Annotated in this window: 51 protein-coding genes and 1 tRNA gene; 10 read left to right on the forward strand and 42 right to left on the reverse strand. The window is 52.6% G+C overall.

Going from position 1 to position 52,816, the window contains the following annotated elements; genetic code table 11:
- The 11 genes from NZ653_05125 to pdxS all read right to left on the reverse strand — a co-directional run.
- A partial coding sequence (locus NZ653_05125) for an enoyl-CoA hydratase-related protein (GenBank protein ID MCS7286499.1) occupies positions 1-180 on the reverse strand: 180 nt, incomplete at its 3' end.
- A gap of 86 nt (positions 181-266) precedes the next feature.
- Positions 267-1,490 carry a 3-hydroxyacyl-CoA dehydrogenase gene (locus tag NZ653_05130; protein ID MCS7286500.1) on the reverse strand — a complete coding sequence of 408 codons (1,224 nt, stop codon included), beginning with the start codon at positions 1,488-1,490 and terminating at the stop codon, positions 267-269.
- Positions 1,491-1,512: 22 nt separating this feature from the next.
- Positions 1,513-1,758, reverse strand: a complete 246-nt coding sequence (locus NZ653_05135; GenBank protein ID MCS7286501.1) for a hypothetical protein — start codon at positions 1,756-1,758, stop codon at positions 1,513-1,515.
- 13 nt (positions 1,759-1,771) lie between these two features.
- The gene (locus NZ653_05140) at positions 1,772-2,974 is read right to left on the reverse strand and encodes a thiolase family protein (GenBank protein MCS7286502.1); all 1,203 of its coding nucleotides are present in this window, start codon (positions 2,972-2,974) and stop codon (positions 1,772-1,774) included.
- Positions 2,971-3,660, reverse strand: a complete 690-nt coding sequence (locus NZ653_05145; GenBank protein ID MCS7286503.1) for a TetR/AcrR family transcriptional regulator — start codon at positions 3,658-3,660, stop codon at positions 2,971-2,973. The genes NZ653_05140 and NZ653_05145 overlap by 4 nt, the downstream gene beginning before the upstream one ends.
- Positions 3,661-4,194: 534 nt before the next feature.
- A complete protein-coding gene (gene thrB, locus NZ653_05150; GenBank protein MCS7286504.1) occupies positions 4,195-5,112 on the reverse strand; it encodes a homoserine kinase in 918 nt (305 codons plus the stop codon).
- Positions 5,109-6,167 carry a threonine synthase gene (gene thrC, locus NZ653_05155; GenBank protein MCS7286505.1) on the reverse strand — a complete coding sequence of 353 codons (1,059 nt, stop codon included), beginning with the start codon at positions 6,165-6,167 and terminating at the stop codon, positions 5,109-5,111. Before thrC ends, thrB begins: the two co-directional genes overlap by 4 nt.
- 24 nt (positions 6,168-6,191) lie before the next feature.
- Positions 6,192-7,748, reverse strand: a complete 1,557-nt coding sequence (locus NZ653_05160; GenBank protein ID MCS7286506.1) for an AAA family ATPase — start codon at positions 7,746-7,748, stop codon at positions 6,192-6,194.
- Positions 7,749-7,767: 19 nt separating this feature from the next.
- Positions 7,768-8,682 (reverse strand): hypothetical protein, encoded by a 915-nt coding sequence (locus tag NZ653_05165; protein ID MCS7286507.1) that lies wholly within the window; start codon positions 8,680-8,682, stop codon positions 7,768-7,770.
- On the reverse strand, positions 8,679-9,299 hold the full coding sequence (gene pdxT / locus NZ653_05170; GenBank protein MCS7286508.1) for a pyridoxal 5'-phosphate synthase glutaminase subunit PdxT: 621 nt from the start codon (positions 9,297-9,299) through the stop codon (positions 8,679-8,681). Before pdxT ends, NZ653_05165 begins: the two co-directional genes overlap by 4 nt.
- Position 9,300: 1 nt before the next feature.
- Positions 9,301-10,188 (reverse strand): pyridoxal 5'-phosphate synthase lyase subunit PdxS, encoded by an 888-nt coding sequence (gene pdxS, locus NZ653_05175; GenBank protein MCS7286509.1) that lies wholly within the window; start codon positions 10,186-10,188, stop codon positions 9,301-9,303.
- A gap of 578 nt (positions 10,189-10,766) precedes the next feature.
- Here pdxS and NZ653_05180 point away from each other — a divergent pair.
- Genes NZ653_05180 through NZ653_05205 form a run of 6 tightly spaced genes read left to right on the forward strand, consistent with a single transcriptional unit; the run spans position 10,767 to position 15,538 of the window.
- A complete protein-coding gene (locus tag NZ653_05180; GenBank protein ID MCS7286510.1) occupies positions 10,767-11,018 on the forward strand; it encodes a hypothetical protein in 252 nt (83 codons plus the stop codon).
- 39 nt (positions 11,019-11,057) lie between these two features.
- Positions 11,058-11,351, forward strand: a complete 294-nt coding sequence (locus NZ653_05185; protein ID MCS7286511.1) for a hypothetical protein — start codon at positions 11,058-11,060, stop codon at positions 11,349-11,351.
- Positions 11,344-11,598, forward strand: a complete 255-nt coding sequence (locus NZ653_05190; protein MCS7286512.1) for a YtxH domain-containing protein — start codon at positions 11,344-11,346, stop codon at positions 11,596-11,598. Before NZ653_05185 ends, NZ653_05190 begins: the two co-directional genes overlap by 8 nt.
- Positions 11,599-11,601: 3 nt before the next feature.
- Positions 11,602-13,656 (forward strand): DUF4910 domain-containing protein, encoded by a 2,055-nt coding sequence (locus tag NZ653_05195; protein ID MCS7286513.1) that lies wholly within the window; start codon positions 11,602-11,604, stop codon positions 13,654-13,656.
- Positions 13,599-14,720, forward strand: a complete 1,122-nt coding sequence (locus NZ653_05200) for a tetratricopeptide repeat protein (protein MCS7286514.1) — start codon at positions 13,599-13,601, stop codon at positions 14,718-14,720. Before NZ653_05195 ends, NZ653_05200 begins: the two co-directional genes overlap by 58 nt.
- A complete protein-coding gene (locus NZ653_05205) occupies positions 14,696-15,538 on the forward strand; it encodes a hypothetical protein (GenBank protein ID MCS7286515.1) in 843 nt (280 codons plus the stop codon). Before NZ653_05200 ends, NZ653_05205 begins: the two co-directional genes overlap by 25 nt.
- Here NZ653_05205 and NZ653_05210 read toward each other — a convergent pair.
- The 24 genes from NZ653_05210 to ftsH all read right to left on the reverse strand — a co-directional run bounded on the left by NZ653_05210 (position 15,535) and on the right by ftsH (position 41,344).
- Positions 15,535-16,626: an Mrp/NBP35 family ATP-binding protein gene (locus NZ653_05210; protein MCS7286516.1), complete on the reverse strand. Its 1,092-nt coding sequence runs from the start codon at positions 16,624-16,626 to the stop codon at positions 15,535-15,537. The genes NZ653_05205 and NZ653_05210 overlap by 4 nt on opposite strands.
- A gap of 9 nt (positions 16,627-16,635) precedes the next feature.
- Positions 16,636-17,541: a GTPase Era gene (gene era, locus NZ653_05215; protein MCS7286517.1), complete on the reverse strand. Its 906-nt coding sequence runs from the start codon at positions 17,539-17,541 to the stop codon at positions 16,636-16,638.
- A gap of 1 nt (position 17,542) precedes the next feature.
- The gene (locus NZ653_05220) at positions 17,543-18,217 is read right to left on the reverse strand and encodes a queuosine precursor transporter (protein ID MCS7286518.1); all 675 of its coding nucleotides are present in this window, start codon (positions 18,215-18,217) and stop codon (positions 17,543-17,545) included.
- Between the two features lie 190 nt (positions 18,218-18,407).
- Positions 18,408-20,627: a xanthine dehydrogenase family protein molybdopterin-binding subunit gene (locus tag NZ653_05225; protein MCS7286519.1), complete on the reverse strand. Its 2,220-nt coding sequence runs from the start codon at positions 20,625-20,627 to the stop codon at positions 18,408-18,410.
- A gap of 17 nt (positions 20,628-20,644) precedes the next feature.
- On the reverse strand, positions 20,645-23,722 hold the full coding sequence (locus tag NZ653_05230) for an FAD-dependent oxidoreductase (GenBank protein MCS7286520.1): 3,078 nt from the start codon (positions 23,720-23,722) through the stop codon (positions 20,645-20,647).
- 181 nt (positions 23,723-23,903) lie between these two features.
- Positions 23,904-26,381, reverse strand: coding sequence for a DUF5110 domain-containing protein (locus NZ653_05235; GenBank protein ID MCS7286521.1), 2,478 nt, complete (start codon positions 26,379-26,381; stop codon positions 23,904-23,906).
- On the reverse strand, positions 26,374-28,119 hold the full coding sequence (locus NZ653_05240) for an MBL fold metallo-hydrolase (GenBank protein MCS7286522.1): 1,746 nt from the start codon (positions 28,117-28,119) through the stop codon (positions 26,374-26,376). The genes NZ653_05235 and NZ653_05240 overlap by 8 nt, the downstream gene beginning before the upstream one ends.
- A 10-nt stretch (positions 28,120-28,129) precedes the next feature.
- Positions 28,130-28,657, reverse strand: coding sequence for a hypothetical protein (locus tag NZ653_05245; GenBank protein MCS7286523.1), 528 nt, complete (start codon positions 28,655-28,657; stop codon positions 28,130-28,132).
- A gap of 102 nt (positions 28,658-28,759) precedes the next feature.
- A tRNA-Leu gene (locus tag NZ653_05250) sits at positions 28,760-28,841 on the reverse strand.
- Between the two features lie 101 nt (positions 28,842-28,942).
- Positions 28,943-29,707 carry an MBL fold metallo-hydrolase gene (locus NZ653_05255; GenBank protein MCS7286524.1) on the reverse strand — a complete coding sequence of 255 codons (765 nt, stop codon included), beginning with the start codon at positions 29,705-29,707 and terminating at the stop codon, positions 28,943-28,945.
- Positions 29,700-31,124 (reverse strand): stage II sporulation protein M, encoded by a 1,425-nt coding sequence (locus tag NZ653_05260; protein ID MCS7286525.1) that lies wholly within the window; start codon positions 31,122-31,124, stop codon positions 29,700-29,702. Before NZ653_05260 ends, NZ653_05255 begins: the two co-directional genes overlap by 8 nt.
- Complete coding sequence (locus NZ653_05265) at positions 31,121-32,065, reverse strand: ABC transporter ATP-binding protein (protein ID MCS7286526.1); 945 nt, start codon at positions 32,063-32,065, stop codon at positions 31,121-31,123. Before NZ653_05265 ends, NZ653_05260 begins: the two co-directional genes overlap by 4 nt.
- Positions 32,066-32,232: 167 nt before the next feature.
- Positions 32,233-33,570, reverse strand: a complete 1,338-nt coding sequence (locus tag NZ653_05270; protein MCS7286527.1) for a cyclic 2,3-diphosphoglycerate synthase — start codon at positions 33,568-33,570, stop codon at positions 32,233-32,235.
- Positions 33,571-33,583: 13 nt separating this feature from the next.
- Positions 33,584-34,318: a twin-arginine translocase subunit TatC gene (gene tatC / locus NZ653_05275; protein ID MCS7286528.1), complete on the reverse strand. Its 735-nt coding sequence runs from the start codon at positions 34,316-34,318 to the stop codon at positions 33,584-33,586.
- Complete coding sequence (gene tatB, locus NZ653_05280; protein ID MCS7286529.1) at positions 34,287-34,520, reverse strand: Sec-independent protein translocase protein TatB; 234 nt, start codon at positions 34,518-34,520, stop codon at positions 34,287-34,289. Before tatB ends, tatC begins: the two co-directional genes overlap by 32 nt.
- A complete protein-coding gene (gene nusB / locus NZ653_05285; GenBank protein MCS7286530.1) occupies positions 34,517-34,972 on the reverse strand; it encodes a transcription antitermination factor NusB in 456 nt (151 codons plus the stop codon). The genes tatB and nusB overlap by 4 nt, the downstream gene beginning before the upstream one ends.
- 3 nt (positions 34,973-34,975) lie before the next feature.
- Complete coding sequence (locus NZ653_05290; protein MCS7286531.1) at positions 34,976-35,302, reverse strand: Asp23/Gls24 family envelope stress response protein; 327 nt, start codon at positions 35,300-35,302, stop codon at positions 34,976-34,978.
- A gap of 1 nt (position 35,303) precedes the next feature.
- Positions 35,304-36,047, reverse strand: coding sequence for a 3-oxoacyl-[acyl-carrier-protein] reductase (fabG, locus tag NZ653_05295; protein MCS7286532.1), 744 nt, complete (start codon positions 36,045-36,047; stop codon positions 35,304-35,306).
- A 77-nt stretch (positions 36,048-36,124) separates the two neighbouring features.
- Entirely contained in the window at positions 36,125-36,643 is a 519-nt protein-coding gene (locus NZ653_05300) for a hypothetical protein (GenBank protein MCS7286533.1), read from the reverse strand.
- Positions 36,624-37,589 carry an ACP S-malonyltransferase gene (gene fabD / locus NZ653_05305; protein MCS7286534.1) on the reverse strand — a complete coding sequence of 322 codons (966 nt, stop codon included), beginning with the start codon at positions 37,587-37,589 and terminating at the stop codon, positions 36,624-36,626. Before fabD ends, NZ653_05300 begins: the two co-directional genes overlap by 20 nt.
- Positions 37,586-38,536 carry an enoyl-[acyl-carrier-protein] reductase FabK gene (fabK, locus tag NZ653_05310; protein MCS7286535.1) on the reverse strand — a complete coding sequence of 317 codons (951 nt, stop codon included), beginning with the start codon at positions 38,534-38,536 and terminating at the stop codon, positions 37,586-37,588. Before fabK ends, fabD begins: the two co-directional genes overlap by 4 nt.
- A 19-nt stretch (positions 38,537-38,555) precedes the next feature.
- Complete coding sequence (gene rpmF / locus NZ653_05315; GenBank protein MCS7286536.1) at positions 38,556-38,741, reverse strand: 50S ribosomal protein L32; 186 nt, start codon at positions 38,739-38,741, stop codon at positions 38,556-38,558.
- A gap of 21 nt (positions 38,742-38,762) precedes the next feature.
- Positions 38,763-39,305 carry a DUF177 domain-containing protein gene (locus tag NZ653_05320; protein ID MCS7286537.1) on the reverse strand — a complete coding sequence of 181 codons (543 nt, stop codon included), beginning with the start codon at positions 39,303-39,305 and terminating at the stop codon, positions 38,763-38,765.
- 227 nt (positions 39,306-39,532) lie between these two features.
- Positions 39,533-41,344 carry an ATP-dependent zinc metalloprotease FtsH gene (gene ftsH / locus NZ653_05325; protein MCS7286538.1) on the reverse strand — a complete coding sequence of 604 codons (1,812 nt, stop codon included), beginning with the start codon at positions 41,342-41,344 and terminating at the stop codon, positions 39,533-39,535.
- 208 nt (positions 41,345-41,552) lie between these two features.
- Between ftsH and NZ653_05330 the strand changes: the two genes are divergently transcribed.
- Both NZ653_05330 and NZ653_05335 read left to right on the forward strand, forming a co-directional pair.
- The gene (locus NZ653_05330; GenBank protein MCS7286539.1) at positions 41,553-42,962 is read left to right on the forward strand and encodes a B12-binding domain-containing radical SAM protein; all 1,410 of its coding nucleotides are present in this window, start codon (positions 41,553-41,555) and stop codon (positions 42,960-42,962) included.
- On the forward strand, positions 42,962-43,585 hold the full coding sequence (locus NZ653_05335; GenBank protein ID MCS7286540.1) for a histidine phosphatase family protein: 624 nt from the start codon (positions 42,962-42,964) through the stop codon (positions 43,583-43,585). Before NZ653_05330 ends, NZ653_05335 begins: the two co-directional genes overlap by 1 nt.
- On the opposite strand, the gene NZ653_05340 is transcribed toward NZ653_05335, so the two are convergent.
- From NZ653_05340 to NZ653_05350, 3 genes are all read right to left on the reverse strand, one after another.
- Entirely contained in the window at positions 43,564-44,319 is a 756-nt protein-coding gene (locus tag NZ653_05340; protein MCS7286541.1) for a LysM peptidoglycan-binding domain-containing protein, read from the reverse strand. The genes NZ653_05335 and NZ653_05340 overlap by 22 nt on opposite strands.
- Before the next feature lie 467 nt (positions 44,320-44,786).
- Complete coding sequence (locus NZ653_05345; protein ID MCS7286542.1) at positions 44,787-45,887, reverse strand: MFS transporter; 1,101 nt, start codon at positions 45,885-45,887, stop codon at positions 44,787-44,789.
- Between the two features lie 261 nt (positions 45,888-46,148).
- Positions 46,149-47,186, reverse strand: coding sequence for an SIS domain-containing protein (locus NZ653_05350; GenBank protein MCS7286543.1), 1,038 nt, complete (start codon positions 47,184-47,186; stop codon positions 46,149-46,151).
- A gap of 215 nt (positions 47,187-47,401) precedes the next feature.
- Between NZ653_05350 and NZ653_05355 the strand changes: the two genes are divergently transcribed.
- Both NZ653_05355 and NZ653_05360 read left to right on the forward strand, forming a co-directional pair.
- On the forward strand, positions 47,402-48,262 hold the full coding sequence (locus NZ653_05355; protein ID MCS7286544.1) for a carbohydrate deacetylase: 861 nt from the start codon (positions 47,402-47,404) through the stop codon (positions 48,260-48,262).
- 2 nt (positions 48,263-48,264) lie between these two features.
- Positions 48,265-48,777: a gamma carbonic anhydrase family protein gene (locus NZ653_05360; protein ID MCS7286545.1), complete on the forward strand. Its 513-nt coding sequence runs from the start codon at positions 48,265-48,267 to the stop codon at positions 48,775-48,777.
- Here the strand turns inward: NZ653_05360 and NZ653_05365 are convergent.
- The 4 genes from NZ653_05365 to NZ653_05380 are packed head-to-tail and all read right to left on the reverse strand — an operon-like array spanning position 48,750 to position 52,527.
- Positions 48,750-49,979: an MFS transporter gene (locus NZ653_05365; GenBank protein MCS7286546.1), complete on the reverse strand. Its 1,230-nt coding sequence runs from the start codon at positions 49,977-49,979 to the stop codon at positions 48,750-48,752. The genes NZ653_05360 and NZ653_05365 overlap by 28 nt on opposite strands.
- 3 nt (positions 49,980-49,982) lie before the next feature.
- Entirely contained in the window at positions 49,983-50,813 is an 831-nt protein-coding gene (locus NZ653_05370; protein MCS7286547.1) for a metal ABC transporter permease, read from the reverse strand.
- The gene (locus NZ653_05375) at positions 50,810-51,625 is read right to left on the reverse strand and encodes a metal ABC transporter ATP-binding protein (GenBank protein MCS7286548.1); all 816 of its coding nucleotides are present in this window, start codon (positions 51,623-51,625) and stop codon (positions 50,810-50,812) included. Before NZ653_05375 ends, NZ653_05370 begins: the two co-directional genes overlap by 4 nt.
- Positions 51,622-52,527 carry a metal ABC transporter substrate-binding protein gene (locus tag NZ653_05380; protein ID MCS7286549.1) on the reverse strand — a complete coding sequence of 302 codons (906 nt, stop codon included), beginning with the start codon at positions 52,525-52,527 and terminating at the stop codon, positions 51,622-51,624. The genes NZ653_05375 and NZ653_05380 overlap by 4 nt, the downstream gene beginning before the upstream one ends.
- Between the last annotated feature and the right edge of the window lie 289 nt (positions 52,528-52,816).

Consider the following 52,816-nt stretch of genomic DNA (forward strand, 5'->3'; position numbering starts at 1 on the left):
GAACTGCCCGGCACCTGTGATGATGATGACCTTGACCTCGTCATTCTTAAGGACTTCATCAAAGGCCTGAAAGAGCTCGGTAACAGTCTGGGTGTCAAAAGCGTTGGCCGGAGGGTGGTCAATGGTTAGGATAGCAACACGGTCCTCAATTGAGACGTGGATATTCTGGTATTCTCCCATGGTTCCTTCCTCCCAGGTTTTTATGGAAGGGGCGGGGAGCCGGGGCTCAACCCCGGTCCCCCCTTTGTCCATACCCCCTGCACCGGCTAAGCGTACTCCATGAAGCCCTTGCCCACTTTCTTACCCAGATGGCCGGCTTTTACCTTCAGTTTGAGGAGGCGGGCCGGGCGGAAGCGCTCACCATACTTGGCGTGGAATTCCTGAAGCTTTTCCAGAACGTAATCAAGCCCCAGGGTATCGGCCAGCTGGAGGGGTCCCATCCTTTCACCCTTATAGGTCATACCTGTGCCGGCCATCATGGCCAGATCAACGTCGTTGACAGCGGCAATGTTCTCCATGAGACAGAGGGCGGCTTCGTTTATCAGAGGCATTATGAGGCGCTCCCAGGTAAATTCAGTTCCGGTGGGAACTTTCCCTTCCTGCTGGAGCCTCCTTATGGCCTCTTTGACGGGCTCATCGGTCTGGTCCCCATAGCCGTAGAAGCCGGCACCGGTCTTCTCGCCGTATCGGCCCATCTTGTAGATTTCCTCAAAGAGGGGGCAAGGCTGCATCCTGTCGCCGTATTCGCTGTAGAGGTAAGCACCTACATGATAACATACATCAAGGCCGAGCATGTCCATGAGGGTGAAGGGCCCCATTGGCCATCCGAACTCGGTCATGGCCTTGTCTATTTCGGCAGCGGTGGCAGCCCCTTCGGCCAGGACCCAAGTGGCCTCGTTGAGGTAGGGCATAAGAAGCCTGTTGACCAGGAACCCGGGGCATTCCTTAACCACCACGGGGATTTTGCGCAGGGTCTCAGCGAACATCACCACGCTATCAATGGTGTCCTGGTCCGTGTCCAGGCCGGGGATTATCTCCACCAGCTTCATCACGTGGGCAGGGTTGAAGAAGTGCATTCCGATCATTTTGTGAGGTCGCTTCGTGGCTGCCCCCATCTCTGTGATGGAGAGGGCCGAGGTGTTGGAAGCGAAAATGGTGTTGGAAGGGCAAACTTCATCAAGCTCTCTGAAGACTCGCTTTTTGAGTTCGATGTTTTCGGGGATGGCCTCTATCACGATGTCCACATCCTCAAATCCATCGTAAGTGAGGGTTGTAGTGATAAGGGCCATCTTGGACTCCACATCACTTGGGGTCATCCTTCCCTTATCCACCTGGCGTTTGTAAATGGAGCGGATTTTTTCCAGGGCTTTGTCCAGGATTTTCTGGTCAATGTCCTTGACCACCACTGGGAGTCCTGCAAAGGTTATAACCTGGGCTATTTCGGCGCCCATAACTCCGGCGCCAACCACTCCAGCCTTAAAGATATACATGGCTCAGCCTCCTTTCTGGGAATTACCAGACCCTTAAAGCCAAAGCCGCATCCGTTCCGATACGGGCGAAATAAAGCTGCTTGTTCAGGTATTTCTCCCGAGCCTTGTCGTTAACTTCTATGAGGGTCTTGCCGACGAAATATTCGCCCGAGTCCACGTCAATGGCCACGATTTCTCCCTGATGGTTGGCTTCCAGCTGGTCTTTGAGCTTGAGGTAGATTTCCTTGCCTTTGGCCAGAACGCTTTCGTCAACCCACTGGGTTATCATAGCTCACCCCCTCTTATCTTCTCTCCAGGATGAGAGCGCCACCCTGGCCACCACCCACACACATGGTAACCAGGCCAAACTGGGCGTTGCGGCGCTTCATTTCGTGGATTATAGTGACGGTAAGCTTGGCTCCGGTGCACCCCACTGGATGACCCAGAGCGATGGCTCCACCGTTGACGTTGACTTTATCCCAGTCCCAGCCGTATTTCTCCAGTTCCCTTCCCACCGCCAGGACCTGAGCGGCGAAGGCCTCGTTAAGCTCAATAAGGTCAATGTCTTTGAGCTCAAGGCCTGCTTTCTTGAGGGCAATAGGGATTGTCTTAGCCGGCCCAATTCCCATTATCTCCGGTGGGACAGCAGCATAAGCGTAGCTGCGGATATAGGCCATGGGTTCGTAGCCCAGCGCTTTGGCTTTCTCCTCCGTCATGACCAGAAGAGCTGCAGCTCCATCGGAAATGGGGCAGGCGTTAGCAGGGGTGACAGTTCCGCCTTTCATAAAGACCGGAGGATACAGGGCGGCTCTTTCCACAGTGAGGCTGGGGTTAATGGTTTCATCTTCGCTCACGATTTCGGGGGCTACTTCCTGGCCCGCCACCTTCTTGGGGACGGCTACCGGAACTATTTCTTCCTTGAACTTGCCCATCCTGGTAGCCATGAAAGCCTTGCGGTGGCTTTGGACAGCATACTTATCTTGTTCTTCCCTGGTGATACCATACATCATGGCCAGGTTCTCAGCGGTGCGGCCCATTATTTGCCCACAGATGGGATCGGTTAGGCCTTCCCAGAGGGTGTCGATGAATTCAGTGCTCCGGAGCCTGAGGCCCCACCGTGCTCCTCTGACACAGTAAGGGGCAGTGCTCATGCTTTCGGTCCCACCTACGATGAAAATCTCCCCATCTCCAGCCTGAATGGCCTGATAGGCGGAGGTTATAGCCTGGATCCCGGAGGCACAGTTGCGCTGGACGGTGTAAGCGGGAACATGGACAGGGACCCCGGCCATAAGGGCGGCAACTCTGGTAACGTTAGGAGCATCGGAATATTGGCCTATGCATCCGAAGATCACTTCATCGATGAGGTTGGGGTCTATCTGGGTGCGCTTGAGGAGCTCCTCAATAGCCACGGCAGCCAGATACTGGGCGGGGAGGTCTCGGAAAGCACCGCCGTGTTTGCCCACGGGGGTTCTCACCCCGGCCACAATTACAACCTCTTTCTTCATGTCTCCTCCTTTTTATCAGGGTTTTCAAGGCCTTTTAAAAGGAGAGCTAAAGCAGCTTCGGCCATTTTCTCCAGAGAAAAGCCCAAAAGCTCACGCCTGAAGGGTATGGACATGAGGACAATAACTCCGTGGATTGAAGCCCACAGAACTGCGGCAGTGAGCCATGGGTCGCAGGGGCGAAAAAGTTCTCTCTGGATCCCTTCCTTAATGGCTTTTGCCACCCACTGAAGGGCTTCCTGGTTTTTGGTTTTTATTTCCTCGCCGAGCTCCGAAGGTATTTTCTCGTGGAGGCGGCCTCGGTCAAAGGCCACCATGAGGCGGAAATAGAAGGGGTTTTCTTTGAAAAACTGAAGGTAAGCACCTGTTAGACGATAGAGCCTCTCGGTTGGAGAGAGGTTCTGCTGTGGGACGTAAGCTTCAGCGAGCTTTTCTAAAAGGATATCAAACCCTTCCAGGAGAAGATGGGCGAGGATCTCTTCCTTGCTGGAAAAATAAAGGTAAATAGTGCCTTTACTCAATTCAGCGGCGGCTGCTACATCTTCAACGGTAGCCTCACCTATACCCTTGGAGGAAAAAACTTTGCGTGCTGCTTCCAAAATATCCTGTTTTCTTTGCTCTTTTTCCCTTGCCCGCCGCTCGCTTGTGCTCATCCCCTCGCCCCGCCATTGGGAATGACTTATGGTCATTTACTGACCAATAGTCAGTATACCATAAATGCTTATAGCTGTCAAATCACATATCTCAGAGGGTGTACAGGGCCTGGAAAAGAAGTTTCAGTACGGTCAGGGTAGACTGTGCCACCCCTTTGGCACCCGATAGAGTGCGCCCTACTCACTTTTTCAACCGCTAAATGGCTTCCAGAGCGTAGCCCTTCCTCTCCTCTTAAGGCCAACAAAGTCCCTGGTGCAATAAGAGAAGGTCCCGGCAGTCGGAGCTCGGGACTTGGTTTTGACGACAACGGGGGCCGATGCACAGCCCCGAGGCTTTGAAAGAGGAGTTGTGGGGCCAAACGCCGACGTCAAACTCGTTGCTATTTGAGGACCAAATGGAACCCCCATGAGGTTTTTCAACATTCTTTCCCTCGAACTCCAGAAGAGAAAAACCCAAAAAGGCGGTCGAGTGTGATCCAGGTTGTTGGCTTACCATTATACGCCCGGTAGTTTGGGCTGTCCACAAGTGGGCAGTATTAACTGCGAATTCCCGAAAATTCGGTTCGGGGCTTAATCTCGCCGAATAACCTGCGCGCCTTTCTCTGTAACACGCAGGTGGAAGACTCTGGCCCGGAGGCCCGCCCGCTCGAACTCCTGCCGCATCGCTTCTCCGATTTCCGGGATCCATCTGGCAGAGAAAGCGATGAGGCTGGGCCCGGCCCCAGAAAGAGCGACAGCAGCAGCACCGGCTCGCCGGGCAGCTTCCATAGCGGCGAGAGCACCAGGGATGAGAGGAAGCCGATATGGCTGATGAAGTCGGTCGTCCATCGCTTTGCCCAACATCTCCAGGTCCCCCGTCCGCAAAGCCTCTACAACCAGAATAGACCGGCTGATGTTGTATATAGCATCCTGACGGGTTACCGTCCGAGGGAGGATGGAGCGGGCGTATTCAGTCGGGAAATCCAGGTCGGGCAAGACGACAGTGGCCCGGATAGGCGCGCGCTGGGCACGAGCGGGAAGTTTTATAGAGACAACACGCTCGTTGTGCAAAATAGAGACCACCAGCCCGCCCAGCATTGCCGGAGCGACATTGTCGGGATGGCCCTCTGTCTCGATGGCGATTCTCAGAATTTCCTCCCTGGAAAAGGGTTCACCCAGAAGGGCGTTGGCGCCCAGCAAGCCACTCAGCAGGGCAGCTGAACTGGATCCCAGCCCGGAACCCAGGGGAATTCGGTTGATGCAGTGGACTTTGAACCCTCCACATGGCACGCCAGCACGGTCATATAGAGAAAGCGCTGCGGCAACGATGAGATTGGTCGCGTCAGTGGGAAGGGTTTCCTCCCCTTCGCCGCTGATGGTTACATGGATTTGACCATCAGAGGTGGGGGTCCAGATGGTCTCATTCCATAAATCCAGGGCCAGGCCCATGACATCAAAGCCAGGGCCCAGGTTCGCTGTCGTCGCTGGAACACGGACTCGCACTTTCATAGGCCCAGGATTATCTCTTCCAGAGCATCCAGGCGAGGAGGTAGGACAAGGGGTTGAACGACGGATTGGGCTACGATATCGGGGTCTTTCAGGCCGTGACCCGTGCAAACGGCGACGATGCGCTGGCCTTTGGGCCGAAGCCGCCCGGCGGCGATTTCGGCAGCCAGCCCTGCCAATCCGGCTGCAGAGGCTGGTTCCACCCAGATACCTTCCATCTGGGCCAGCAGGCGTTGCATCCGCAGGATTTCCTCATCGGTCACGGCAATGATGCGACCTCCAGATTCCGCTGCGGCCCGTAGGGCTTCCTCTCCTCGGGCTGGACGCCCAATGCGGATAGCCGTCGCCACTGTCTCCGGATGGTCCACCGGGCGGCCCAGGACCAAAGGCGCTGCGCCCGCAGCCTGCACGCCTAATAGGCGAGGCAGGCCTGTCCCCCGGTATTCGTTATACTGCCGGAATCCAGCCCAATAGGCAGTGATGTTCCCCGCATTGCCCACAGGCAGGCAAAGCCAGTCAGGGGCTGAGCCCAGATCGTCGCAGATTTCAAAGGCAGCCGTTTTTTGACCCTCAATACGGTATGGGTTCAGGGAATTCACCAGCGCGATAGGGTGCTTCCGGGTTATTTCCACCACCAAATGCAGGGCATCGTCGAAGGAGCCCTTTATTTGGACAACAGTGGCGCCGTAAGCGATGGCCCCTGCCAGCTTCCCAAGCGCCACCTTTCCCTCCGGAATGAGCACGATGCACTTCATCCCTGCCCGTGCAGCGTAGGCAGCAGCCGAAGCAGCCGTGTTGCCGGTAGAGGCGCAGATAGCAGTTCGGGCCCCCCTCCCCGCTGCTTCGCTAATAGCTGCAGTCATCCCACGATCCTTAAAGGACCCTGTCGGGTTCAGGCCTTCGTATTTGATCCATAGGTCCATCCCCTCGGCCAGTTCCCGGGCCAGCCTCGGCACCGGGATAAGCGGAGTCCCCCCCTCCATGAGCGTCACAGGCCGGGTATGAGGGGGCAAATTGAGGAGATGCCCGTATCGGGAAAGGATTCCACTATGGGCCATCGGGCCTCCACTGTGAGGGATGGTTTATTGTTCTCGGTAAATCCTTACCCGGCGGTAAGGTTCTTTGCCTACGCTGTAAGAGGAGAGGTTAGCTTGCGCCGCCAGGAGGTGTTGCTGGCGGCGAATAGGAGCACTCTGGGGGCTGAGTTCCACCATTGGAACTCCGCTAAGCACTTTTTTTATCGCTTCCTCCGCCTCCCTTATGGCCAAGGCGAGAGGGTCAGAGCCCCCTTGCCCCAGCTCGAAAATATCGGCCAGGCATTCTTCTATCTGAGCTACAGTGTTGGAACGGAGCACGTAAACTGGTATCCCTTTCCTTTCGGCTTCCACTACAGGCTGTGGGCGTTTCCGGTAAAAGCTTTTTAGAGTGAGAAAGACATCACTTTGGTTCAAGTCTTTTACTACAGTGAAAGGAACCTGGAGTTTGCGAGCAGCTTGCCTCACCTTATTTTCCCCTATCCCGTAAAGGTAGCCCTTTATCTGAGGCATTTCCCTGACGGATTGCATCCTGGGCAAGAATGGAGCCCTTTCTATGGGCGGAGGAGGAATGGTAGCCCTCTCCCGGAACACTCTACCATCTTCCGTTCGGTAGCGGATTTCGGCGGGGATAGGGTTACCCCTCAGTATCGCATCTACTGCTGAGGCCACATCGTGGTGGATGGCCAGGCGATTCCAATCCTTTATTTCAATCACCACATCGAAAGTTGGGGGAGCCCTGCGCTCCAGCACCGTTTTCTGAGTGCCCCTCCTCTTGGCTTCCTCATCAGAGAGGGTCACGCTTTCTATACCGCCCACGAGATCAGCCAGAGTTGGGTTCATCATTAGGTTATCCAGGGTCTCACCGTGGGCAGTGGCCACAAGCTGGACCCCTCTTTCGGCTATGGTGCGGGCTGCCTGGGCCTCCAGCTCTCTGCCGATCTCGTCAATAATGATGACTTCCGGCATGTGGTTTTCCACTGCTTCAATCATCACCTCGTGCTGGAGAGAAGGCGTAGGAACCTGCATCCGACGAGCTCTACCAATAGCCGGGTGGGGTATATCTCCATCTCCCCCTATTTCATTGGAAGTATCCACAATGACCACTCTCTTCTTCTCGGCCAGGATGCGGGCCACTTCCCGGAGCATGGTGGTTTTGCCCACCCCGGGCCTCCCCAGAAGAAGTATGCTTTTTCCTGATTCCACAATATCCCGGATGATGTCAACAGTGCCGTAGACAGCCCTTCCCACCCGGCACGTAAGCCCTACAATTCGCCCCTTCCTATTCCTTATGGCCGAGATGCGGTGGAGAGTCCGCTCTATGCCCGCCCTGTTATCCTCGCCAAACTCGCTTATCCTGGAAACCACGTAATCAATATCTTCTTGAGTGATCTCTTTCTCGCTCAGGATAACCTCATCGTTTACGAAGCGGGCCTCCGGGGGCCTTCCCAGGTCCATCACCACTTCCAGAAGCTCATGCCCCCGGTTTATACGCCTCAGGGCTTCTTCAATATGGGGCGGAAGGACTGCTAGTAAAGCGTCCAGGTCGTCCCTTATTTCAATAGGTCTTACTTTGAGTTCGGTAATTTCTTCAGCGCGCTCCATCTTTCTCCATACACCTCCTTTAAGGTACTGCTGGGATTCGTTGCAAAAAGACCTTCCCCATGGCCAGGGTATTCCTGACCATTATGGAAAGGCTTCTTTGAGGGGGCAACTCCCATTCTTCAAGGCCTCTGGCTATTGCCCCTTCATAGCTTCTTACTTTGAAAGTGAAGGGAGGAGGAAAGTTATCCTTCGCCCAGGCCAGGGCCATCCCCACGACCTGGGGGCTTTCAGTTTGATAGTTCGGGTGAAGGAACAGCTTTATCCACTTGCTTCCCTTCTCCTTCCACGTTATCAAAAAGGCCACGGGCTCAGTCTCTCCTTTGAGGATTCTTTCCTTTTGTTCTACCATAAGCTTGTGTAAAAATCCAGGCCTTTTCAGAGTTAATCCCCCTTCCGTTTGCCGGACCGGAGTCGGCGTTATGCTCTGGTAGAATTTCACTATAAAATGACGCTCTTCAGGTTTTACCGGTTGCCAGTTACCTGGCTCCGGCAGGCCTTCTGGCAGAGAATTCACCGCATACAAGAATTCGCGGGCATAGACCGAAAATCCAGCACGCCGGAATATCACTTCTTCTTCCTCGGGGACGTCAACAAATAACTTGTTTACCCCCAGGCCCCCGAGGCGCCAGGAAGCATAGTTTAAGAGCGCTTCCCAGATGGCGGTAGAGAACCCATCGTAATTGGGAGCAGGTGCAATATAAACTACTTCTGCCCCTTCCCGTTTGTAGTCCTTGCGAGTCTGGATGAATCCACTGGCCTTTCCCTGCATTATATATGTGGCAAAATCTCTTTCTGCCAGGGACAAAAAGGCTAAAGAGAGGCACGCTCGTTGCCACGCTCCGGACCTTTCCGGAACAAGGCCAAAACCCTTGCCTTTGCTTTCAAGGCTAAATATCAGCCATAAATCCAGAGGAGAGCTCAAAGGCCTTATCACTTAGTTCTGCGCACCATCTCCAGGAAGTAGCGGTGGAAGCGTGTATCCTCCGTAAGTTCAGGGTGAAAAGCAGTAGCCAGCAAATTGTTCTGCCTTGCCGCCACTATAGAGCCATCATCTAAGGTTGCCAGAACTTCAACCCCTGGTCCGACCGAGTGAATTAGAGGGGCCCGGATAAAAATGGCATGGAAAGGTTTGCCTTTTTCCTTCCTGGAGCTTACCTCATCCAGAGCTGGTATTTCCAGGTCCACCTCAAAGCTATCCTTTTGCCGGCCAAAAGCATTCCTGATCACAGAAATGTCCATAACCCCCAGGGTGGGCTGATCCATACCCACATCCCTGGCCATTAAGATCATCCCTGCACAAGTTCCCCACATAGCTTTACCCTGGAGGGCCCACTCCCTTAAAGGTTCCAGCAGCCCATACCTTTCCCCAATCCTGCCTATAGAAGTGCTCTCTCCGCCCGGGATTATTATGCCATCGAGGCCGTTCAAATGATGGGGGAGGCGAACTTCAACGGTTTCTACCCCCAAAGTTCTGAGCATTTCAATGTGTTCCCGAAAATCTCCTTGCAGAGCAAGAACCCCTATTTTAAACCTGTAGCTTCTTTTTGGCATACTACCACCCCCGCTGGGCCATTCTCTGTTCAGCTGGAATAGCGCTTATGAGAATGCCAGGCATTGGCTCTCCAAGGTTTCTGGAGATTCTGGCCAGAATATCAGGGTCATTGTAGTGGGTAACTGCTTCCACTATAGCTCTTGCCCTTTTGGGCGGATTTTCGGACTTGAAAATCCCGCTTCCTACGAACACCCCGTCGGCTCCAAGCTGCATCATTAAAGCGGCATCGGCTGGGGTGGCTATACCGCCAGCAGCAAAATTAACTACGGGAAGCCGGCCCAAACGAGCCACTTCCTTCACTAGCTCATAAGGGGCTCCCATCTCCTTAGCTGCTGCCATAAGTTCCTCTTCGGGCATGTTCTGGAGGCGGCGGATTTCATCCCAGACGGCTCTCATATGGCGCACTGCTTCTACCACATTTCCGGTTCCGGCTTCCCCTTTAGTTCGGATCATAGCTGCCCCTTCAGCTATGCGGCGCAGCGCTTCGCCCAGGTTCCGGCAACCGCAAACGAAAGGCACCTTGAATTTGCGCTTATCTATGTGATGCTCCTCATCAGCTGGGGTAAGGACTTCGCTTTCGTCTATAAAATCAACCCCCAGCGCTTCCAGAATCTGGGCTTCCACAAAGTGTCCGATCCGGCACTTAGCCATCACGGGTATTGTCACAGCATCCATTATCTTCAAAATATGCTCGGGGTCAGCCATACGGGCCACTCCACCTTGAGCCCGTATATCGGCCGGAACTCTCTCCAGAGCCATCACTGCACAGGCGCCTGCGTCCTCTGCTATCTTCGCCTGCTCAGGAGTTACCACGTCCATTATCACCCCACCTTTGAGCATCTGAGCAAGACCCCTTTTAACTGCGTCAGTTCCTGTAAGCCTCTCCATAGGCACTGCCTCCTTTCCTTATAATCCTGGCCAAGGTCCAGGAGACTACCATTTGTAATGTTCCTTACCTAACATTATACAATCAACCGGGGCTTTGTCAACAAGTGGGGAGGGTGGACTCCCAGAGGGGGTCCAGGGGGCTTTAGCCCCATGGCAGGGGGTCTGGGGGATGTGGTCCCAGAAACCTTAAAAAGGGAGCGATCAGCCAACCCTTGCATCCCGCCCACGAGTGGGACCCAAAACCGTGGCAAACCCTAAGCCCACGAGGGCGGGAAAATCGGGGGTCCAGGGGGCTTGCCCCTTGGCAGGGGGGTCTGGGGGATGTGCCTCCAGAAACCTAAAAAAGGGAGCGATCAACCACCTCCTGCATCCCGCCCACGAGTGGGACCCAAAACCACGGCAAACCCTATGCCCACGAGGGTGGGAAAAAACTCTTGAAATTAATTTATGGCCTCACCCATCGGAAGTATATGAGACTGCCATTGCCGACAAAGCAATCTCCTATTCCATTGCAACTTTGCCCATAGCAGGTCCGGAAACTTTGCCAATTTCCAAAATTTTGGCATTGGGAGGTGACAATGAAATTAACCTGGACCTTAGCCATCTTTATGGGGTTACTGTGCGGGGCTCTCTACCACCTCTATAGAGGAAAAACCTTCCGCGAGCTCTTCACCTACCTCCTGGCAGGAGCCCTGGGTTTTGTGGTCGGCCATACGATGGGTTATCTTTTCCTTCCCTCCTTCCCCATCACCCTCGGCGACCTCCACATCTTAGAAGGCCTACTCCTGAGTTTCGGAACGCTGAGGCTTGCTGAGTGGCTTAAGGTGTGATATGATTATGCAAAAATTCAGCCTGAAAAGGAGAAGTTCATGGTTTTAGCAACCTTGAGGGACATTGCCATTATTGTTCTGGCAGCCGAATCCATTGCCCTGGGCATCTTGCTTTTTATCCTTATCTTTCAAGTTTACCGCTTGATACGCTTTCTGGACCGCGAAATAAGGCCAATTGTGGAATCAGCGAAGAAAACTTCCCAGCTAATGGAAGGAACCGCTTCAATAATAGGGGAAGCCATCGCAAGGCCAGCTATAGAGATGGCCAGTTTTCTGAAAGCGGCAAAGCATATAGTAAAAATCCTTACCGGAAGGAGGAGGCAAAATGTTTAGAAGAACAGGGAATTTCTTCCTTGGATTCTTTCTGGGCCTGGTGACGGGCGCTCTGGTGGCCCTACTCTTCGCCCCCAGAAGAGGTGAGGAAACCAGAGCCCTGCTCCGGGAAAAGGGAATTGAACTCAAGGAGCGAGCCCTGGAGAAAGCTGAAGAACTTCAGGAAAAAGGCAAGAAAATCCTGGAAGAAGGCAAAGAAGTGGCCGCTCAAAGGCGCGAAGAACTCCTGAAGAAGTTAGGGGCTTAAGCTTTGAAACTTCTTACCCGGATAGGGGACAAATTTTCAGGGTTTCTCACCCTCAAACTCCTGGAGAAAATCAGCTCCTTTCACCGCATACAAGCCAGCCCAGGCTTCCGGGAAGCAGCTTATTTTTGTTGGGAAAAGCTAAAAGAAGCTGGAATAGAAGCTAGAATTTTATCCTTCCCGGCCAGAGAAGGAATCTATTTCTGGACTCAACCCTCATTCCAGGAGTGGGCAGTAAAAGAAGCATGGTGCTACCTGGAAGAACCCCCCGAAGAAGCCTGCAAACTTGCCGATTTCGCGGAAAATCCTATATCTCTGATCCAGCGCAGTGCTCCCTTTGATGGAAAAGCAGAGGTAGTCCTTCTGGAAAATTGGGAAAATCCAGAAGATTACCAAGGGCTTGATTTGAAAGATAAAATAGTGCTTACAAGCGGGGAAGTCGGCCGGGTCCGTGAAATGGCTGTGGAAAAATTCGGAGCCATTGGCATCCTCTTTGATGGGATGAGATCCATACCTCCTGTGCGAGAAAGAGTGGATTTGCCTGATGCCAGACAGTATACCTCTTTCTGGTGGGAGTCTGGAGGTAAAAAATGTTTCGGTTTCGTCCTCACCCCACGGCAAGGGGAAAAGCTGAGGAGCCTTTTAAAACAGGGAAAAAAGGTTAAAGTCAGGGCAAAAGTTGAATCAATTTTTTACGATGGCTCCTTTGAAGTAGTGGAAGCTTCCATCCCCGGCCTCACTGATGAATGGGTGCTTGTGGTAGCCCACCTCTGCCACCCTTCACCTTCGGCTAACGATAACGCCTCAGGAGCAGCCGTGGCCCTGGAATCAGCTATGGTCCTTTCCCGGCTTATCCGGGAAGGCTCCCTTCCCACCCCGAAGCGCGGTATCCTCTTCCTCCTGGTCCCTGAAATAACCGGCATATATGCTTACCTTTCATCCCACGAAGATTTAATCCCCAGAGTGGTGGCCGGGCTTAACCTTGACATGGTGGGCCAGAACCAGGAACTTTGCAGAAGCAATCTCCTTATAGAATATCCACCTGCTTCTTCCCCAACCCTCGTTCCCTATGTCCTGGCCTGGCTTATGGAAGAATTTGGCCCTGAAGCCCGCGCTTTTTCTGATATCGGCAAGTTTTTCCTCTTCCGCTGGAGCACTTCCCCCTTCTCCGGAGGAAGTGATCATTACGTCCTTTCCGACCCCACCGTTGGCATCCCCACCCCTATGATAATCCAGTGGCCTGACCGCTTTTACCACACCGATTACGATACGCCCGATAAGGCCGACCCCAAAATGCTATGGAGGATCGGGACTCTCGTCTCCACCTGCGTTTACCTGCTGGTAGGCGCTTCCGAGAAGGAAATCCTTTCCATAGGCTATAAAACTCTGGCCCGATTGGAAAGAGAGCTCTCGGATTACGCAACTGAAGACGCTGTCAAAATGGCGAGAGCTGAAAACCCTCACGATCTCGCTATAACTTTTGCAAAAGCTCTGGAGCGGCTTGATTTCCGGAAAGAGGTAGGACAGAAGACCCTCGCCCACATGGTTCGCTTCTGGCCTGAAGAGGAAAATTTCGTGAGAAAACTTCAGGAAAAGCTGGACCTTTACTCTCAGTCGGTAAAGAGCGCCCTTGAAGAATTAGCTTTGGACAAAGCCAGGCGCCTTGGGCTAAAGGCAATCCCTGAAGCCCCTGCTTCGGAACCAGACGAAGCCCTTCTCTTTGTTCCGGTTCGCCTCCACAAAGGTCCCCCAGCGGACGGGGAAATAAAAAGGCGCATTAAAAATCTAACCGAAGAGGAAGCAGAGCGGTGGTATAAACTCAACAAAGACCTGGGTAACAAACAGCACCTCCTGCCCGTTTTAGCCCTCTATTGGGCCGATGGCCGCCGCTCAGTGAGGGAGATCGCAAAGCTCATAGAGCTGGAGACAGGCATATCGGTCCGGGAATTCCTGATGGAATTTTTCCGTTTCCTGGAAAAAACAGGGTTTGTGGAGCTCAGGCGATGTACATCCGGCCTTACAGGAAGCGTCGTTCCTCAAAGTGGCCCATATTTATCCTGATTCTGTCGGTTGTCGCTATCCTGTATTTTCTGAACAAAAAGCCAGCCATTTCCCTCATCCCGGTATTCGGCCCTACTCCGACCCCCACTCCGTCAGCCCAGCAATTCCTGCAGGAAGGGGAAAGGGCTCTGGGAGAAGGACGCCTCAAAGATGCGTTATCTTCCTACTCAAAGGCTTTGAGCCTGGAGCCTGACAATTTCCAGGCCCTTCTGCGACGTTCTCGCCTCCTCATCTTCCTGGGCCGCCCCGGAGAAGCTCTGGAAGATGCTCAGAAAGCCGTTGCCCTCAAGCCCAATTCCCCCGAAGCTCTGGCAAATCTGTGCCTGGCTTTGAATTGGGCCGGGGAATACGATGAGGCCTTTGAAGCGTGTATTAAAGGCTTAAGCCTCGCTCCCGAAGACCCAATCTTGAGGGCTTACCTGGCGGAAACCTACATAGATAAATCCAACTGGGATAAGGCCAATGAGGAAATAAAAGAAGCTCTCGCCCTTGCCCCGAAGGATCCCGAGGTTTTAAGGGTTTACGGATACATCCTGGAAAAGCAGGGTAAATATCGCCAGGCCCTTGAAGCTTACCTTAAAGCTCAGGAATTTAACCCCCGTCTTTATTTTCTCTACATCCGGGCAGGCAATCTTTACATACTCCTGAAAAACGACAAGGAAGCCCTGGCCCAATTCAATAAAGCCGTAGAAGTGGCTCCCGACCTCCCAATGCCCTATGACGCTCTGGGGTGGGGGTATTACCAGCTGGGAGATCTGGACAGAGCTGAAGTGGAGCTTAAGAAGGCCATAGAAATAGACCCGAACTATGGGCCAGCTTATGGCCATTTGGGAGTTGTCTACTACGTTCGGCGCAAGTATGAGGATGCAATCCCTAACTTTGAAAAGGCTATAGAGCTGGGGGTTAAATCCCTGGAGTATTATTATGAACTGGGCCTTTCTTACGTTTTCCTCGGCCTGTGCGATAAGGCAATCCCCTGGCTGGAAAAAGCTCTGGAAATAGATCCGTATTCGGAACCAGCCCTCTGGGGGCTATCTAAGTGCCAGGCTTCAGGGAAAAAATGAAGCTTTTCTTTACCGACAGGCCCGTTCCTCCCGATTCCCCCGCTTACGTGGAGCGCTCCGCTGACATTAAAATCCGTCACCTTATCCTTCAAAACACGCCCGTTTATCTATCCGCTCCTCCCCTTACGGGGAAGACTTCCCTTCTCTTTCGCCTTGGGTTTTTCCTCCTCCCTATGGGCTTTTCCTTCTTCTATCTGAGGTTAAGTCAGGAGACCTCTCCAGAAGAACTGGATTCTTTCCTCAGGGACTGTTCCACGGTCAGCGCAAGATGCGTTTTAATAGTGGATAATGTGGAGAAAAGGGAAGGGCTCCTTTTGGTTCTGCGGCGCTGGCTTTACCAGCATCCTGACACACCCTTAGTAGCGGCTGGAACCTTCCTTCCATACCCGGGGGAGATTTCACCTCTGGTGGAGATAGCTCTGGGGTTCTTTTACAGACCCCACGTTTTACAGCTGGTAAACCTCCTGGGTTTAAAGGGAGAAGAGGCCAGGAGAACCTTGGAAGCCATTTACTACTGGAGTGGCGGATACCCTTACATCGTCCAGAGCCTGTGCGCAGCCCTGGCCGAAGGCCAGAGCCTGGAGGAAGCCGTGGAAGGCTTCACCCGGCACGATAGAAACCTTTTACCCACCCTGCGAGAAGCCCTGCTGGGGACACCGGAAGCTCTTGATTTATACAAACGCATCCTCAAGGGCGAACGGATAAGCTACCGGCAAACTGTGCCCCTTGTGAGAAGAGTTCCTGCTCTGGGGGCCCTTTTCAGAAGCGACGAGAAAGGATTTACGCGCCTTTCTTCTCCTCTTCTAAGCTGCCTCTAATCCCCTTCGGAGAAATCCGCAATGGAGACGAAGAAGCGAGGAATCACCTCCGGCACAAGGTCCTGGATTCTGGCTGCCAGCGCTTCAAACTCATCCAGATGGTATTCTTCCAATCTCCCTTCATCGCAAAGCCTGGCTATTTGGGGGTCAATGGGGATTTTAGCCAGGAGAGGAACTTTGAGTTCCCGGGCTATCTCTTCTCCTTTGCTCGGGCCAAAAATTTCCCACCGGGTTCCGGTATCAGGACATATTGCGTAGCTCATGTTTTCCACAACCCCAATTATGGGGATGTGGAGGTGCCTGGCCATTTGCGTGGCTTTCTTCACGATGATCCGGACCAGCTCCTGGGGAGAAGTTACCAAGATAATGCCATTGAGGGGTAAAGATTGCATAACAGTTAGGGAAGCGTCAGCAGTGCCGGGCGGCAGGTCCACGATCATGTAATCTAGTTCTCCCCAGAAGACATCGCCCCAGAATTGCTGGATAGCTTTGGCGATAAGAGGGCCGCGCCAGATCACGGCGTCTTCCTCTTTTAGGAGGAACAGGTCTATGGACATGACCTTTATTCCCGTGGAGCTGGCCGGTGGAATTATTCCTTTGGGGGCAGGGATGGGTTTTTCCTTCACTCCCAGGATCTTAGGGATGCTGGGGCCGGTAATATCGGCATCCATTATGCCCACGCGGTAATTGCTACGGCGCAGGTGAATAGCCAGGAGGGCAGCCACTAAAGATTTCCCAACCCCTCCCTTTCCACTCATCACCGCTATCACTTTCCCAATGTTATTGAATCGCCTGGCTATTCCTTCCTCTGGCACTACTGAGCCCACAAGGGCTTCTCTTTCCTCCGGGCTCATTTGGGTTAGAGTTACTTCTACCTCCCTTACCCCTTCCACCTGGCTCAAAGCTTTTTTCACTTCCTCCACCAGTATCTCCCGCAGGGGGCAAGCGAGGGTTGTGAGGGCGAGGGTGATTTTCACCTTTCCTTCCCTTTCCTCAAGCCCCTTCACCATCTTTAAATCCACGATGCTTCGGCCCAGTTCAGGATCATGGACTTTCTCCAGAGCTTCCCAGAGCAACTTTTTTTCCACCACCCCTCCTTAAACCTTTGGAGCTATGTATCCCAGGCGCCGGAGCTCTTCCTCGTCCTTACGCCAGCGCTTTTTGACTTTCACCCACAGTTCAAGATAAATCTTTCGCCCGAGGACCAGTTCCAGCTCCTTGCGAGCAGCCTGCCCTATCTTTTTGAGCATAGCCCCATCTTTACCTATAACTATGGCTTTCTGGGATTCCTTTTCCACAAAGATGGTGGCACTTATGTAGGAAAGATCCTCAGAGCGGTCCTTGAACTCGTCTATAACCACAGCCACGGAGTGAGGCACCTCCTGATGCAGGAAGTGAAGGGCTTTTTCCCGGATGAGCTCGGCGGCGATGAAGCGCTCGTCCACATCGGCTATCTGGTCTTCAGGGTAATAGCGGGGCCCGGGTGGGAGGTATGAAATTATCATCTCCTGAAGTTTGTCAAGGTTATCCCCCGTGGCAGCAGAAATTAAAATCCAGTCATTATACTCCCCCAAGGCAAGGTAGGCTTCAGTATGGGGCTTGACTTTATCGGGGGTCAGGAGGTCCATTTTGTTCATGGCCAGGATTATGGGGCCTCTGTAGCGCTCTTTCAGGGTCCGGGCTATGAGGTGGTCTTCGTCATCGGGTGGTTGGGAAACGTCCACCAGGAAAACCACCACATCGGCATCCAGTATTGCGGAAATAGCGGTTTTGACCATGTATTCGCCCAGTTTGTGGAGGGGATTGTGGATCCCAGGTGTATCCACGAAGATGATCTGGGCATTAGGTAAGGTGAGGATGCCCCGAATTTTGTGGCGGGTGGTCTGGGGTTTCGGGGAGACTATGGCTATTTTTTGCCCCAGATAGGCGTTCATCAGGGTTGATTTGCCGACGTTGGGTTTGCCAATTATGGAAACGAAGCCCGAACGGTGTTCCTGTTCCATTTTATGCCTCTAACTTGAAAGGGTTAAAGTCGGTGTCGTAATCGTAGTAATCCTCATTCTCAGCCTTCTTGAGGAAATTCACGACCTTGTAGGTTACGGGGGTCATGAAGGCCTCAACGCCGCATTTGAACACATAGTTTGAGAGAATCACGCTCCCCAGAAGACCCCAGGGGAGTGCTCCGGCGAAGGCGATAAGGCAGAAGAGGATGGTATCAACTCCCTGACCCACCAGAGTGGAGCTTATGGTTCTGGTCCAGAGCCATCGGCCCCGGGTCAGTATTTTCAATTTGGCTAGGGTGTAGGAGTTGGAGAATTCCCCGGCCCAGTAAGCGATGAGGCTTCCCAGGACAATACGGGGGGTCATCCCTAAGATTTTTTCGTAAGCTTCCTGGTTTTCCCAGCCTGGTGCCGGTGGCAGCGCCCCTACTATGCTGAGGGTCAAGGCCATAAGGGCCGTGCAGAAAAAGCCCGTCCATATGACCCGCCGGGAACGTCGGTAGCCGTAAACTTCGGTCAGTATATCCCCGAAGATGTAGGAGATGGGGAAAAGTATTGTGCCTCCATCAAAGGTAAAGGGCCCCAGGATCAGAATCTTGCTGGAAGCTATGTTGCTTATGATGAGGACGGCCACAAAGAGAGCCATTATAAAGTCAAAAAAACGGTAGCTTCTTTCCATAACTTTACCCTACACCACCGCCGTTCCTGTAGGCGAAAGCCTTCAAACCCCACCACCAGTCCGATTTCCCCAGGGATTTTTCTGTCGGAATGTGCACCCCGTGGGGAGCTGAGGCACCCAACACAGGCGCAAATTCACCACTTTCTTAGGCAACCACCACGGTCGCACCGCTTCCCGGGCCAAAGATTCTTTATGTGAGCAATTTCATAAGTCTGTAAACTTTTTCCTCAGTAGCCGGAAGTTCGTTAACCCATATGCCGACAGCGTCGTGGATGGCATTAATTATGGCAGGAGCAGTGGGCAAGGTAGTCATTTCCCCAACCCCCTTGGCACCGTAAGGCCCCGCCGGGTCAGGCACCTCTACTATAATGGGGACAATTTCCGGAGGCATGTCCATGACGGTAGGGATTGGATATTCGCTGAGCCATCGGGTGCGGGGGTAACCGTTTTCGTGAATGAATTGTTCCATAAGGGCATAGCCCAGGCCCATCTGGACTCCGCCTCCGATCTGGCCGATTATCATTTCGGGATTGACGGCCTTCCCTACGTCGTGAGCAGCCCAAATTTTGAGGACATTTACCTGCCCCGTTTCTGTGTCCACTTCCACCAGAGCTATCTGAGTGCCCCATCCGTAACTTATGTGGGGGAAACATTCTCCCGTTTCCGGATGATAGGGAGTGGTAGGGCGCTCGATCCTGCCACGGTAGGTGTATTCTACCTCTATAGAGGTTTCGCCGCTTTCTGTTCTTAGGATTTCTTCTCGCTTACGCAGAGCCAGCTCACAGGCGGCCTTTACAGCATTTCCAGAAATGTAGACATGGCGGGAGGCAGATGAGCTTCCGGCGTTGGGAACTTCGGCTGTATCCACGAGGGCTATCCTTACCTTTTGAATGGGGATGCCCAGGGTGTGGGCGGCGATCTGGGCTAAGGCGGTGTGCACTCCTTCTCCCACTTCTGAAGCTCCAACTTTTATAAGAGCCCTCGCTATTTCCCCCGATTCATCCAGAGAAAGGTTCACCCAGGCGGTGCATTTATCGTCAAAGCCAAAACTGTAGCCCACGTTTTTGAAAGCACAGGCCACCCCTATGCCCCGCCGTTTGTAGGGCTCCCTGGGCTGTTGAATTTTGGGCTTTATCCAGCGCCCGTTTTCCTCCCGCCACCCGGCGGCTAAGGCAGCCTGACGCAGGGTTTCTTTGATGCCCACACCGGGCGGGTATCTGGCTCCGGTGATGGTTGGAGAGCCATCCTCCACCAGGTTTTTCATCCTGAGTTCTACAGGGTCCATGCCCAGAGCTTCTGCCAGTTTATCCATATGGAGTTCATACGCAAATGCTGCCTGGTCTGAGCCAAAGCCCCGCATGGCCATGGTCACGCTGTTGTTCGTGTAAACGGTGTAGGCGTCCACTTTAACGTTGGGCCACACATAGGGACCAAGGGCGAAGCTGGCTGCGTTATTGAGGACGGGAATACTGGTAGAGGCATAGGCTCCGGCATCAGAGATCACTTCCGCTTCGCCGGCCAGAAGTTTACCGTCTTTTCGGGCTCCCCACCTGTGGCGGATGTAGAAGGGATGGCGTTTGCCGGTGCGCAGCATAGTTTCTTCGCGGGTAAAGACCATTTTTACAGGTCGGCGCACCACGTAAGCGCAGAGGGCCAGGAGGTGCTGAATATACATATCCTCTCTTCCCCCAAAAGACCCGCCTATGGCCGGCACTATTTCCCTGAGCCTATCTTCTGGTATTTGCAAAAAGTGGGAAATCTGATGGAGGTCATCGTGGGGCCATTGGGCTGCGGCAATCACTGTTATGCGTCCTTCCTCATCAATGTAACCGATGCCCGCTTCGGGCTGAAGGTAGAGATGTTCCGCATGAGGAATTATGTAGTAGCCTTCCACAATGACATCTGCTTCCTCAAAGGCTTTTTTCACGTCTCCTTGCCGAATTTTTATGTGGTAGAGGATGTTGGTGCCTCTTTCCTCGTGCACCAGGGGTGAGTCAGGCTTCATGGCTTCGCGAGGATCCGTCACGATCGGGAGCGGTTCGTATTCAACCTTGACTTTCCGGCAGGCTTCCTCGGCAATGGCTTCCGTCTCAGCCACTACAATAGCTATACGGTCGCCAAGCCACCGGACTTTACCCCCTTCCGGAACGAGGACTGTCTGGTCGCGGGTGTGAATGCCGTATTCGTTAAGGGGCACATCTTTATAGGTTATGACTCTGACCACGCCCGGGGTGGCTTCGGCGGCCGAGGTGTCAATCTTTCTAACCCTGGCATGGGGATGCTGGCTCCATACCACTTTTGCGTAGAGCTGGCCCGGCATGTTGAAGTCCTGGGGGTAGCGCCTCGAGCCCATGACTTTGCTCTTTATATCAAGCCTCGGAACACTCTGGCCCAGAACGCCTTTGTCCATCTTTTCCTCCCTTCGCTTTATACCAGCCAGGCTCCGAGGGCCCTCTCTTCCGGAGCCATGATCTGGTCATCGGTGTAATGCATGAGCTGGATGGCCTTGGCCGGACATTCAGCCGTGCAGGTTCCACACCCCTGACATTTAACGGGGTCTATGAAGGCCGCCCCCTTTATACCACCATTCCCTATGGCTTGCGGGTCTACAACCGGGACCTGGAAGGGGCAGATGCGGACGCAGGTCAGGCAACCTACGCACTTGGGCTGTTCCACCACAGCAATGACCCCGCCTATTTTGATTTCACTTTTGGTGAGGTAGGTTAAAGCTCTGGCCGCTGCCGCTTTAGCCTGGGCTATGGATTCTTCTATGAATTTGGGGTAGTGGGCCATCCCTGCCAGGAAGATTCCTTCGTGGATAAAATCCACCGGCCTCATCTTGAGGTGGGCTTCCAGGAAAAAGCCTTCGGGCGAGAGGGGAACTCCCAGGATGCGGGCCAGTTTTTCGTTATCCTCTGAGGGGAGGATTCCCAAGGTTAGTGATATGAGGTTGGGGTTCAGAAGCAGCAGTTCACCGGTGCTCTGGTCTTTCACTTCTACCCTCAGTTCGCCGTGGAGAACTTTAACCGTGGGAGTTTCTTCGTCGGTATAGCGGATGAACACGGTGCCCAGTTCCCGGGCCCTGGTGTAGTATTCCTCCCGGAAGCCGTAGGTTATTATGTCTTTGTAAAGGACGTAAACGTCACAGAGGGGGTTAAGCTCTTTGAGGCGGATGGCATTAGCCATCGTGTTGGTGCAGCAGATGCGGCTGCAGTAGTCATACTTGCGACCCATAGGTCGCACGCACTGGATTATCACCACCGAGCGGAGGTTTCGGACCCTTTCGGGATGGTTTATTATGAGTTCTTCAAGTTCCAGCTGGTCCAGGATTCTGGGGTCTTCCCCTTTAAGGTATTCTCGGCCTGAATATATCCTGGCCCCTGTGGCTACTATGGTAGCCCCGTGTTCCAGTTCTATATCCCTGTATTTTGTGCGGATGAGGGAGCGGAAATTGCCCACGTGGCCATGGTGGCGCAGCAGTTCTGCTTCTTTGAAGATTGTTATAAGGGGATGGTGCTCAACACGATTGGTCAATTCCCAGAGGAGCCTGCGCAGGTCTTTCCCTTCCGCGGTGAAGTGTATTTTGTGGAGGTAACCGCCAAGGCGGTCGCTTTTTTCCACCAAGTAAACGGGGAAGCCGGCATCGGCTATGGTCAAGGCCGCCACCATGCCGGACAGCCCTCCGCCGAGGACCAGCGCTTTCTTTACAGGTTTCACCAGATGTTTCTGGATAGCCTGCAGCCGGGCTGCTCTGGCAACTCCAACCCTCAGGGCTTCTGCTGCTTTACGGGTTGCTCCGTTTCCGCTGTAAAGGTGGGGCCATGCGCTGTGCTCTCTTATGTTTACCAGCTCCAGGTAATAAGGGTTAAGGCCAGCACGCTTCAGGACTTTCTGAAAGAGGGGTTCATGGGTGCGCTGGCTGCAGGCCGCTACCACTACCCGGTTCAGGCCCTGCTCCAGGATTGTCCTGCGAATCTGCTCTTGGCCCTCGGGGAAGCAGGCGAGGTTTACCTGCTGAACGTAAGCAACCCTGGGCCAGCTGCGGGCTTTCTGGGCAATGGTCTCCAGATCAATGGCCTGGGTTATTTCTCCACCGCAGCGGCAAAGGAACAACCCGACCTTCGGCTCCTCCCCGGAGACATCCCTTTCGGGAGGAAATTCTTCTTCAAGGTTGACGGAGCCGATGTTTTCTTTAAGGAGGAGAAGGGCTTCGGCGGCTGCTCCGCTGGCCTCATAGAGGGTTTCGGCTATCTCCTTAGGAGAAGCGAAGGAGCCACAGACGTAAACACCAGGGCGAGATGTCTGAAGAGGGCCGAATTTATCGGTCCAGCAAAAGCCATACTGGTTGAGGTCAATGCCCAGGATTCTGGCGACCTGCTGGGTGCCCAGGGGAGGCTCCACTCCCACCGAAAGCACTACCATGTCAAATTCTTCTTCGGTTATTTTGCCATCGTCCGTTGCGTAACGTAAGATCAGGTTACGGGTTGTAGGGTCCTCTACTATGGATGAAACCCTGGAGCGGATGTAGTCAACTTTGTAAAGTTCTCTTGAGCGGAGGTAGTAGGCGTTGTATTCTTTGTTGAAGGCTCTTTCGTCCATTATGAAGATTTTAGCTTCAACGCCCGGGATGCGTTGTTTGGCCAGCACTGCTTCTTTGGTGGAATACATGCAGCAGATGGAAGAACAGTAAGGGTGTTCCTGATCCCTTGAACCAATGCACTGAAGCCAGGCAATTTTGCGAGGGGTGGTGCCATCGGACGGACGCACTACTATCCCTTCAGTGGGGCCGGAACGGCTGGCAAGCCTTTCGTATTCCATGCTGGTTATAACGTTGGGATAACGGCCGTATCCATACTCCTCATAGCGCCGGGGGTTGAAGAGGCGATAGCCCATGGCCAGGATTATGGCCCCGACCTTTATCTTTTCCTCACAAGGTTTTTCGTCCAGGTTTATGGCCCCGGTGGGGCAAACTTTCTCGCAACGGCGGCAAGTTTCGCAGAACTCCGTTTTCTCAATCATGTAAGCATCGGGAATGGCCCTGGGAGAGCTTTTGTAGGCGAGTTTTCGCATGGCCAACCCCATCTGGAAGCGGCTCGGCTTCTCCACGGGACAGACTTGAGCACACCGGTCGCAATTTATGCATAAGTCCGAGTTTACGTGCCGGGGGTTAATTTTCAGACTTACGGTGAAATTCCCGGCCTCGCCTTCAAGGGCCGTTATTTCGGTGTTGACAAAGATATGGATATTGGGATGACGGCTGTAATCCATAAGGGCTGGGGAGATGGTAGGACGAGTGCACCCAGGGCCATGCTCAGCTGTGCCGCGACAGAGGACGCAATCGTGAGTCGGGAACATGAATCCCAGCTGAGCCACTATTCCGCCCAGCCAGGGAGTGGATTCCACCAGGAAAACCTCCAGGCCTGCTTCAGCCACATCAAGGGCTGCCCTCATCCCACCTACTCCGCCCCCTACTATCAGAACGGAACCCTTCTTCGTGGCGCTCATGTTCCTACTCCTCAAGAGCTTTTTCCCCATAAATTCCGGGGGAATTATATACCAAAACAGCGAAAAATCAAGGGCTCACGGACTTATAGCTATCGGGCCAGTGAGCGAAAGCTGGCAAATTTTAAGCTTTCTGTGGGGAATGCAATCGGGACGCTTCGGCTCCTGTGCGGAGAAAAGGGCTTTATGCAGACCTGTCGGACGGTAAAGCTATGGAAATTTGCCCCGGGGCTATGTATATAAGGCAAGCTGGCCTGAGGCCCTCGCCCCAGTGGACAACTGCATCAGTTCGCCGCAGGGGAGGGGTGAAAGCACCTTCCATAGACCACGTGAAGAATATTTCGCTGCCCTTTCTGCTAAGGGAGAACCGATGCAGCAGATATTCTCCCCGTTGATAGGCCAGGGTTTCTCCGTCGTCTTCGTAGAGGAAACTGGTCATTTCCTGTTCTCCTGCTGGGGGATAAAGGTGCAAAACCAGGGGGTTAGTAGGGCGATGGCCCACGTAATCCATCTCCGGCCCCTGGGGAATTACCGCCCCAGCCCGCACGAAGACCGGAATCCGCTCCAGAGGCGCATCCATTTCTATCCACGCTGGTCCTTCAAAAATGGCGTCTATCCAGAAGTCATACCAGTGCCCGGCCGGAAGATAGACCCGCCGCTTCGTTGCTCCTTCTTCCAGCACCGGTGCGACCAGCAAGGCATCCCCGCAGAGGAACTCATCGTCCAGCGTTTGGGCTACGGGGTCTTTCTGAAAGTCCAGCAAAAGGGGACGAACGATGGGGATTCCCGTTTGAGTGCACTGCCAGAGGGCGGTGTAAAGGTATGGAAGCAAACGATAGCGCAACCGGATAAACTCCCGGTTAATGCTCAGGTATGGCTCCCCCCAGGACCAGGGTTCCTGATCAGGGCTGGTGATGGAAGTATGGGCCCGGCAGAAGGGGAAAAAGACGCTCATCTGAAGCCAGCGGGTGAAGAGCTCTCCTGTAGGCCACCCTTCAAAACCCCCGATGTCGGACCCGGTGAAGGCAATCCCTGAAAGCCCCAGGTTGAGCACCATCGGTAACGTCTGCCGGAGCGATGCCCAGTCCGAACGGTTGTCAGCGGTCCAGTGGGCAGCGTAGCGCTGGACCCCAGTCCAGCCAGAGCGGGTTATCACGAAGGGGCGGCGGTCGGGGCGCAATCGGGCCAAGCCTTCTGCAGTGGCGCGCGCCATATTTAACCCGTAGAGGTTGTGGGCCTGACGGTGGTTCCCCCCTTTGCCCTCCATGCTGTGGCAGACCGGCTCCGGAATCGTGGCTCCCTCTTCTCCGAAGAGAGCTGGTTCATTCATATCGTCCCAGATGCCATCCACGCCAATTGCCACAAGCTCCCGGTGCAGATCCCCCCACCATTCCCGGACGCGCGGATCGGTAAAGTCGGGGAAAGCGCAGTTTCCAGGCCACACCGGACCGATGAACAGGCGGCCATTGGGGTAGCGGCAGAACATATTTTGCTTGAGGCCTTCCCGGAAAACCCGGTACTTGCGGTCAATTTTGACCCCGGGGTCTACAATGGTGACCACTTTAAATCCCTGCCCATGGAGATCAGCTATCAGACCCGCCGGATCAGGGAAGCGGCGCCTGTTCCAGGTGAAGACCCGGTAGCCGTCCATGTAGTGGATATCAAAATAAATGGCATCGCATGGAACTTTATAGGTTTCACGGAAGTCGCGAGCCAGGCGACGGACACGCTCTTCAGGGTAGTAGGACCAGCGGCTCTGGTGGTAGCCCAGAGCCCAGCGGGGGAAAAGGGGGTGACGGCCTGTTTCCCCAGTAAACCGCTCTACAAGCCTGGAAACAGTGGGCGCATGGAAGAAAAGCCAATCCGCCCCTGATTCGTCCAGCTCTATTGTTATGGTGCCCGGGTCGGTTCGCCCCAGGTCAAACCGGCTGCGGGTTGAGTTTTCCAGAAGAAGGCCGAAAGCTTGCTCTCCTCCGGAATGAAGCACCAGCAGAAAAGGGACGCAGAGATATAGGGGGTCATCGCCGGGACCGTATGTGCGGGGGTCTGTATTCCAGTTGATGTAAACTCCACCCCGCAGGTCCAGTGGAGCGGCTCGCTCACCCAGGCCATAAAAGTGGGCATCGGGAGGCATTTTCCACCGCAGGAGGAGACGCCCATCGGCGGTCCAACCGGCTGGGGCAGCTTCTTCAGCAACAACAGCACCGTTAGCATCGGCAATGGTGAGGCGACCATCGGCGCCAGAAATGCGGCAGGTGAGCTGGTCGGTACGGAACTCAAGGATTTCCGGGCCCGGTGCGAGCCTTGGGGTTAGCGCCGGACTTTCCGGCTGCCAGGAAAACCAGATGAGGTCGGGAGCGAGGGCTTTAAGGGTCAGAGTGGCATGGGCGAAGCGGCACTGGAGAGTTCTTTCCTCTTCGCGATAGGACAAGAGTGGGCCTGGGGTGAAAGCGATGGGACCAGGAGGAGGGAAAGCGCCCGGAGGGATTGATAGGCGACGCAGGAAAGCCCTCAGAAGCGATAGCCCCCGCAGAGGACGCCGGGGGTCGGCATACTTTGCTTCAACCCAGCGGGTCCGGATGGCGTGGACAACACCGGCCCAGGTAGTTTTAAACCCCAAAATCCTGATGCCTCGTATCAGCAGAACCAGCGGGTTATCCATAGCTGACCTCCTTAAGGGATATTGGCCGGGCATAGGAAGGGATTTCTACCTTTATACCGGTCCCTCGCAGCTCTTCCAGCCAGATTTCCGGCCGGTCAGTGTGGATGGGAATAAGAACACGGGGACGAACCTCTTTCACGAACCGGATCAGTTCCTCTCTGCTGGCGTGGCCAGAGGCGTGGTATCCTGGCGTTACATCCACTTCCCCTGCTCCTTTAAGTTCCAGACCCACCGGCTTCATCCCGAAGTGCCGAAGCCAGCTCCAGAGTCGCCCCAAGTCTACCCTTTGCTCCTCATCGTAGGCTTTGCTGTTGGAGTAGATGTAAACGCCACCCATCGGGCTTTTTCTCATTAGATATTCCAGATCCAGCAAATCAGCCATATCCCAGAGGCTGAAGGCCAGAATGTAATTGCCCGGGTCTTTCCGAATGTCCTGAGGGCCCACCAGTTTCCCGCCGTAGAACTGCCGGGTAATTTCTTCCCACCTGTCCAGGCGGACTTTGGGATCGTCGTAGATAAAAAGCAACGGCTCATCTCTGAGGTCTGGCACCAATTCAGGGGCTGCCAGATGCATGGCCGAAAGCAAATATGCATCTTTGGGCAGGATTACCAGGGATCGGCCGGTATTGCGGGCGATTTCCACAAAAGCCATCAACCGCTCTACATTTCGCGGGGCGAAATCGGCTATGACCAGCTCTCTTCCCGACTTCCGAACTGTGTCTAAACATCGGGACTGGACCTCTTCTTCTGTTATCTTAAGGTATTCTTCTACCTTCAGGTTGGTCCCCTCGCAGATGAGAACCAGCGGTTTAAGGGCGGCGAGCTCCTCGGCGAAACGCCAGCTTAAAGACCCGTGAGCGCCGTGGAACCGGATATCGCCGGTGTAAGCGACCCAGCCGACAGAGGTTTCTACCGCAAAACCGCAGGCTCCAAAGATGGAGTGGTCCAGAGGCCACCAGAGCACTTCCAGGGGAAGAGAGCCAGTGGAAGTAGCGATAGAAATAGCTTTATCCTGCTTGGCTGGGCGCCACTGCCAGAAGCTAGCGGCGCTGGCGAAAGGGTCATTTTCCTGGACTGTCCCTTGCGGGCTTTGGTCCAGAAAATTCCAGTTTCGCCAGATATAACCTCTGGTTCGGTCTCCTTCCAGCATCCCCTTTTCGCTAATAGCCTGAGGGTTTACGTAAACCACTCCGCTGGAACCGGGCTTTCCGCTGTCCTGAATCGCCTTGGCAACCAGGGCGGTCATGAGGGAAGAGAACACGGCTATATCAGGCTGCACGAAAAGCAGGTCACCTGAATGGTCCAGGTGGGCGTGGGAGATGAGAATAGCATCCACTGGGGGGCCATCTCGCCTCAGATCCCTGTAATCTGGCCAATGGCGGAAATGACTCCAAAAGTCCTCATAAGCTTTTTCATCCTTTTCCACCCGTTTTCTTTCCTTCTTCCCATCGGTTTCCATCCAGGATTTAAGGAAGGAGGAATCCAAAACCGGGATCAGATCCTCCCGATACAATCCTTCCAGGGGCGGCAGAAGGCCCAGCACCATCGGGTCCATTAGTCCTCTGGAGGACCTTTCCTTTATGAAGATTTCATCAAAATACCTGCTGTAGCTGTCAAAGGGGTGGCCGAAATCCAGAAAAATGCGGACGGCCCCATCCTCCAGGAGAATCTTGTTGCCCCCTATTTCGTTTATTCCACCATAGCAAGTGATCGTTGGCGATATCGCACGACCTCCCATCAGTTTGCGTTTAAAAGGGCCACCAGCGGCCGGTATCCTGAATGGCCTGGAAAGTTTCCACAACCGCCTGTTCTCCACCCAAGGCGTGGATAACCGGAGCCAGGGCCTGGAAGTCTGATAGCAAGTCTCTGCGGGTGCGGCGAGCCAGAACAGACAGAATTTCAGCTATAGCAGCCAAGACTTCCGGGTAGAGGTCCGGGGACAGGCGAAAGGCCAGGAGGTAAAGGGCTGAAGCGCACTGGTGCTCATCTGGCATCTGGCAGATAAAAGCCAGCGCCGCTATCAACTTCGGCGGGATGTTTTTCGCCAGGGAATGGATGCTGGCCTCTATGAGGGCACAGCGAATTTCCACCCCCAAGTAAGGGGTTTGCCGACCTTCATCTGCTTCCCTGCGGTTTTCTTCTGTCACCCGCTCCCAGGTGGTTCGCACATTCCCCAGATAACCGCCGTAACTTCCCTCCAGACAGTGCCAGGCTTCGGCACAGCCCTGGACTTCCACCATAGGTCGGTAGTCTTCCACAGGCTTTTTGGCTCTCATCAAAATGGGCCTGATAGTAATGCACCAAATAAACCGGGATATCACGGAAAGAAATCCTCGCTTCCCGCAAATCTTCCAGCTTCTGCTTAGCTAAAGTAAAATTGGGCCGGGCGGGATTTGAACCCGCACGGGGATCACCCAGAGGATTTTAAGTCCCCCGCGTCTGCCATTCCGCCACCGGCCCATTAAAATTATAACCCAACATGGCCTGTTGAGCAAGGTAAAACCCTCGCTGAAAAGCGACGAAGGTTCAGAACAACCTGACCACGCATGCATCCGAGCCCGTTAGAACTCGTAAACATCACCATCAGAGGCAAGTTTTACCGGCCCATTGAAGGCTCGCTGAGCCTCTTCCACTAATTCCTCAGGATCCATCATAGGGTTAAAGTGCGCTAGAATTAAGAGCGAAACCTGGCTTTTTCTGGCTATTTCTCCAGCCTGGTAAGCCGAAGAGTGGCCAGGGAAAAGCCCGGTGCTCTCATGAACTAAAATGAAAGCCTTTTCCGCCAGACGCACCACTTTCTCACTCGGGGCAGTATCCCCTGAACACACCACTGCTTTACCTGAAAGCTTTGACCTTATGCGAAAGGCCAGAGAAGGAATCAAGTGGTCCACGGGAGAAGCCGTTATCTCAAAAGCTTCGCTCTCCAGAACCTTCGCCATTTCCCTGGGCTCAATCGGGTGACACTCAACTCCACGAAAACCCCTAAAAGCTGACCAATCCCAAACCTCCATCAATTTCCTGACAGCATCGCAACCTTCGGGCATGGCCCAGATGGGGAGCGGCTCCCTGCGGCCCATGAGCCATAGCCCCTGAATAAGGTAAGGAAGGCCATACAGATGATCAGGATGATGGTGAGAAAGGAGAATTCCTTGCAGAAAAAGAGGGCTAAGGCCAGCTTTCAGAAGCTTATGGATCGGGCTCCCCCCGCAATCCAGCAGAAAAATCCCTCCTCCTGGTTCTACCAGAGCCATATAGAAACTATCCGCCTCGGCTGAGGCGAGAGAAGCTGCTGACCCCAGAAATACAATCCGGGCCCTGTCACTCATATAACCACCTCACCACAATAGGCGTTATATTAGCTTCCACGAAAGCCGCTATCAGGAGCAAAGGTATAGCGATAAAGAGCAAAATTTTGACCCAATCGGCTATTGCCAGCAGAAGCGCTTCCCGAAACCGCCCCTTAACTGCAGGTGATACGGGAACTGCCCCTACCCTCAGGGCGGCGGCTATCGCAAGGATGGCCGCAGGAATCTCAAAGATGCCGTGTGGTAAGATAAAAGCCGCAAAAAGCAAAGGTTTTTGCCCCAGAATTGCAATTTCTCCCCCTACAAACCCTAAAAGCCCCATGTTCAGAATAACCGCTATGGAAGGCATAACTCCCAGGGTTACGATGGAAAGAAGGGAAGAAAGCGTCAAAGTTCGCAAGTTGTGGAAAAAAATCGCCCGGGTTTGCAACGGAGGCAAGAATTCCCAGGATACACCCTTCAATTTACTAAGGTCAAAATCCTCTGGCAAAATGAGTTCAGGATACGGATGAAGAAAGGCAAAGCCGAGGCCTCCAGCCAGACCAGCCAAAGCCATTATGCCCACGAAAATCAACGGAAGCCTTAGCTCGGTCAGGATAAGGCCCAATTCCCTTCGGTAGAAGCCCATAAGCGATAGAGATTTCCCCTCATTTCCCGGACGCCTCAGGAATAGAGACCCGAAAGCTTCTCCCCAGCTCCTGAAATCAAATCTTTCCAGATGAGTCGTAAGGAGATGTTCTCGGTTGAAGAGGGCTAACCCCATCCTTACAAGGAGTACCGTAACGACAAACATTCCCGCAACGGCCAGCCATATAACGTTGTAATTGGCCCAGAACATAGCGATGCTTATACCTTGAACGGCCAAAGCCATCGGCACGATAATGAAACTGGCCAGAAGGTTAGCGGCTCTAACACTTGTGGCATTATGAGAAATGACCACTGCACCAGCAACCATAACGAGGGCTTCACAGAAAGTAAGGATTAAAATCTGGGCCAAAAGCACAAGAGGTGGGAAGTAACCGGTTGAGTAATAGAGGCCTGCCACGTAAATGGAAATCCCGAGGAAACTGGCCCCAAGAGGCAAAATAAGGGAAGCCAAAAATTTGCCCAGGAAAAGCTCCAGGTCCGATAGAGGCGAAGCCAAAAGTGGCTCTAAAGTAAGCCTCTCCTTCTCGCCCACAAAGGACTCCAGAGCGATCACGAGGGAAAAGGTTATAGGGAAGAACCCTACCACCATCAGGAGGAATGGATACATCCTTTCGGCGATGATAAAAGCGCCATAGCGGAGCACAAAATCCCTGGCCAATTGGGCCGTTATATCCATAAGCCAGGGGAAGAAAAGAGTCAGGATGGCTATGGGCGCCATGATACGCCAATCCCGCAGCGAATCCTTCAATTCTTTGGAAACCAGAGTCAGGATGGCCAGCAGGGAACTCATGATACAATCCTGAGGTATATTTCCTCCAAAGTGGCAGGAAGTTCCTGGAGGTAAAGCACCTCCGCCCCGATTTCGGTCAAAGCTTTTATTATGCCAGGATTAACCCTGACGGGTTCATCGGTTCTGTAGCGCACAAAATCTTCCCCTTCTTCCTCCACCTGAGCGAAACGCCTGACCAGAGAGGCCGCTTCTTTGCAAGGACGGGCGAGCTTCAATTCCAGAAGAGGGGCCCCAAAGTAGCGCTTGCGGAGTTCTTCCAGAGTGCCAATGGCTACGATCTTACCCCTGCTAATTACGGCTATTCGGTCGGCCAGAGCTTGCGCCTCAAACAGGTTGTGGGTGCAAATGATGGCAGTACGCTTCTCTTTTCTGAGTTCCATTATGGCCTCCCTCACGATTCTGGCGCTTTGAGGGTCCATGGCCGAAGTGGGCTCATCCAGGAAAAGGACCAAGGGACTATGGAGCATAGCCCTCACCAGAGCCAGTTTCTGGCGCATCCCCTTGGAATATTCCCCTATCCGCCTGCCCCTCGCTTCTATAAGACCGAACCGCTCCAGAAGCAATTTTTTCCTTAAGGCAAGCTCCTTTGAGGAAACCCCGTAAAGCTTGCCGAAAAAATCCAGGTATTCGTCAGCTGTCATCCTGAGGTAGAGAGCGGGGAACTCGGTAAGCAGACCAACCGAACGCCGCACTTCCCTGGCCTGTCTCACAACATCATACCCGGCTACCCGCGCCGTTCCGGAAGTAGGCACCAGGACTGAAGCCAACAATCGCACGGTGGTGGTTTTCCCAGCTCCATTCGGTCCCAGGAGGGCCAGAATTTCCCCTTCTTGAAGTTGAAAGGTAACTCCATCCACCGCCACAAGAGAATTGAACTGTTTGGTAAGCCCTTCTGCTTCTACAATTGCGCTCATCTTACTGAAAGTATAGCATTTAAGCACTTAATTTCAAATAGGAAAAAAGTCCTGCCAGGTGAAGCCACCGCACCCCCATTTCTTATCCTTATAGGCCCGGAGCTTCAGGCCTCACTCGTGGACAGGTGGCGGGTATCTGAAGCTTGCCCTTTTAAAATTTTTGAGGGGACATGCCCACGTCCCCCCGCTACCGATTATCGCTCCACTTGAAGGTTAAGCTCAAAGAAGTGCTTTATTACTTCTTCCAAATCCGGCTTGCTAACTTCCTGAAGCTCGTATCTAACTCTTACCAGAGGTTTGTTTACTTTTATAACGTGTCTCAGGTCTATTGGAGTAGCCACCAGGACTAGGTCACAAGGTGTGGCGTTAATGGTGGCTTCGAGCTCTTCTATTTGTTTGGCTCCATATCCTACAGCTGGCAGAAGAGGTCCTATGTGAGGATACTTCTGGAAAGTTTCAGCGATGGAGCCCATAGCATAAGGCCTCGGATCTATAAGCTCGGCCGCACCGAATTTCCGGGCAGCCACTACTCCAGCTCCATAACTCATTTCCCCATGGGTGAGGGTAGGCCCATCCTCAATGACCAGGACCCTTCGTCCCTTTATGGCCTCGGGGTTTTCCACAAAGATGGGCGAAGCCGCCTCTATAACGATGGCCCGGGGATTCACCCGCCGAACACTGGCTTTGACAGCTTCCACATTTTCGGGCTTAGCAGTATCTACTTTGTTTACCACCACCACGTGAGCCATCCTCAAATTCGTCTCACCAGGATGGTAAGTGACCTCATGGCCAGGGCGGTGGGGATCGGCTACCACTATGTGGAGGTCAGGTTTAAAGAAGGGGAAATCATTGTTGCCGCCGTCCCAGAGAATAACATCGGCTTCTTTCTCAGCTTCCCGGAGGATGAGCTCGTAGTCCACACCACCGTATACGACGAAACCGTTAGCGATGTGGGGCTCGTAATCCTCTCGCTCCTCAATGGTGCAGCCGAAGCGGTCCAAATCTTCAAGGGAAGCAAAACGCTGAAGGACCTGCCGTCTCAAGTCACCGTAGGGCATGGGGTGGCGGACCACCACCACTTTCCTGCCTATATCTCTGAGAACTCTTGAAACCCTGCGGCTGGTTTGGCTTTTGCCGCTCCCGGTCCTCACAGCGCAAACAGCTACAACAGGCTTTGAAGACTTGAGCATGGTGCTCTCAGCCCCCATGAGGCGGAAATCAGCCCCACAAGCCAGAGCCAGCGATGCCCTGTGCATCACGTATTCGTGAGAGACATCGCTATAGGCGAAAACGACTTCATCCACGCTGTAGTGCTTTATAAGTTCTGGAAGTTCTTCTTCCGGATATATGGGGATTCCCTGAGGATAGAGAGGCCCGGCTAATTCAGGTGGGTATATTCTCCCCTCAATGTTGGGGATTTGGGCAGCCGTAAAAGCCACAACTTCGTAATTGGGATTTGAACGGAAGAAGACGTTAAAGTTATGGAAATCTCTGCCTGCTGCTCCCATAATTATGACACGTCTTCTGCCCATAAATTAGCCTCCTTCAGCGTGCTATTTTGGAAAGCAATACACCCACTTCATAAAGCAAAATTAACGGTATCATCACAAGGCTCATGTTAAAGGGGTCAGGTGTTGGAGTTATAACCGCCGCTATTATGGCGATCACTACTATGGCATACTTGCGGTTCCGGCCAAGCCATTCAGGGGATATAAGGCCGAGTTTGGATAAAAAATAAATAACCAGGGGAAGCTCAAAAGTCATCCCCATCCAAAAGAGGAAGTTGGTCACGAAATTTATATACTCCCCGATGGTCCACTGGGCCCTAGCCAGGTCTCCTCCGAAAGTGAGAAGATATCTTACAACAAAGGGCAACATTACAAAATAGGCAAAGGCTAACCCAGCCAGGAAGGAGAGAGTAGCTGCGGGGATGAGCCAGTAAAGGTAACGTCTTTCATGAGGATAAAGGGCTGGGAGGATGAATTTGATCAGCTGGTAAACGATAAAGGGCATAGCCAAGGCTAAACCTGCAATGAAAGCTACCCTCAAATACGTTATGATCATTTCTGTGGGACGAAGGAAAATGGGCTTAAGTTCTCCCATGGGGGAGATGAGGATTTTGAGGAACTTGCCAGTGAAGAAAAGGCTGAAAATGATGGCTAAAACCAAAGCAATAACTGACTTAATCAGCCTTTCCCTGAGCTCTTCAAAATGCTCTAAGAGACCCATCCGGGCCTCAGATAAGTCGTTATTGTTTCTTTCCTCTCTCTTCGCCTTCACGATTTTCCAGTTTTAACTCTTTCTCAGCTTCCCGAAATTCACGAGCAATTTGAGCTGTAACATCCCTGGCAGCTTCCCGGAATTCCCGAATGCTTTTACCCAGAGCCTTCGCCAGCTCCGGAAGCCTTCCAGGCCCGAACACAATTAAAGCTATGAGGAGAATTAGAAGCAATTCACCGGGGCCTATCCCCATGAAATTCATTTTTTCTTCCTCCTCTTCCTCTTTTTCCTGTTGCCCATCACGAAACTTTCCTCCTTTTCCACCACAGTCCCCAGCACCCCGTTTACAAAGCGATAAGAGTTATCGTTTCCGAAAAGTTTGGCAAGCTCCACTGCTTCATTTATGGCCACTTTCACAGGTGTTTCAGGAACATAACCGATCTCATAAAGAGCAATCCTGAGGATGTTACGGTCAACACAGGGTAACTGATTTATAGGCCAGGCAGGTGCATATTTGCTTATAATGGAATCCAGTTGTTTGAGGTTGACAATAACTCCCAGAACCAGGCGCCGGAAGTATTGAACTAATTCGTCAGGTAAAGGATTTTCCTCAAGCCTGCTCTGCAGGACTGTTTCAGGATCGTGCCCCACTATATCAATTTCAAAGAGGGCCTGTAAAGCAAGAACGCGAGCATCCCTTTTCTTGCTGACCATCTTCTAAGACTTTTTCTTGACTCCTTCTATCCGAATGTTAACTTCTGAAACCTCCATACCGGTAATGTTTTGAATGGCTCTGGCTATTTCGCTCTGAAGTTCAAGCCCTAACTTATACATGTTGACATCAGCATTAGCAATAATGTGAAGGCTAACCCAAACTTTATCATCCTGCACCTTGACCTTCACCCCACCCTCTGGAACGTGAAACTTGAAAAGGCCAGGAAGGGCTACGGCTATTACCTCCGGGTGAGATAATGCTGTTAATCTGACTATGGTTTTCAGGACTTTTGGCGATATTATAACCTTACCAGGGATTGCACGCTCCATATTAAGTGGCTAAACCTCCGTCTACGGCTAAAACCTGGCCTGTTATAAAACTGGCCTCATCGGAAGCCAGAAAGGCTACTGCATTGGCTACATCTTCAGGTTTCCCAACCCTACCCAATGGAGTAAGTTCAATGGCCTTCCTCTTGAGCTCCTCCGGCAGAGAAGCAGTCATATCGGTTTCAATAAAGCCCGGAGCCACGGCATTAACTGTGATATTGCGGGGGCCAAGCTCTTTGGCTAAGGCCTTTGTAAAACCTATAAGGCCCGCCTTGGAAGCACAATAATTTGCCTGGCCCGGATTCCCCCTGATCCCTGCAATTGAAGTAATATTAATTATGCGGCCATAGCGCTGTTTGAGCATGGTGCGAAGGACGGCTCTGGAACAATTGAAAGCGCTCTTCAGGTTAGTATCTATCACTTCATCCCAATCCGATTCTTTCATCATAGCCAAGAGATTGTCACGGTTTATGCCAGCGTTGTTAACCAGGATATCCACCTTGCCAAAGGCTTTGATAGATTCATCTACGAGACGCTGGGCCTCTTCAAATTTGCTTACATCGGCTTGAATGGCAATGGCTTCACCACCTCTGGCTTTAATTTCCTCCACCACTTCCTGGGCCGCTTGAGCTCCTTTGTTGTAATTTACCACTACTTTTGCCCCAAGGGAGGCCAGTTTTAAGGCTATCGCTCTTCCTATCCCCCGGGAACTTCCGGTAACTATAGCCACCTTCCCGTCAAGTTTCATTTACACCCTCCAGGCGCTCAATTCTAATTTTAGCCCTTTAGATAAAATTTTCAAGTTAAAAGCCCCGCCCCTTTTCCTCACCTCACAAACTGACCAATGGCCAGAAGGATGCTTATGACCGTGCCCAGAACCGCTATGGAGCCAATCAGCCAGCGGGACTGAGCCAGCATCCTCTCCTGAATAAGGTCAAGCCTCGCCTCCATACTCCTATGAAATGAGTCAAAACGCTCATCCATATCTTTTCTCAAAGCATCAATTCGGCCATTTACTTCCCTCTGGAACGAGTCAAAGCGTTCATCCATGTCCTTCCTCAGGGCATCAATCCGGTCGTGAATGGCGTCGAAACGTTTGTCCACCAATTCAAAACGTCTGTCCACAGACTCCCTGAAAGCTGCAAGCTCCGTCCTTATACCTTTCAAATCCTCTTCCATCCTCTCAAGGCGAAAAATGACCTCTTTAAACTCCTCACGAGTCACAGCCACCGATGGTATCGCCTTCACAAACCACGAAAGAAGGTCCAACGTGGCCTTATCCCCAAGAGCTTCTCTAACGCTTGTTGGAACCTCCACCGCTATCTCAAGTCCCCTCTTTTCCATAGTTCATCTCCTTGAGTTCTTTAATAAAACTCTCGAGTTCGGAAGAGTTCCCAATGTTGAAAACCCTAGCTCCTGGCGCTGTTCTTTTGATAAGACCGGTAAGCACTTTCCCAGGGCCGATCTCTACAAAAACTTCAACCCCACTCTGGGCCATGAATTCTACCGATTCTTTCCAGAGGACCGGTCTTGTCAATTGTAGCGCTAATTCCTCCACTATCTCTTCAGGATTCTGGATGGGAAAAGCCTTAGTATTGGCTACAACAGGCCAGACCGCAGGTTTTATATTAACTTCGGAAAGGGCCTTTTTTAATCCTTCCTGCACTGAAGCCATCAATTCTGTGTGAAAGGCTCCACTCACTTTAAGAGGTATGACCTTAGCTCCGACAGCTCTGAGGGCCAAGAAAGCTTCTTCCAACGCCTCTCTATGCCCTGAGATGACGTATTGCTCTGGAGAGTTATGGTTGGCGACTTTAAGACATAAACCTGTGCGGAAAGATATTTCCTGACATATCCCTTCAAGCTTCTGGAGGTTTATTCCGATAACGGCTGCCATTCCTCCACGATGCTTTTCTCCGCTTTCCTTCATCAGGCAAGCCCTTGTTCTTACCAGTGAAAGCCCCTCCTCAAAGCTCATAGCACACGAAGCCACCAGGGCAGTGTATTCCCCGAGACTGTGGCCAGCTACAAAGAGAGCTCTATCCACTTCTATCCTACTCTTCAATGCTTCCCATAAAGCCAGGGAAACTACAAAAACAGCTGGCTGGGTATTTATAGTATCATTAAGGGCCTCTTCTGGGCCTTCAAAACAAAGCCGGGAGAGGGGAAATTTAAGGATTTCATCGGCTAACATGAAGACTTCCGCTGCTTCCTGGTAAGACTCAAAGGCTTCTCTCCCCATACCTACGTATTGGGAACCCTGTCCGGGGAAAACAAAGGCTAGTTTCATTTTGCAACGTAAGAAGGAAGTTTTTTGGTCAAAATTTCCTCTGCTTCAGCTATTATTCGCTCAATAAGGACTTTTACCGGGACTATGTCGTGTATAAGGCCACAGGATTGTCCCGCCATGAAGGAACCGTTTTCCCAATCTCCTTCCAGCACTGCCTTACGAAGGGCGCCGGTGCCAAAGGCAATTATTTCCTCTTCTGAAGCTCCCTTCTTCTCTAATTCCTGGAACCGGTGAACCATGGGGTTTTTGAGGGCTCTAACAGGGTGACCAAGGCTATGCCCTGTCACCATAGTGGCTCTATCGTGAGCTTTCACAATTTGCTCTTTGTAAACAGGATGCGCAATGCATTCTTCAGTGCAAATAAAGCGAGTCCCCATCTGCACTCCGACAGCCCCAAGGGCAAGGGCAGCTGCAAGACCACGTCCGTCGGCGATGCCACCGGCTGCAATAACAGGTATCTTCACGGCATCTACCACCTGAGGGACAAGTGGCATGGTGGCCACGTCCCCGATATGGCCACCTGATTCCATCCCTTCGGCCACCAGAGCATCAACCCCTAATCGTTCAAGGCGCTTGGCGAGCGCTACCGAGGCCACTACCGGAATAACTATTATCCCTGCTTCTTTGAGGAGGCCTATGAAGGGAGCTGGATTCCCTCCCCCAGTTGTCATTACCGGAACTTTTTCTTCAATGCATATCTTTACCACTTCAGAAACGTAAGGGGAAAACATGGGAACGTTTACCCCAAAAGGTTTGTCAGTCCGCTCCTTTATCTTACGAATCTGGTCCCTTACATAATCTGGAGGAGCGTTTCCAGCCCCCAATACTCCAAGGCCTCCAGCTTCTGAGACAGCCGAAACCAATTCGGCAGTAGCCACCCATGCCATTCCTCCCTGGATAATGGGGTGCTTTATCCCTAACAAATCGCAGAGAGGAGTTTTTAGCATTTTGTCCTCCCGAGGGGATTTACTCTTCTTCTACCTTTAACACCTTTATCCCCCGGTAGTTTCCACAGTAAGGGCATACCCTGTGAGGGAGGGTTGGCTTGTGGCATGAGGGACAGGGCGCAAGCTGGGGAGGTTTAACGGAATAATGGCTTCGACGCCTGTCTCTTCGGCCCTTGGAAACCTTTTTCTTGGGCAGAGCTCCCATTTCCGGCACCTCCTTTGGGTTTTAATTTTCAAGAGCAACTTTAAGGGCTTTAAGAGCTGCCCAGCGTGGATCTATTTCCTCTTCCTCGCATCCACATGGCCCCAAATTGAGGTTGTGGCCACATTTAGGGCAAAGCCCAGGGCAATCGGGCCTGCACAGAGATTTCATCGGGATGTTCAGGATAATGTGCTGGCGTATAACTTCTGTGAGATCCAGAATGTGAGAAGAGTCTATCAAGTTGCTCTCCTCCACCTCGGCTGGGTCCCAGGCGAGATGAGAGCCTGTGTCTACATCTATGGTGGCCTTGAACTCTTCCTTTATTTGAAACTCAATGGTTTCCACAACTGGCTCCAGGCAACGGCCGCAGTAGAGGTTTAGGGGTATTCTAAAAGTGCCTGTTACCAGGATGTTATAACGACCAGCGTGAAGGAGAACAACCTTGCCCACAAGGGGTCCAGCCGGGCTGAAGCTTTCATCCAGGCCTTCTACCGACTCATGTATTTCGTATTCCCGGAAAGCCCCTGTGGGTTCTTTGAGAAGTTGGGCAACGTTAAAACTAAGCAATTTTACCCCCTCCATTTGAGTTCCCAAATTATATTACACTTACCAGGCCCTGTCAAAATAATTTCCGCTGAAGTCCGAGTTAACATACGGATTCCGAGAGGCCGAGGCTGAACCCTGCTCTCAGGAGTGCAAGATGCCAGGCTGAAAGGAACAAAATGGAACAACACCTTTCGTCCTTTATCCATCCCTAAGGGCCGGTTGGGGCTTGGCGATGAGAAGCGGAGCCCTTAGTTAAGGTAAACCTTAAGTTCCTCCCCCTCCAGGGTTTCCTTTTCCATGAGAGCTTGAGCTAAACGGTCCAGCTTACTTCGATGAGTCCTCAGAATTTCTTTGGCCTTTTCATAGGCTTGCTGGATTATTCTCCTAACTTCTTCGTCTATCTCCTGAGCTACTTTTTCGCTGTATTCCCTTTGCTCTCCGATCTCTTTGCCCAGGAAGACCAGCTCTTGCTTTTCTCCAAAGGTCATAGGGCCGAGCTTTTCGCTCATGCCGTAGCGAGTAACCATCGCTCTCGCCAATTTTGTAGCTTGTTCCAGGTCGTTAGCAGCACCCGTGGTAATATCGCCGAAAACAATTTCTTCTGCCGCCCTGCCAGCCAGGAGTCCGGAAAGGTCATCCAGGAACTTGGATTTGCGCTGAAGATAACGATCCTCTTCTGGAAGGGGCATGGTGTAACCAAGGGCCATTCCCCTTGCAATGATAGAGATTTTATGGACTGGGTCGCAATTGGGCAGGTGATGCATGACCAGAGCGTGGCCAGCTTCGTGGTAAGCGATAATGCGCCTTTCTTCCTCGCTTATTATACGGCTTTTGCGTTCGGGGCCAGCGATTACTCTCTCTATAGCCTCCTGGAATTCTCTCATTCCTATGGCTTTCTTGTTGCGGCGAGCAGCAAGGATAGCAGCTTCGTTGACCATGTTCTCGATATCAGCTCCTACAAAGCCCGGGGTCTCCCGAGCCAGAACGTCCAGATCTACATCTTTGTCCAGAGGTTTGTTGCGCACGTGTACTTCCAGAATAGCCCTGCGGCCTTTCACATCAGGCCTGTCCAGGACAACACGTCGGTCAAATCGACCCGGCCTCAGGAGGGCGGGATCAAGGATGTCAGGTCTGTTGGTGGCTGCCATGACTATAACGTTAGTGTCAGTGTCAAAGCCGTCCATCTCCACCAGTATCTGGTTTAGAGTTTGTTCTCTTTCATCGTGAGAACCGCCCAGGCCTGCTCCACGATATCGGCCAACTGCGTCTATCTCGTCAATGAACACAATGCAAGGACTGTGGCGTTTAGCCTGGTCGAAAAGGTCCCTTACTCTTGCAGCGCCAACACCCACGAACATTTCCACGAATTCGGAACCGCTTATGGAGAAAAAGGGGACTCCCGCTTCGCCGGCCACTGCTTTGGCCAGCAAGGTTTTGCCTGTCCCAGGCGGTCCTACCAGAAGCACCCCTTTAGGTATTCTGGCTCCCAGAGCTGCGAATTTCTGGGGTTCCCGGAGGAATTCCACCACCTCTTTGAGTTCTTCTTTGGCCTCATCCACCCCAGCTACATCGTCAAAAGTCACGGTAGGCCTTTCGGTAGTGAAAAGTCTGGCCCTGCTTTTGCCAAAGGAGAAAGCTTGATTGTTGGCTCCTTGTGCCTGACGCATAAGGAAATAGAAGAGGGCAGCCACGAAAATCAGGGGCAAAAGCCCTCCCAAAACCGTCACCCATTCCCCAAGACGGCTGCGCTTTTCCACTACTATCTTGACCTGGGCCAATTTCTCCTGGGGGACACCGAGGTTGGACAAGGTTTCCGTTACGCTGACCCCAATCTCCTTATAAGCCATGTAGAGCCGAGTGCTTCCGGCTTTCTTGACCTTGACTTCACCATCGGAAACGATTAACTCTTCCACCTCCCCATCCTTAAGCCACTGGGCTACGGTGGAGAGAGGCACTTCGGTATAGGCTTTAGGGGAAGAAAACATGCTGAAGAGAAGCACCCCCACTAATACCAGTATCAAAAGGTAAAGGATCTCGTTCCTGCTCGCTCCTCTGCGCACCTCTAACCTCCTGCGATTTCTCCTGTTAAATTATACCACAAAAACTCCCCAAATTAAAAGGCTCAGGTCGTTTCTGCTAAGCCCTCGTTCTGCGGCTTATACCCTTTCCCGGATAAATCTCTGGGATGCATGAAGACTGGGCGAATTTCGTTACCTCTTTAAGCTGTGGTATAATTCCATCAGGAAGAAAATTATCAGGAGGGGATTAATGAAGGTCACTCTCGTCTATGCGGGGATTTCAGGGTTAGGCTTCAATAGCCTGGGCAAAGGGATGGACGCTGGATGGGTAAGCCATGGCCTGGCCCACCTTTCATCGGCAGCTAAGGCCCAGGGATTTGAAGTAGACCTGATTGACCTCAGAGCCCTTTCAGGTTGGGAAGAGTTCCGGGATGAGGTAAAGAAAAGGGATCCCAGAGTCGTAGGCCTCACCATGATGAGTGTGGATTACAACCCCGTGATGCGTTGCGTTGATATAATCAAAGAAGAAGTTAACCGCAACATCATTACCGTAGTGGGTGGACCCCACCCCACCTTAGCTCTGGATGAGGTCATCAAAAATCCCAACATTGATTATGTGGTGATTAGGGAAGGGGAGATAACTTTCCCCAGGCTCCTTAGAGCTATTGAGGAGAACACACCCCCGAAAGAACGAGTGCTGGTGGGCGAACCACCGGATCTGGATGCCATTCCTTTCCCTGACCGGGACCTTTTCCTTGAAGAATGGCGTAAGTACGGATATGACCTGGATTCTCCTGAAGTGCCTTTCGTGGAAGAACTTCCGCCACCTTTCCTGACCATTATTGCTGGGCGAGGTTGCATGTATAATTGCAGCTTCTGTCAGCCTGCAGAGAGGAAAATTTTCGGGCGTAAAGTGCGCAGGCGCAGCCCCCAGAACATTATCGCTGAGCTTAAGCTTTTGAGGGAAAAATACAAATTTGCCAGCTTTATGTTCCACGACGATTGCTTGACCGAGGATCGGGAATGGGTGACCGAGTTCTGCCGCCTCTACAAGGCCGAGGGGTTCACTCAGCCCTTCTTCTGTCAATCCCGGGCCGATATTCTCGTACGTCACGAAGATATGGTAAAACTTATGGTAGAAGCAGGATGCCGTGGGATGTTCATAGGCTTTGAATCGGGCAGCGATCGGGTGCTAAGGTTCCTGCGCAAGGGTACCACCAGAGAGATAAACTTGAAGGCTGCTAAAATCTGCAAGAAATACGGCATAGCTATCTGGGCCAATTACATGCTTGGCATTCCAACGGAAACCAAAGAAGAGGTAATGGAAACCATTTCCATGCTTAAGGAAATTGACCCCGACTATTACAGCCCCGCCTTCTACACTCCTCACCCCGGCAGCGATCTCTACGATTACTGTATCGAGCATGGCCTTTCTCTCATTACCAGCCATGATCAATACCGCCGCAATCCAACAGAAATGAAGATTAAAGGTCTGGATTACGAATTCCTCATGTGGGCTCTTGAGGAATCCCAGCGCCGCAAGCCCTGGAACGCTTTCAAGCGCAAAGCTCGAAAGCTCTGGAAGAGATATGCCAGCCCCAGGAAAGCAATTCGCAAGGTTATAAGGTTAGCCAGAAAGATTGCTGGAGCACAGGCGTGATGACTAAAGTCTACCTAATAAGGCACGGGAGGACTGCTTGGAACAAAGAAGTTCGTTTCAGAGGGCGGGTGGATTTGCCCCTGGATGAAGTAGGAGAAGCTCAGGCCAGAGCTATAGCCCTGAAGCTCAAAAGCCGGCCTATAAAAGCCATCTACTCAAGCCCTTTAGAAAGGGCTATAAAAACGGCTGAGCCTCTGGCTGAAGCTCTCGGGTTGAAAGTTACGCCAGAGGAAGGGTTCATGGACATAAACTATGGCCAGTGGCAGGGGCTTTCCCCTTCCCAAGTGGCAGAACTTTATCCGGACCTTTACCAGATATGGCTGGAAAGTCCTCACCTGGTGCGAATTCCCGGAGGTGAAAGCCTGGACGATGTAAGGGCCAGGGCTGAAAAAGCCCTTGCGAAGGTTTTAGAGCAACATCCAGGGGAAGAAATTGCAATTGTGGGGCATCAGGTGGTTAACAAAGTGCTTCTGTGCGCCGTTTTGGGGCTGGGCAATGAGTGGTTCCAGCGGATAGAGCAAGATAACGGCTGCATTAACCTTTTTGGTTACGACGGAAAAGGGTTTACCATCTTTTTTCTCAACGATACCTGCCACCTGAATCAAGGCGATCTCACCTGGTAGGAGCTTACGGGCTGGCCCTCGCGATTGTATAAAGTAAGCTTTTTGACCTGGTGAAGGATGGGCTTATCGAGGCCCCAATAGAGCTCGGCAGGATTATTTTTGCCGGAGTGTGTATAAAGGGTTACTGCTCCCTGAGGCCAGAGGAGGAAATCAGGGAAAACATAGCTTAGATTATCGGCGGTGAGGCGCCAGCCGGCCATGTTTTTCACCTTTTCAGCGGCGCTCCGGATTATAATGGCTTCTTTGCCTTCGACACCGGCATTTATTATCGCCTCAATATACACTCCTTCTTCGCTTACGGCTGGCGAAGGGATGGGGGTGGGACTTGGCGGCTGGGTTGCTACAGGAGTGAAAACCGGGGTCGGTGGTTGAAAGGGCAGGGTAAAAGTGGGGGTGGGTTCTGGCAACTTGCCTCCAGGGATTAAGAGTTCCTGTCCGGGGTAGATGAGGTCGGGATTGGAGATGGCATTGATGCGCATCAGGTCTTCCAGGGAGACCCCGAACTTTTCTGCAATGTGAGAAAGTGTATCCCCTTCTTGGACCACGTAGGTTCTTGGGCGAGTTGCCTGGGGCTGCGGGGAAGCCTCTGATGACGGAGATGATACAAAGGCTGGGGTGGGGGTGGGCAAAATGTATACGGGTCTTCGGCCCAGGGCGAAAACCACTATAAGGCTTATAATAAGTGAAACCACAGCGTTTACACTTAGTATGAAAATAGCCTGCCTCCGGGTCATTTCTGTCCTCCTTGGAGGAAATTATACCCTGCAATCAATTGCGAAGGCAATTTATCCTGAGAGTGCTCCCCGAAACCTTAAAAAGGGAGCAATCAACCAACCCCTGCATCCCGCCCACGAGTGGGACCCTAAACCATGGCAAACCTCAAGCCCACGAGGGTGGGGAAAATTCGGAGGTCCAGGGGCAAAGCCCCCTGGCAGGGGGCCTGGGGGATGTGCCCCCAGAATCCTCAAAAAGGGAGCAATCAACCAACCCCTGCACCCCGCCCACGAGTGGGACCCTAAACCATGGCAAACCTCAAGCCCACGAGGGTGGGGAAAATCGGGGGGTGGAGGGGGGCATAAGCCCCCATCCCGAGAAGTATAAAGCCTGACACTAAAAGCTAAACGGAAGAGCCCCATCTCAGGCCACAAGGAGAGCTTTGCGCAGTCCTGCCCAGCAGCGTGTTCCAGGATGAAGACATGCACTATTGACTTGCAGGCGACATCCTGATAACCGCAACCAACAACGGGATTGAAAGAAGCTGAGTCACTACCGAAAAGGCGACCATCGAAGGAAGCGATACATCGTAAAGGATGCCCAACAAAGCACTTCCCAAGAACCAGGCAATCCCAAATCCTGTATTGAAAATGCCATAAGCTGTACCGCGCTTGTCCCGGGAAACCATCCCCGCCACAGCAGCCCGCATGATGGACTCCTGCGCGCCAATGCTTGCCCCCCAGAGGGCTACACCAAATAATGCCCCATGGAAACGACCCAGAAAGACCATAGGAACCGCAAGGGCCGAGAGCACCACAACTATCAGGAGTACCTTAAGCCCCAACCGGTCATAAACCCGTCCAAGCCCAAGGGCTGCGAGCGCATCCACCCCCATGGCCACGGCGTAGAAAATCGGAATCCACACTTCAGGGACAACCCCGGCTTTGCCAAAGTGGAAAGCTATAAGCGGGAAATCGGCTACGCCGGCCGCTACAAAAGCCATAGCTATAAGGTAGAGCCAGAACGCTCGGGCAAGACCCCCTGGTTGCATCGCACCAGCGCTGATTTCCAGAGCTTGCGGTCGGGGGTTAAGATTGCGCGCAACGGTGAGCACAGTCAGGGCAAATAAAGCTGGAACAAGCAACGCAGCAAAGCTGAGACGGTATCCTCCTCCGAGGTAAAGGACTGCTGCTACAACCATTGGCCCCAGGATGGCGCCGATCTGGTCAAGAGCTTCGTGCACGCCGAAACCCCATCCACGCCCTATTCTACTTGTAGCATGAGAAAGCATCGCATCGCGAGCGGGCGTCCGTATAGCTTTGCCGATGCGTTCTGCTACTATCAGCGCCGCAGCCACTTCCCAGCGCCCGGCGAGGGCGAGGAGTGGAACAGCCAGCAAGTTTACGGCGTAGCCTACGAACGTAAAGCCCCAGTATTGCCGAGTCCTATCGCTCAAATACCCGGATACCAGGCGCAGAGAATAACCGAGCAGTTCCCCCAAGCCGGCCACAACCCCGACTACTGCGGCACTGGCCCCCAGTAGCCCAAGATATGGCCCGGTAATGCTGCGGGCCCCTTCGTAGGTCATATCAGCAAACAGGCTTACTACCCCAAGTAGCACAACAAATCTGAGAGCTAAAGCGGTGGAGCTGACAACATTGGCAGGCTTACCATCCACGGAAGCACCTCCTTTTCTAAAACAGCCTGATCTGAAAGTTCCTCTCCGCTTGCATGGAAAGAACCCTTGCTTGTTCCCTCAAATTTATTCTCAAGGTGAATAGCTGTCAAATCTTTCAGACCCCCGCCGGCAGCGAATAATATTGTGCCCCAGAAAACCAGCGCCCACTGGCTATCGGGTAAGAGTGACCTTCTGAAGTCCAGGAGGGCGATCGGGGTCAAGCCCCTTTATAAGGGCCAGATGCAGGGCAAAAAGCTGCCCTGGAACGACCGCCACGAGAGGAGAAAGCCATTCTGGTATACCTTCAGGGAGAGGAAGAGGTGTGATAGCTTCATCCAAGAGTTCCGGCCGATCGGAGATAACGATGAGTTCAACCCCGCGCGACTTAAGTTCCAGAGCAAATTCACGCATCATGTCAAACATTTTGCCGCTGGGGGCGATGAGTAGAGCCGGGAAACCCTTACTTATCAGAGCGATTGGGCCGTGCATGAAATCGGCTGGGGAATAAGGTTCAGCTATGAGAAGATCAAGTTCTTTGAGCTTAAGGGCAATTTCGAAAGCAGTGGCATAATTATAGCCCCGCCCCAGGACGACACAGGCCTCCATATAGCGGTACCGCTCCACTACATTGGCGATGTGTTCTTCGCCAGCCAGGAGTTTCTCTAGAGCCAGAGGCACACCCCGTAAGGCTTCCAGGCGCTCATGATCGTTTTCCAGAGCGCAAGAAAGCAGAGCCAGCGCAGCAAGTTGAGCTGTGTAGGTTTTAGTAGCCGCCACCGCTCGTTCCTCACCGGTGTGGAGCAAGATTACATAATTGGCCTGGGCAGCTAAAGGGGAATCAGGATAATTAGTGATGGCTATGGTTGGCACACCCTGACGCCTCCCCTCCTCCACAACGGACACGACATCTGGCGATTGACCTGACTGAGAGATCCCGATGACGAGAGCTCCTTCCAGTCGAGGTGGCTGACCATAAATGCTGAAGAGCGATGGTGTGGCCAATCCCACAGGTAAACGATTCCAAGCTCCGAAAAGATACTGAGCGTAGCGAGCTGCATTGTCAGAAGAACCGCGGGCAGCGATGATAACGTAGCGCACATGGCGAGCGCGGATGGCTGCTGCTATTTGCATTATATTGTTGGTCTCTTTTTCCAACAAACGGAGGATAGTTCCCGGCTGCTCGCGGATTTCGTAGCTCAGGTAACTCATGGCCTCATCTCCGCCGGATAGCTCTAACTGAACGCCCTGTATCCAGTATATCCAAAAGCTCCCGCAAAACAAGGTTAGGACCTGCCCGACGGTAAATCTCCGGAGGCCATTGTTTCCCGTGGATGCATTTGAAAGTTGTTTTGTAGCTTTGCGCGTGTAAGTTATAATTCTCCCAAAAGTGGCAATAAAGCGGAGAAAAAACTGGGGGAGGAGCCATGGCCAAGTACCTTATCGTAAACGCTGATGATTTTGGACGAAGCCGAGGGGTAAACAGAGGGATCCTTAAAGCCCACAGAGAAGGAATCGTCACAAGCACTTCCCTCATGGTGAATCAGCCTTTCGCCCAGGAGGGAGCTTCAATTCTGAAGGATACACCATCTCTGGGAGCAGGCGTTCACCTCGTTTTCTCGGCCGGAAAGCCCATTCTGCCGCCGGAGAGGGTACCCACTCTGGTCGACTCCAACGGATTTTTCTTTCCTCAGGAAGTCCTTTTCATGAAAGCTGGGGAAATTTCGCCTGACGAACTCAAAGCTGAGTTCAAGGCTCAGATTACCAGGTTCTACGAGCTCGTGGGTCGCGAGCCTGATCACCTTGATTGCCACCATTTCATCCACGTTCACCCCTATTTTTTTGCCGTTTATGTAGAGGTAGCGAAAGAAATGGGATTACCCATACGCAATCCCCTCCCCCGCGATCCTCAGGAAATATCCGTCGTCCTTAGGTCCCTGCCTTCTGCTCTCAAAGATTTGCCTCAGGAAATAGCTTTGGCTGTCCTGGAAACTGATCAAAAGCTTGCCAGTTCAGTTCCTTCTCCCGACCGCTTCATTGGCTCCTTCTTCGGAGAAGAGGCCGTAACCCTGGAGAACCTTTTATCCATATTGGAAAGCGTAGGAGAAGGAGTTACGGAACTCATGTGCCATCCAGCTTTCGTAGATGAAGAGCTTCTTTCCTCAAGCCAGTACGCTTTTCCCAGGGAGAAAGAACTTGAAGTATTGTGTAGCCCACTGGTGCGCCGCAAAGTTGAGGAGCTGGGGATAGAGTTGGTTACCTTCTCAGTCCTCTCGGGAGGTAAGTGAGCATGGATGTGGAATTTCATCCCGAGAAGATAGACCCTTCGGCTTTCATCGCCCCTGGGGCTTTTATAATAGGAGACGTAACCATAGGGCCCGAATCCAGCGTGTGGTTTGGGGCCGTGCTTAGGGGGGATATCGCCCCCATAGTGGTTGGCCGAAAGACCAATATCCAGGATGGAGCTGTGGTGCATGTGGACATCGGACAACCAACTTTCATCGGGAATGGGGTAACAGTAGGGCATGGGGCTATTCTGCATGGTTGCACGATCAGGGATAACGTGCTTATAGGTATAAGGGCAGTGGTGCTTACGGGAGCAGTAATTGGGGAAAATTCCATCGTAGGAGCTGGTGCAGTAGTAACCGAGGGGACCGTTATTCCGCCCAATTCTTTAGTGTTGGGCATACCAGCCAGGGTGGTGGGAGAAATAACTCCGGAGCTTCTCCAACGCATTAAGGAGTCGGCAGAGCATTACAGAAACTATATCCAAGTTTACAGGGGGAGCTTTCGGGCCAGATAATAGGTTACGATATAGAGGGAGAAAGAGAGGGCAAAGAGCGTTCTGAACCCTCCAACATCCACTACGATCCCTCCGAAACCGGAAAGGAGTGTAGCTATTCCCATTATCGTGTTGTAAAGCCCAATGTAAAGGGGCCGCTCTTCTTCAGGGGAAAGCTTGATAGGGTAGCTGGCCCCTACTATCGCTCCTGCGGGAAGGAAGGCTCCATTCAGGGAAAAAACCAGCACCATAAGGTAGGGAACGGCCGGCCCCTCTGGCCATAAACTCATGCCGAGGGCAATCAATAGAGTAACAGCATTTCCAAGGCCATAAGCCATGAGGATTAAACGCTCCCCAAACCTGTCAGTCAGTAAACCCCAGGGGAGATTGGAGACAAGCTGAGCAGCTACACGTACGCTCAAATAGAGGCCCAGCATGCCAGGGGTAGCCTGTAGGATTTTCTCCGCAAAAACGGTGAAGAAGGGAGTGGAAGCTCCAGCCAGAGCCAGAGCAACCTGGGAAAGGATGAAGGTGAAAAACATCCTGTCTTCCTTGAGGACATGGCCAGCTCTTCGCCACTGTTCCCCAATTGTAACAGGTTGAGGGTTAGCTCTGCCCGGCGGCTCCCTTATCGCTATAAAGGCCCCCATCGCCGGAGCAGTTATGAGGCAATACAAAGCAAAGAGAATAGCGAAGTTTTTGGGGAAAGGAGGGCTGGAAAAACTCAACACCTCCTTTACAATCCAGCCAGCGCTTATTCCCAGAATTCCTCCCAAAAGGAGCCTCAGGGCGAAGAGGCTTCCGAGGCGCCGCGGGGAAACGGTTTTAGCCGTTACCTCGAAGAAAGCTATGCCCGCTATTCCCGATACGAGCCTCGCCAGGAGGTAAAGAGAGAAAAAGGTGGCCAGAAGCACAGAAGAGCTATCGGTGAAAAAGACTGCCAGGGCCAGAAACAACCAGGCTGCCAGTCGGATGATCGCTGTATAGGTGTAACTCGGCATCTTCCTCTCCATCCGCTGCACGTAAGTGGAAACAAAAATTTGAGGAAGATACCATCCTGCGTCCCCGAGCGGGGCCACCAGCCCGGCAAGAAAATTGGAAGAACTAAGCTGGCTCACAAACCAGGTGAGGACAAGGTATGGGTCGATAAGCCTTTCGGCGAAATTGAAGAGGGCACCGTTTATGACATTGAGGTAAAAGCTGCGCCTTTCTTCTCTATCCATGATTTAGGGCCTGCGTTTGCGAGAAAAAACAAAAGCCAGGAGGAAAAAAACAGTAGCCACAAGGACTATTGAAGCCCCCGATGCTACACCCAGATAGTAAGAAAGGTAAAGGCCTATTATTCCCGAAACAACCCCTATGGCTGCTGAGAGCGCCATCATCGCTGGCAGACGATTAGCCAGAAGGTAAGCTGTGGCGGCTGGAGTAATAAGCAAAGCCACCGCCAGAGCTACCCCTACCGTCTGGAGGGAAACCACCACCGTAACCGAAATCATGGCTAAAAAGATGTAATTGAGAAGGTCTGCCTTTATCCTCAAAGTGGAAGCCAGGATGGGGTCGAAAGCCATGACCATGAACTCTTTGTAAAATGCCATCACTGTAATGATAACGGCCGCCCCGAGACCAGCGATGAGAGCTAAATCTCCCCACGAGACAGCCAGCACGTTCCCGAACAGGAAATGGGCGAGATCCACTGCGTAGTTCCTCACCGAAGAGATTATAGCTATCCCCAGTGCCAGCATTCCAGCAAAAATTATGCCTATGGAAGCATCTTCCCGGAGCTTTGTTTGCTTGCTCAAAGCTCCAATTCCCAGAGAAGCAAGGATAGCAGCAACGATGGCTCCCCAGAAGATAGGGCCCTTTGCCCCTTTACCCAGAAGGTAACCTATAGCCACTCCTGGCAAGATTGAATGGGCCAGGGCATCCCCGAGGAAAGCCATACCCCTCAGCACCACGTAACTCCCTACAACCCCGCACACAATGCCTACTATAATGGAAGCAATCAAAGCCCTGACCATGAAGGGGTACACAAGAGGTGCAAGCAAGAAATCCATCACCATTCTCCCCGATTGCAGCAAGTATCGCCTACTATCCTGAAGCCTTCAGGGGTTTGGAGGAACTGAAGGTGACCGCCGTAAGCCTGCTTGAGAAGCTGGGGAGTAAAGACCTCCTCGGGGCAGCCAAAACCCAGAAGGCGGCGGTTAAGGAGCATAACTAAGCTAAAATGCTGGGAAGCCAATTCTAAATCATGGGTGGCTATGATTATGGTGACATCCCGGTGATTGAGAGCTTTCAGGATCTGAAGTATCTCTTCGTGGGATGGGGCATCCAGGCCGTTAAAGGGCTCATCCAGGAGCATAAGCTCGGCCTCCTGCGCCAGAGCCCGGGCGATAAAAGCTTTCTGCTGCTGTCCACCTGATAGTTCCCCTATCGGGCGGCGGGCCAGCTCCGCAAGGCCCACCATTTCCAAAGCCTTGTACACCAGTTCCCAGTCCTTCTTCCGGGGCCACATCAGGGGGCCAAGCTTGGCAATGCGCCCCATCATAACCACGTCAGCTACGGTGGCAGGGAAACTCCAGTCCACTTCGCTTCGCTGGGGGATATAAGCTATGCAGACGTGCCCCCCTGGTTCATAGCCATAAACCTTTATCTCTCCTTCCTGAGGCTTTATAAGCCCTGCTATAGCTTTAAAGAGAGTGCTTTTGCCCGCACCGTTTGGCCCTACTAAAGCGACAAAATCCCCCTTTTCCAGCGAAAAAGAAATTTCTTCCAGAGCTGTAACCCCGTTGTAACGGACAGTAACCCCTTTCAGTTCCAAGACGGGGGTGCCAGTTCTGTGCTCAAGGCCCTTGCATTTAAAGGGCATCATTTTAATGCCTCCACTATAGCTGAAACATTGTATCGCATGAGTTCAAAGTAAGTTGAAGCAGGCCCTCCCGGCTGAGAAAGAGATTCTATGTAAAGTGGTATCACCTTTATCCCTGTATCCTGAGCAATCTGTTCGGCCATCTTCGGGCTGGCGGAAGCGCTAACGAAAATAGCCGGCACCTTCTCTTCCTTAATCAATTCAATAAGTTCGGCAATGTCCTGAGCTGATGGTTCGGCAAGGGTCGTAACTCCTGGGATGATGGTTCCCACCTGCTGGAACCCGTAGCGCCTGGCGAAATACCCGAAAGCCATATGGTCCGTAACCAGCTTGCGGCGTTCCGGCGGCACACCTTCTACCTTTTCTTTTATCCAGGTATCAAGTTCCAGGAGTCGCCTCTCGTAATCCGAGGCCTTTTTCTGGTAAAGTTTTGCATTTTGTGAATCCACCTTCCCGAGAGCCAAGGCAATATGCTGGGTCCAGGTAATAACATTGATGGGGTCAAACCAAACGTGAGGGTCCACTCTAAACTCATGCTCATGTTCTTCGTGGCTCTCGCCTTCAAAGGGCAAAAGCTCTATCCCTTCTGAGAGGTCCACAATGAGAGCATCAGGCGAAGCGTTTTCCAGCAACCGTTTTAGGAAAACCTCTTCAAGGCCTGCTCCGTTGATGAAAATAATGCGGGCTTGAGAAGCTTTAATCAAGTCCTGGGGCGATGGCTCGTATGAATGAGGGTCAACTCCAGGAGGTAAAAGGACGAAAAGCTCAATAGCATCTCCTCCTATCTCCCTGACCACATCCCCTATAATGGAATTTGTAGCTACGACCTGAACTTTCTCCTTCGTGGAAGGCTTCGGAAAACAACTTCCCAGGAGGAGGACTATAAAGACCACGAATCTAAGCATAATTTCCTCCCGAACTTAGAAATCTAAACCTCAGTATAGCACAACCTCAGGGAAGGAGCAAAGAACTTAAAACCTTGCCTTTAGAGACCGCTACCAGATGTCAGGCGAGCGAACCTCAAGCCCACGAGAGTGGGGAAAATCGGAGGATCCAGGGGGAAAAGCCCCCTGGCAGGGGGTCTGGGGGATGTGCCCCCAGAAACCTTCAAAAAGGGAGCGATCAGCCAACCCTTGCACCCCGCCCACGAGTGGGATCCGGAACCGTGGCGAACCCTGAGCCCACTAGGGGGAA

This window comes from Anaerolineae bacterium (assembly GCA_025062375.1).
Taxonomy (GTDB): domain Bacteria; phylum Chloroflexota; class Anaerolineae; order SpSt-600; family SpSt-600; genus SpSt-600.

Coding starts and splice junctions, on each gene's coding strand:
- pdxS (MCS7286509.1), bottom strand. CDS start 10,188: ATGGAGAGGCTTACAGGAACTGACGCAGTTAAAAGGGGTCTTGCTCAG.
- NZ653_05355 (MCS7286544.1), top strand. CDS start 47,402: ATGGCCAAGTACCTTATCGTAAACGCTGATGATTTTGGACGAAGCCGA.
- NZ653_05350 (MCS7286543.1), bottom strand. CDS start 47,186: ATGAGTTACCTGAGCTACGAAATCCGCGAGCAGCCGGGAACTATCCTC.
- NZ653_05345 (MCS7286542.1), bottom strand. CDS start 45,887: ATGACCTACGAAGGGGCCCGCAGCATTACCGGGCCATATCTTGGGCTA.
- pdxT (MCS7286508.1), bottom strand. CDS start 9,299: ATGCCAAAAAGAAGCTACAGGTTTAAAATAGGGGTTCTTGCTCTGCAA.
- thrB (MCS7286504.1), bottom strand. CDS start 5,112: ATGAAAGTGCGAGTCCGTGTTCCAGCGACGACAGCGAACCTGGGCCCT.
- NZ653_05365 (MCS7286546.1), bottom strand. CDS start 49,979: ATGGATAGAGAAGAAAGGCGCAGCTTTTACCTCAATGTCATAAACGGT.
- NZ653_05140 (MCS7286502.1), bottom strand. CDS start 2,974: ATGAAGAAAGAGGTTGTAATTGTGGCCGGGGTGAGAACCCCCGTGGGC.
- NZ653_05255 (MCS7286524.1), bottom strand. CDS start 29,707: ATGAGTGACAGGGCCCGGATTGTATTTCTGGGGTCAGCAGCTTCTCTC.
- NZ653_05130 (MCS7286500.1), bottom strand. CDS start 1,490: ATGTATATCTTTAAGGCTGGAGTGGTTGGCGCCGGAGTTATGGGCGCC.
- NZ653_05375 (MCS7286548.1), bottom strand. CDS start 51,625: ATGATGCCCTTTAAATGCAAGGGCCTTGAGCACAGAACTGGCACCCCC.
- NZ653_05240 (MCS7286522.1), bottom strand. CDS start 28,119: ATGGGAGGTCGTGCGATATCGCCAACGATCACTTGCTATGGTGGAATA.
- NZ653_05160 (MCS7286506.1), bottom strand. CDS start 7,748: ATGGAGCGCGCTGAAGAAATTACCGAACTCAAAGTAAGACCTATTGAA.
- NZ653_05260 (MCS7286525.1), bottom strand. CDS start 31,124: ATGAGTTCCCTGCTGGCCATCCTGACTCTGGTTTCCAAAGAATTGAAG.
- NZ653_05330 (MCS7286539.1), top strand. CDS start 41,553: ATGAAGGTCACTCTCGTCTATGCGGGGATTTCAGGGTTAGGCTTCAAT.
- NZ653_05145 (MCS7286503.1), bottom strand. CDS start 3,660: ATGACCATAAGTCATTCCCAATGGCGGGGCGAGGGGATGAGCACAAGC.
- NZ653_05230 (MCS7286520.1), bottom strand. CDS start 23,722: ATGAGCGCCACGAAGAAGGGTTCCGTTCTGATAGTAGGGGGCGGAGTA.
- NZ653_05340 (MCS7286541.1), bottom strand. CDS start 44,319: ATGACCCGGAGGCAGGCTATTTTCATACTAAGTGTAAACGCTGTGGTT.
- fabG (MCS7286532.1), bottom strand. CDS start 36,047: ATGAAACTTGACGGGAAGGTGGCTATAGTTACCGGAAGTTCCCGGGGG.
- NZ653_05245 (MCS7286523.1), bottom strand. CDS start 28,657: ATGAGAGCCAAAAAGCCTGTGGAAGACTACCGACCTATGGTGGAAGTC.
- NZ653_05185 (MCS7286511.1), top strand. CDS start 11,058: ATGGTTTTAGCAACCTTGAGGGACATTGCCATTATTGTTCTGGCAGCC.
- NZ653_05200 (MCS7286514.1), top strand. CDS start 13,599: ATGTACATCCGGCCTTACAGGAAGCGTCGTTCCTCAAAGTGGCCCATA.
- NZ653_05235 (MCS7286521.1), bottom strand. CDS start 26,381: ATGGATAACCCGCTGGTTCTGCTGATACGAGGCATCAGGATTTTGGGG.
- NZ653_05180 (MCS7286510.1), top strand. CDS start 10,767: ATGAAATTAACCTGGACCTTAGCCATCTTTATGGGGTTACTGTGCGGG.
- rpmF (MCS7286536.1), bottom strand. CDS start 38,741: ATGGGAGCTCTGCCCAAGAAAAAGGTTTCCAAGGGCCGAAGAGACAGG.
- fabK (MCS7286535.1), bottom strand. CDS start 38,536: ATGCTAAAAACTCCTCTCTGCGATTTGTTAGGGATAAAGCACCCCATT.
- thrC (MCS7286505.1), bottom strand. CDS start 6,167: ATGGCCCATAGTGGAATCCTTTCCCGATACGGGCATCTCCTCAATTTG.
- tatB (MCS7286529.1), bottom strand. CDS start 34,520: ATGAATTTCATGGGGATAGGCCCCGGTGAATTGCTTCTAATTCTCCTC.
- NZ653_05225 (MCS7286519.1), bottom strand. CDS start 20,627: ATGGACAAAGGCGTTCTGGGCCAGAGTGTTCCGAGGCTTGATATAAAG.
- NZ653_05300 (MCS7286533.1), bottom strand. CDS start 36,643: ATGGAAAAGAGGGGACTTGAGATAGCGGTGGAGGTTCCAACAAGCGTT.
- NZ653_05190 (MCS7286512.1), top strand. CDS start 11,344: ATGTTTAGAAGAACAGGGAATTTCTTCCTTGGATTCTTTCTGGGCCTG.
- NZ653_05220 (MCS7286518.1), bottom strand. CDS start 18,217: ATGGAAAGAAGCTACCGTTTTTTTGACTTTATAATGGCTCTCTTTGTG.
- NZ653_05380 (MCS7286549.1), bottom strand. CDS start 52,527: ATGCTTAGATTCGTGGTCTTTATAGTCCTCCTCCTGGGAAGTTGTTTT.
- fabD (MCS7286534.1), bottom strand. CDS start 37,589: ATGAAACTAGCCTTTGTTTTCCCCGGACAGGGTTCCCAATACGTAGGT.
- NZ653_05290 (MCS7286531.1), bottom strand. CDS start 35,302: ATGGAGCGTGCAATCCCTGGTAAGGTTATAATATCGCCAAAAGTCCTG.
- NZ653_05135 (MCS7286501.1), bottom strand. CDS start 1,758: ATGATAACCCAGTGGGTTGACGAAAGCGTTCTGGCCAAAGGCAAGGAA.
- NZ653_05360 (MCS7286545.1), top strand. CDS start 48,265: ATGGATGTGGAATTTCATCCCGAGAAGATAGACCCTTCGGCTTTCATC.
- era (MCS7286517.1), bottom strand. CDS start 17,541: ATGGAACAGGAACACCGTTCGGGCTTCGTTTCCATAATTGGCAAACCC.
- nusB (MCS7286530.1), bottom strand. CDS start 34,972: ATGGTCAGCAAGAAAAGGGATGCTCGCGTTCTTGCTTTACAGGCCCTC.
- NZ653_05270 (MCS7286527.1), bottom strand. CDS start 33,570: ATGGGCAGAAGACGTGTCATAATTATGGGAGCAGCAGGCAGAGATTTC.
- NZ653_05335 (MCS7286540.1), top strand. CDS start 42,962: ATGACTAAAGTCTACCTAATAAGGCACGGGAGGACTGCTTGGAACAAA.